Genomic DNA, 55,952 nt, shown 5'->3' on the forward strand with positions numbered 1-55,952 from the left:
AGACGGAGTTGAGGAATCCCCGCACGATCGATCGGTACTCGACGACGGCCTGGTAGCCGGTGAAGTTGAAGTCGACCGGCCATAACCAGACCCGCCCTGACGACACCGCGAGCGGATCACTCATCGACGCGGACAGGATGAATACCAGGGGATAGAGCACGGCGAGAAGGAACAACGTCAGCACGACGTAGTTCGAAATCGTGAAGATCCGATCGGACCGGGTCTCCCTTATCCTGACGGCTGTGGAAGCCACGCCACCCCTCCTCGCCCGCTCGTTCGACTGGTTTCTTGGTCGTTGTGCGACGTTCGGGTCAGGCGTACTTCTCCTCATAGGCCGCCTGGTAGGCATTCAGGTAGTTCGCCACGCCCATCCGGTCGAAGGTGTCGACGTACTTCTGCCACGCCGCGTCGTCGTTGATGTCGAGCTGTCCCATGGTGAACTTCGCCTCGTGCTGCAGCACGTGGTTCTCGATCGACGTGGCCAGCTCACCAGTAACTGCGGCCTGATCCTCCGTCAGGTAGACCGGCGGGAGCTGCAGGCTCCGGTCCTGGCGCAGGTTGTAGTACTTCTGGGACTCCTCGTACAACGGCTTCTCGAACGTCGGCTTCTCCGGGTCGACAACCTCGCCGAGCCGGAAGTCGCTCGACCGGTAGTTCACACCGAGCTGGCCCCACCACAGGCCGTCGTCGGGAGGCCAGGTCCCGATCGTGGTCCACAGAGCCTGCTTGCCGTTGATCCCGACCTCGCCGTCCTTGGCATATCGCCAGTCCTTGCCGTTGTACGCCTGCAGCTGCGCCTCGAGCTCGTACTGCCCGTCGGCCCACGCCACCGCGACCTCGGGGTTCTTGCAGGCGCTGGTGACGACGAAGCCACCGTTGATCCCCGCCGCACCGTAGTAGTTCCAGTGGGCCGTCGCGGTTCCGTCCGGGCCTTTCAGGGTCGGAACACAGACGTAGTCGCGCCAACGCGCCTTGGGGTCCTCGACGTCAACGGTCACGAAGTTTCCCCAGTCCCACACCCGAGCGGCTCCCAGGATGTTGTCGCCGGCACTGTTCCCGACCCGCTGCAGCGCCTCGACATCTTGGGTGAACGCTTCCTTGGCGAGCAGCCCCTGGCTGAACAGCCGATTCTGGTAGCGCAAACCCTCACGCCACTCGGGCTTGTTCGCCACGAAGTCGACCTTGCTGTCGTTCAAGAACAGCCACGGAGGATCCATCCACGGTCCTGGGTTGTAGATGAACGACCCCATGAAGAAGTTGCTCAACGGCTGGTCCGAGACGCCCGACAGCGGCACCTCGTCCTTCTTCCCGTTGCCGTTCGGGTCGCCGTTGGCGAACCCCTTCAACGCTTCCTCGAACTCGTCCAGCGTCTCCGGCACGCCGAGGCCGAGCTTGTCCAACCACGCCTTGTTGATCCACATCCGTTGGATGCCGCAGTTGCAGTGGAAACAGTCGTTGACGTACGGCATCGTGTAGATGTTGCCGTCGTTGGCGGTGATGAGGTCCTTGACGTCCGGGTAGTCCTTGAACATCCCCTTGATCTCGGCGCCGTAGTCCTCGATCAGCTCATTCAGGGGGATGAACATTCCCTGCGAGCCGTAAAGCATCTGCTGCGCCGGACTGAAGTTGATGTTCATGAAAGCGTCGGGAACATCGCCCGACGCGATCATGGCGTTGACCTTCGTCAAGGCGTCCGGCGAGCCGGCCTCGCCAGCCACCACCTGCCACTCGACGTGGACACCGGTCTTGTCCTCGTACCACTTGCTGAAGGCGTTGTCCTTCCAGTCACCGACCGACGTGCTCTGTGGCACGACGATCTTCAACGTGACCTTCTCCTTCACGATCGTCGCCTTCTTCGACGCGATCGGGCCGACATAGCCCTCGGGATAGATGACGTCCTGGTTCGGTGTGGACTTCGGGCCACCCTTCGGCACCAGTGCTTTCTCGGCCGGCCCGCCCCCCTCCGGCTCGCCACCACCGCTGCACGCGGCCACCAGGGAGCCTGCCGTCGCCGCCGACAAGCCCAGACCTAGCGCACGGGTGACGAATTGCCGTCGGGAGAAGCCACTCTGTCCGATGTGCGGTGCCGACTCATGCCACTCTTCAACTGCCATGTGCGTACTCCTCTGTGCTGGGAAGGTCGACTGTCGGACTGACCCCCGTCGCTTGGATCACGGTTGTAGATCGGAAGCGGACGAGCCAGGAACACCTCGAGGTGTGCGCATCGCCCACGTGGCCAGAGGGTCACCACCGCCGTGTCGTTGTGACGAGGGGCGGTGTTCGCGCCAGTACCGTCTGGAACCGGCGTCCGCTCTGGACTCACCGCAACCTCCCTCGGACACCGTTCAGCGTCTGATCGGCTCATTGCCTGGTGGCACTACAGACAGCTGCTTGGTGGTTCCGGCGAGCCGTTCCGATTGCCGCGTTGGCTGGGTGGCCAACTTCCACCCGCCGCGAGCCGATGCAGGCCACGGGTGCATGAACCGGGAGTCGAGGTCTGGCGCCCACCCGGCTGGAGAGTGCCGCTTGATGTGGGCAAGAATCTATACGATAGATATGTAGTGTCTAGAGTCGTGGCCAAATTCGGCCGCCGGTGAATGCGGGCAGTCGCTGCGGGCGCTGCGCTCCCCCCACGGACTGGGCATAGGCCTAGGATCGACAGTCGCGATCGACCAGCCTGCGCAAAGTTCGCGAGTGCAGATTTGTGTGTATGTATATATTCTTAGTGCCTGCATGGCACCGGGACCTGGATGGTGAACGTGTCGACTGACCCTCTCCCACTCGAGCGGCTCGCACCGCGGCGAGTGCTTGTCGACGAGGCAGTCGCCGCGGTCCGCAACCTGTTGATGGACCAGACGATCCGCCCCGGCCAAAGCCTGATCATTGGCCGACTCGCTACGGCGCTGGGGGTCTCGCACACGCCCGTTCGCGAGGCGCTCGCGAGCCTGGAGTCAGAAGGACTCGTCGTCAAGCGACCACAACGCGGATACTTCGCGACCGAGTTGCTGACGAACGAGGAAGTGAGAGAACTCTTCGAGCTCCGACTCCTTCTCGAGCCCTGGGCCGCCGCAGAGGTCGCCGCCGCCTCCCGACACATCGATGTCAGCGGACTCCGAGCAGAGCTTGACCAATTCGCCACCTCCCTACGATCCGGACCGGAGCCTCCATACCGGCTGCTCTGTGACCACGACATCCGCTTCCATGGCCTCCTGATGCGACTGTGCGGAAACCGTCAGGTCGCACAGGCCTTCGCGCGTACCCACTGCCACCTCCATCTCCTTCGTATCCAAAGTCGAGCATCGAAGGCTGATGTCACCAGACAGGAACATGAAGCCATCGTGTCCGCGATCGAAAGCCGTGACCTTGACGCTGCGGCCGACGCGATGCGTACTCACCTGAACGAGTCATGCCGGCGCGCAATCTCACTCCGGTGCCAGACATAGAAGTGACATATCCGGTCGCCTCACATGTGACAGACAGGGAGAGGGTTGATGGCTGCCTCCGACATTCGAACAGCGGCTGACCTCGCTGCGGTACGCCCGACCGACCGACAGCTCCGCTGGCAGTCCCTGGAGTTCTATGCGTTCATCCACTTCGGCATGAACACGATGACTGGACGCGAGTGGGGCCTGGGCGACGAGAGTCCGTCGGCTTTCGACCCTGCCAACCTGGATGCTGACCAGTGGATGTCCGCTTTCGCCCGCGCCGGCATGAAGGGCGCGATCCTGACAGCCAAGCACCACGACGGCTTCTGCCTCTGGCCGAGTCGACTGACCCAGCACTCTGTCGCTGCCTCGCCGTGGCAGGGTGGTCAGGGAGACGTCGTCGCAGAAGCCGCCTCGGCGGCCGAACGACATGGCTTGGCGTTCGGAATCTACCTGTCACCGTGGGACCGGAGTGAAGCGTCCTACGGCACCGGTGAACCGTACAACGACTTTTTCGTGGCTCAGCTCGAGGAGCTGTTGACGAACTACGGCAAGCTCTTCTCGGTGTGGTTCGACGGAGCCAACGGCGAGGCCGCGGACGGCAGGCAACAGGTGTACGACTGGGAGCGCTACTACGCGACCATCCGCAAACTTCAGCCCGATGCCGTCATCAACGTCTGTGGGCCAGACGTACGGTGGTGCGGAAACGAGGCGGGGCACACGCGCCAGGACGAATGGAGCGTGGTCTCCCGGACGCTGCAGGACACCGAGCGCATCGCGAACCAGTCACAACACGTGGACGACGGAACGTTCGCCAGACTGGTCCGCAGCAACGAGGAAGACCTCGGAAGCCGTGCCGCGCTCGCCGGGTACGACGAACTGATCTGGTATCCCGCCGAGGTCAACACGTCGATTCGTCCCGGCTGGTTCTACCACCAAGCCGAGGACGTCCGGGTGCGGAATGTGGCGGAGCTCTTCAGCATCTACCGTTCGTCCGTAGGCGGGAACTCCACATTCCTCCTCAACGTTCCTCCGACGCCGCACGGCCTGCTCGCTGCGCCCGACGTGGCGACGCTGGCAGAACTCGGCGACATGATCTCTGGCCTCCGCGATCGCACGATAGGCGCAGAGATCTCGTTCTCGTCCGGAGCTGTGGTGGAAGGGGCGACGCAGCAATCCGTGGCGAGACGATGGGGCAGCGACCTCCCACCGGACCCGACCCTGGACCTTGCCAACGGCACCGGGTGGTGGCAGCCAGACGAGGACGACGCTGCTGCGTCGATCACCGTCAACCTGGGCAGCGATACGGTGGTCGAAGCACTGATCCTGAAAGAGGAGATCTCGCTGGGCCAGCGCCTGGAACACGTTGTGGTGTCGGGACACCGTGACGGAGCCACCGCCATCCTGGCCGAGGCAACCTGTGTCGGCTACCAGCGAATTCTCACCTTCCCCCCAGCGAACGTCGACGCGGTGACGGTCGAGTTCAGGCAGGCGCGCGACACCCCCGCAATCGCAGGACTCAGGCTCGTCCGCGCCGGATGAACGGTCGTTCTCGATCACGGCCCCATACACCTCAACCGACATCCGATAACGTGAAGATGTCATGCCGCCCATTGATCGGGGGTTTGCGAACCTTCCCCCGGAGTTCACCAACTTCGTCGGCCGTCGGCATGAGCTGACCGATGTGCGGCGATTGTTGGCTTCGTCGCGTCTGGTGACGTTGACCGGGCCAGGCGGTGTCGGCAAAACTCGGCTCGCGCTCCGGGTGGCCACGAACGTACGGCGCGCATTCGGCGATGGGGTCTGGCTGGTCGAGCTCGACCGGTTGCAAGACCCGGAACTGCTCGCCGAGACCGTGACAGTAGCGCTGGGTCTGCGTGAGCCGTTCGAGGGCCCGCCGATGACAGTGTTGGAGCATTACCTCGCCTCCCGCCAGCTCCTGCTGGTCATGGACAACTGCGAGCATCTGGTGGACGCCGTCGCGAAGCTGGTCGCCACCTTGCTGCGTTCCTGCCCGGAGCTGCGGGTGTTGGCCACCAGCCGCGAGCCACTGAGTACCTACGGAGAAGTCACGTTGCCGGTGCCGTCTCTGCCGTTGCCGGACGAACAACTGCCGGCCTCCCCACAGGAATTGTTCCGGATCGAGGCGGTGGCCCTGTTCGTCGACCGGGCGACGGCCGTAGCGCCTGGATTCGCCCTCACCCGGGACAACCAGGCCGCCGTGGCGGAGATCTGTCGCCGGCTGGACGGCCTGCCGCTCGCGATCGAGCTGGCGGCGGCGCGGCTGCGGGTGTTGAGGCCGCAGGAGATCGCCGACCGGCTGAAGGATCGGTTCCGGCTGCTGGACAAGGGCCCACGCGGCGCTCCCACCCGACAGCAGACGCTGCTGTCCTGCATCGAGTGGAGCTATGACCTTTGTTCCACGCAGGAACAGCTGCTCTGGACCCGGCTGGCAGTCTTCGCCGGCGGCTTCGACCTGGACGCCGCGGAGTCCATCACCGCCGGGGAGGACCTGGTGGCGGACGTCGTGCTCGAGGTCGTGGCCTCGCTGGTCGACAAGTCGATCGTGATCCGGGAAGGAGATGCGAAGCTCGCTCGCTACCGGCTGCTGGACACCATCCGGGAGTTCGGCCGGGTGAAGCTACAGGAGACCGGCGAGTTCAGCGCGCTGCGCCGACGGCATCGGGACTGGTATGCCCAGCTCGTCGAGCGCGCTGACACCGAGTGGGTCGGCCCTCGCCAGGTGGACTGGCTCACCCTGCTCGACCGGGAGCAGCCAAACATCCGCGCCGCACTGGAGTTCGCCCTCAGCGAGCGTGCTGATGCCCGAACCGCTCTCCGGATGGCCGCCACGCTGTACTCGTACTGGATCGCCCGCGGGCCACTCAGCGAGGGGCGGCGCTGGCTCGACCAAGCCCTAGCCTGCCCTGTCGAGATCAGTTCCGACCGAGTCCGCGCCCTCTATGCGTGCAGCATGCTGGCCGGGCATCAGGGCGACTTTCCCGTGGAGTCGGCCCGCGCGGACGAGGGTGGCGACGTGGCCCGGAAGCTGGGCGATCCTTCGATGAGCGCGCTGATCAATCTCGCCAACGGGTATCTGGCCCACTGGAACGGAGATCTCGCCCGCGGTCCCGTACTTCTGGGGGCCGCTCTCGACGTCTTCCGCGCCGACAACAATCTCCGTGGGCTCCTCGAAGCCCTCTTCGCACTTTCGCTGATGAGCATCCAGCACGATCCGAAGCGAGCACTCGCCTGCCAGCGGGAGATGCTCGCGATCACCGAGCCTCGCAACGAGGTCTGGTTCCGCTCGCTGGCCCTGTGGAGTCTCGGACTCACGACCTGGCTGCAGGGAGAGGCCCGACAGGCGGTCGACCTCGTACGCGGGAGCCTGCGCCTGAAACGCTCGATCGGCGACCTGCTTGGTATTGCCTGGTGTCTGGAAGCTCTGGCCTGGATCGCGGCGAGCGAGAACGATCACGATCCCCAGCATGCCGCCACGCTGCTCGGCTCCGCCAAGAACCTCATGGAAGCCATTGGTACGTCCCCCTCGATTGGCCAGTTCACTCTGCCGTACCACGGAGAATGCGAGCGGCGTACTCGCCTCGAGCTCGGCGGGGAGGCGTTCGATGCGGCCCTTCAGGACGGCAGGGATCTCGGCCTGCCGGCAGCCCTCGCGTACGCCTTGGGCGAGAGCGTTCGGACAACGCCAGAACCCGCCGCCATCGAGGCGATCCTCACCCCCCGCGAGCGTGAGGTGGCCGAGCTGATCGCCCAAGGGTCGAGCAACAAGGACATCGCCCGCCACCTGGTGATCTCTCAGCGCACGGCCGAGGCCCACGTGGAACACATCCTGGTCAAGTTCGGATTCACCTCCCGAGCGCAGATCGCGGCCCGGGTCGTCGAAGGCAACGAGCTCGGCTAACCAACAGCGCACGATGTGGGCGAAACTCAGCTGGTCGGCGAGGTCGACGAGCGTTGCCCAGGATCCCCGGACGGGCCGAAGGCAGCGATGGTGGGGGCTTCATCTGGTCGACTTTCTCTGCGCAGAAAGCAGCGGCTGCAGCCAGGCTGCGTCCGGGTCGGCGTCGACGAGCAGCGCCTTGACGAGCAGGGTCAGCGGAACGGCCAGCAGCGCGCCGATCGCGCCGAGCGTGAAGGCCCAGAAGACCAGGGACAGCATCGTGAGCGTGGCGGAGACGTCGACGACATTGCCCACCACCTTCGGCTGGAGGACGCTCTGGATCGCCACGTTGGCGACGCTGTACGCCACAATGACGGCGATCATCATCCTCGGTCCGCCCTCGAGCAGCCCGATAACCGCGGGTGGCACCAGGCCGAGGACGAAGCCGATGTTCGGGATGTAGTTGGTGATGAACGACAGCAGACCCCACAGCAACGCTGCCGGAACACCGATCACCAGCAATGCTGCGACGTCGACCACGGCCACGGCGAGACCGAACACCGTGGAGACGACGAGATACCGTCGGGTTCCTGTCGCGAACGTGCTCAGCGCACGTGCCAGTCGGAGCCGCTCGGCCGGCATGGCGAGAAGCTTGTGCCCGAATCCGGCGGCGTCGGCGACCATGAACAGCAGCAGCGTGACGACGAAGCCGAGACTGGTAAGGACGCCGAGGGCGCCGCCGGCGACGCTGGTGGCCACGGTGACCAGCTTGTTGATATCGAGCGCGCCGGCCATCTCCTCCAGCTGCGTCTGGGTAAGGCCCAGGTCGGCGAGCCAGGCCAGCGTGCGGTCGAGCAGCCGGGCGAACTGGACCTGATATGCGGGCAGCAGCGTGGCGAAACGTGCGATCGCGCTGGCGAAGGACACCGCGAGGGCGAGCAGGCAAGCGTAGATGGCGGCCAGGCCGGCGATGGTGCCCACCCAGCCGGGAAGGCGACGGCGCTCGGCCCAGGTATGCAGCGGATGCACGGCGATGGTGAGCACCAGGGCAAGGAACGTCGGTCCGACGATGCCTGCGGCCTCACGCAGGCCCGCTATCACCAGGAACGTGGCCGCCAGTCCGACCAGAATGGTGACCGGTCGCGACATGCCCGACCCAGTGATCCCTTTGCGGGACATTAGTTCTCCTTGGGCCGCCCTCTTGCGCTCTTCCCGGGCACTGACTACGTGACGGGACGAACGGCCCCGCTCCATTCTCGGTCAGTGGTTCCAGCCCATCCTGCCGCCGACAGAGCCGTCGAGCGGACTCTTTGGCCCGGGCCGCTTCGGTGACCTTGGTCCCTGTAGCTGAGTGTCTGCACCTTCCTACGGTCGAGGAAGAGACAGGTGGGAGTGCCGGCACGTGCATCGGCTTACAGCCCGCCTGTACCCAAGACCTCGGAGGAGCCGATGAGTAGTCCGCAGGCTGAATCGCCACGGTCCGAATCACCGCAGACCGGATCGGCCCAGCCTGAACCTTCGCAGGCTGACCTGCTCCCTGCTGGCCTGGCGCGGCTCGTGGGCCCGTGGTGGCTCTTTCTCCTGACCGGGATCGCGTGGCTGATCGTCTCGATGGTGATGTTGCGGTTCACCGCGACTTCGGCGTTCACTATCGGGATCCTCATGGGGGTCGTCTTCTTGGGGGCAATGGTCAACGAGTTCCTGATTGCGTCCGTCTGGTCGCCGTGGCGGTGGGCCCGCGTCCTGATGGGCTTCCTCTTCCTCGCCGGTGCGATCTGGGCGTTTGTCAGTCCACTGGACGCGTTCTGGGCCCTGGCGACCATCGTTGGGGCGCTGTTCATACTGCAGGGGGCGCTTGTCCTGATCACGTCCATCGAGTCCAGATTCGTGAACAGTGTCTGGTGGCTCGGGGCGGGCGCGGGCGTCATCGAGATCCTCATCGGCTTCTGGGCCTCACAGCAGCTGATTTCGTCCCGCGCGGCGCTGCTGATCTTCTACGTCGGGCTCCTGGCGCTGTTCCGTGGGTTCACCGAAATCGTGCTCGCGTTCGAGGTCAAAGCCGCACGGGACCGTTTGCCTGCAGAGACCGGTGTGCCGGCTCAACGCGGTCAGAGCCGCGCCCCCACGCGATCCGCCAGACGCGCTTGACGGGTGGCCCAAAGCCGTCTCATGTATTCGGGGTGGAGATCGGGTCGAGGGGGATCCCGAAGCCGGGCGAATCGGGCACCGTGAGCAGACCGTCGTCGAACCGGTAGCCGCTGGTGTCGGCGCCCAGGGTCTGGCCGGGGACGCCTTCCACCACACCCACGTTGCCGAGGCCGGCGGCGAGCTGTGCGGCGTACAACGTCTTGAGCGGCACTCCCCAGGCATGCGGCGAGGCGGTGACGCCAAGGTCCGCGAGTCGCGGCAGCAAGGATCGCCAGGCGGTAAAGCCGTACGACACGATGTCCAGTAGGACCACGTCGATCACGCCGGCCTCGGCGAACCGCAGCAGTTGTGCGACGTCCGGGTCGGTCTCACCCTCGGCGATGAGCGTCGACGACCCGGCCCGGTCCAGGGCCTTCCGAAGCCGGGTGAGATCGTCGGCGTCATCCAGAAATGGCTCCTCCACCCAGTACAGGTCGCATTCGGCAACGGCGTCGAGATACCGCAGGAATCCGTCGCAGTCATAACCGTCATTGGCATCGACCAGGAGGTGCGCATCCGGGTAGGCCGCGCGGACGGCGTGGGTGACCTCGATGTCGCGGGCGTCCCCGGCTGCACGGTCGAGCCACCGGTTGCCGCGACCGATCTTGAGTTTGAACGCGCGGTACCCCAGCGCGTAGTCCGCGGCGCAGTTCGCCAGCGGCGCGGCGACGCCGGTCGGTGCGTCCTGGGGGTCGAGGTCGTCGAAGTAGATCGCACCGTCGTACGCCGGTATCGACGACTCGCCACGCGCGCCGAGCAGCTGGTGGACCGGCAGGTTCAGCAGCTGACCTGCCAGGTCGTGCAGCGCGAAGTCCAGACCGAGGACGCTCGCATCGACGGTGCCGACGGCCGGGTCGAACAGCTCAACCACCGTACGACCGACCACCTGTTCGGCGGGCGGGACTGCGCCGGCCACCAGACCCCAGCCACTGATGCCGGAATCGGTGTGGAGGATGACGACCTGGCTCTCGGGGCCAGAACCATGACTGCCGAGCCGGGCATTGCGGCCGATGGTGCGCGGGTAACGGGACCTGATGGTGGAGCGTTCAAGGTGGGTGATACGTGCGGACAGCGGGCTCATCGGCCTTCCTCCATGGCGTGGGCGCCGAGGGTGTCGGGCGCAACTCGTCGTCGTACCGTACGGGCCGTTGCTGCTGATCCGATCGCGATCTCTACGTCCCTGACGTCATACAGTACGAGCCGCAACTACGCGCTCGTCTGGTGGTTCCGCACGAAGACCTCGATCGACTGGCCGGCAGGGTTGGCTCAGCTGGGTGCGGCTCATCGGGCATTGAGCAGCGCACCGACCAACTGCCGGTGTCGGCACCGTCCTCGTAGAACGGCAGGAATTCCAGCACCCGCACCACCGGTTCGTCGATCTCGGAGGTGGCGGCGAGGCCGGCGCTCCCGTCGGCGGCTGTTGCGGTACCGATTCCCGCCATGTCGCCGCCATGTGGGAGTCACGGTGATTCGACCGTACGCCGACGTCGGCTTAGCGCGGCGGCTCGTCCGTGGAACCGCCGGCTCCCAACCGATGATCTGGCTGTACACGCGTATCCAACAGCCGATCGAGGAGTGGGTGTATCGCCTGACGCGCGGGCGGGCCACCGCGTCCGTTACCGCGATGGTGTTCGGGCCACGTAGACAGTGTTGACTGCCTCGCGTCCCTGCAAGGGGTTGTGGAAGCGGACGACCTCGGCTTCTGCCGCTGCGAAGACTTCGGCGAGGACGGCGACGAACTCCTGGTCGGGCGGATCGTTCGACCAGAGTGCGAAGACGCCACCGGGATGGAGGTGCTCGGCGAGCCGCCGCAGTCCCGCCGGCAGATAGAACTCGGCATGACTGGGAGCCAGGACGTGGCGCGGAGAGTGATCGATGTCGACGATGATCGCGTGGAACCGCCGGCCCGGCTCGGCAGGATCTGGCCCCGTACCGGACCGGAGCATGGCGAAGAAGTCGCCATTGACGAGCCGGCACCGCCGGTCGGATGTCACCTCGGCCCCTGCGGGTATCAACCCACCTTGGTGCCAGTCGATCACCTCACCCAGCGCCTCGACGACAACCAACGAACGCACATTCGGGTGATCCAGTACGGCACTGGCGGTGAAACCGAGTCCGAGCCCACCCACGGCCACATCGACCTCGGTCCCGGACAGGCTGCCGAGCGCGAGGTGCGCCAGCTGCACCTCGGCAACCGTGAACAGGCTCGACATCAAGAACTCGTCGTCCAGCTTGATCTCGTACACCTCTTTGCCGACCTGGGGATCCCACCTGCGCCGCAGGCTGATCTCACCCATCTGGGTAGGCCGCGAGTCCAACACCCGAAACCGCGCGCTCACCATGCATCCGTTCCGCCCACATCCATTCCTGGATCGTAGGCGGACGCGGACCCATGCGAGGGCCTTGCCTCCTTTCGTGTCGCTGGCTTGTCGCGACCACGGCTGGGTACGACCAAGGGCGAAGCCTGGAGGCAGATCTTGGCGCCCCCTCCCCGTGCTCGCGTCGACGCGGTGATGGACGCCGACGCACGTGAGGACAAGGGGCGGCCATGGTCGTCGAGACGGTCGGCGTCGAGGAGGAGTACCTCCTGGTCGACCCGGTGTCCCGAAGGCCCTCGCCGGTGGCTCAGCGGGTCCTCGACCGTGCCCGAGCCACCGGCGCACTGCCTGCGCACGCCGAACTGCATCCCGAGCTCGTCGCCACCCAGATCGAGGCTGCCACGAGCCCGTGCGCCACCACAGAGGACATCCGCAAGGAGCTCGAGACCCTCCGGGCACTGCTGTGTCGCGTGGCACTCGAGGAGGATGCGCGGCTGGTTTCTGTCGGCCATCCCGTGTTGTTCGACAAGGCACCGCCCGTCATGGCCGGCGACCGCTTTGCCCGCATCACCGAGCTGTACGCCGAATCCGTACGCACGTACCAGGCGTGCGGATGCCACGTCCACGTGGGAACCCTGGACCGGGAGAGTGCCCTCCAGGTGGTGAACCGGCTGCGTCCGTGGCTTCCCACTCTGCTTGCCCTGTCGGCAAACTCCGCGTTTGACCGCGGCCGTGACACGTCGTATGACAGTTGGCGGATCATTCTCCAGTCGCAGTTTCCCGGCGCGGGAATTCCGCCGCACTTCCGTTCGGTCGCTCATTATGAGGACGAGCTGCAACGACTGATCGATGCGGGAATGCTCGTCGACGCGGACATGACGTTCTGGTTGGCGCGTCCGTCACGGCGGTTCCCCACGGTTGAGATCCGCGTCGCCGACGCGTGCGCGAGCGTCGCGGACACTGTGCTGCAGGCGGCGCTCACCCGGGCGCTGGTCCGGCGGGCTCTTGTCGATGTCGAAGCCGGCCGGGAGGTTCCGGAGTTCTCCGACCAGAGCGCCGCCGCCGCAATGTGGAGTGCAGCGCGACATGGACTCCGCGGTCCTGCCATCGATCCCATCCAGGGCGGCAGAATCCCGGCCATGGAACTACTTCGCCGGTTGCTTCGGCACGTACGCACACAACTGGACGAGTGCGGCGATCTCCCACTCGTCCAGGATCTGGTGGAGCGGACCCGCCGGACCGGGACGGGAGCGGCCCGGCAGCGAGAGGTCGCCCCGTCCGGACCGATGGCGATCGTCGACATGCTCATCGACCTGACGGCGCGGGAGGAGGACGTCCCCCAACGGTTTGCCCACCATGGCGACGGGTAGACCGACGCACGTGAGCGGCTCGGCGGCTGGTGTGGAGCCCGGGAACCCAGCACCAGGCGGAGCCCAGCGGTCGGCTCGCCATGAGCCTGTTCTTCCGACCCCGCGCGGGCACCTGTCGTCGGCGGTAACGCAGGCATTGAGCGGCGGCGGAGCGTCGGCACTCCTGGATCGTGACCCGATCGTCGCGGTCGAGGCCTACAGCGACGACCTCCAACTCGCCCTCTACACCTGTTACGAACTGCACTATCGGTCGTTCGCTGGTGTGGACGGGCAGTGGGAATGGGATCCCGATCTGTTGCGGTTCCGCGGCGAGATGGAGCGCGCGTTTCTCACCGCACTGCACCGGGACGTCGTTCCCAGTAATGACATCGGGCAGGCGCTCGAACCACTTCTGGCCGAGCCGCTCGAAGCCGAAGGAGTTTCCCAGCATCTGAGAGACATTGGTGAGATGTGGCAGCTCCGCGAGCACATCGCCATGCGGTCGCTCTATCACCTCAAGGAGGCGGACCCGCATGCCTGGGTCATCCCTCGCCTGACCGGCCAGGCGAAAGCATCCCTGGTGGCTGTCGAGTACGACGAGTTCGGTGCCGGACGGCCAGCCCGTGCACATTCCCAGCTCTTCGCAGGTCTCATGGCGGGTCTCGGTCTCGATACGCGCTACGGCTACTACCTCGACGCCGCCCCGGCAGAAATGATCGCCACCGTGAACCTCATGTCCTTGCTCGGCCTGCATCGTTCGCTCCGGGGAGCACTGGTTGGGCACTTCGCGGCGGCCGAAATCACGACGGCGCCGAGCGCCCGCCGGATGACCCGGGCCCTTGAACGACTGGGAGCCCCGGACGCCTGCCTCACCTTCTACCTCGAACACGTCGAGGCCGACGCCGTGCATGAGCAGGTGATGCGTCACGATGTCATCGGCGACCTGGTGAGCCGCGAACCTGACCTCGGTCCCTCGATCGTCTTCGGCATCGACGCGACGACATGGCTCGAGGGCAGGGTCACCGCGCACCTGTTGACTTCCTGGGACCGCGGCCAGTCGTCCTTGCGGACAAGGGGTTAGGCGCCCATGTCCCGCCGTCCGCGGGTGCGACGTCGATGGCTCGTGTCGCAGAGGGGATAGGTGTTGCTCCGTCGGCACGTGCATACGGCCACGATGAAGCGGTCGGACCGCACGATTCCTTCGTCATGGACGAGTTCCACGGGTCCCTCGACCAGGATCGGGCCATCGGGCACGATCCTGACCGCGCGATGTTCCCAGTCGTGATGTCGACAGTCCCGACACTGGCACGACTCGTCGCGACCTGGCGCGTCGCGGCCGATCGACTCACTCTCGGCTGGCACGGATCACGACCAACTCATCATCTCGTTGTCCCTGGCGGATGTAGCCCTGCTGTTCGAGCCAGCGCGCCCGTCGGCTCATCACCGGCCCGAACGGCACCTTCAACCGGTCGCGGACACGGGCATGAAGGCCCGCCTCCCGCAGCTGACGGATGGTCCTGTCCACGCCGCACAACGCGGACTGGACGAGCAACAGAATTCCGGACGCCGTGAGCACACGAGGCACCATCGCGCACAGCGGATCGAGGACGGCCCGACCGTCAGGTCCCGCGTCCCAGCGAGGGGAGGACTGCTGTTGGCGACCGTCCGTCCACGACCTCACGGTTCGCGTCGGCACGTACGGCGGATTTGCCAGAACCAGACTGAAGCGTTGGTCCAGGACGGGATCGAGCAGATGCCCCCGGCGTACCTCGAGCGGAAGGCGGCAGAAGAACGCATTGGCCCGGGCTGTCCAGACCGCACGCCGGGAAATGTCGACGGCGGTGACATTCTTCGCCCCGCCGCGGGCCGCCGCGACCGCAATTGCACCCGTACCCGTGCAGATGTCGAGGACACTCGCGTAGTCAGACACCGACTCGCGCCACAGCGACTCGACAAGCAGCCGCGTGTCGTGCTGCGGTGCGTACACCCCTGGAAGTCTCAGCAACCACATGACTGATCACCGTGCCTTCGGTGCAGAAATGAATGTCACCACGGTGTGCCCGAGTTGCTGCCGACAGAGGAATTGCTCATGCCGGCGAGCCCGATTCCTTCGTACCATGAAGGACTGATCACTCGCCTGTGTCTCGCACTATTCGGGCCTCGGGAGCGGGCCTGGAATGTGCGTTATGAAAGCCCGTGGGAAGAAGGGGCCGACGAAATCCTCGCGACAGCTCGCGATAAAGCAGAGCCAGAGTCGCGGAGTCCGCGTCACTGGGGGACGGTCGACACGCGGCGGCGCACGGCGGTGGCGGTGAACGTGCAGGCCAGCGCGGCGGTGAGGGCGAGGAGGCCGTATCCCCAGGTGTAGTCGAGGGCGAGGCCGTAGACCGCGCCCATGACGAGTGGCGGGAAGAAGCCACCGAGGCCACCGGCGGCGCCGACGACGCCGGTGACCGCGCCGACCCGCTCCGGTGGCACGACCCGGGCGACGAGTGCGAACACCGCACCAGAGGATGATCCGAGGGCGGCGGCCATGCCGAGGAAGGCGACCGTCCCGACCGGGATCAGCGGCGGTTCGAACGCGGCGACGAGAGCGAGCACGGCCACGACCGCATACCCCCACGCGAGGACGGGCACCGCACCGATCCGGTCCGCCAGCCATCCGCCGACAGGTCGCGTGAGGACGGCGACGACGACGAAGCCCGCCGTGCGCAGGCCGGCGTCGGAGCGCTGCAGGTCATAGGCGGTGACGAGGTAGGTGGGCAGATAGACGCTGAACGCGACGAAACCGCCGAACGCGGCGGCGTAGAGGAAGGAGAGTTGCCAGGTCGCGACCAGCCGGAGGGTCGACCCGATGCGCGCGACGAGTGAGCCGGTCACGACGGTACGGGACGGGTTGTCACGCAGCAGGACGTACGCGACCACGGCGTACACCCCCAGCACCACGGCGACCAACGAGAACGGGAAACTCGGTCCCACCGCGTCGGCCAACTGCACCGTCGTGAAGGCGGCGAGGGCGGTGCCGCCGGTGCCCATCCCGAAGATTCCGATCGCCAGGCCGCGCCGTGCGGGCGGGTACCACGCGTTGACGAACGGCACGCCGATCGCGAACGTGGTGCCGCCCAGACCGAGGAAGAACCCACCCGCGAGCACCCCTGCGAACGAGTCCGCGAGGTGGCCGAGGTAGAGCACCGGAAGGATCGTCAGGGCGGCGACCGCGGGGAACATCCGGCGGGCGCCGAGGCGGTCGGTGAGCGCGCCGACGGGGATCCGGCCGAGCGAGCCGATGATCACCGGTACGGCCACGACCAGGGACTGCTGGAACGAGCTGAGCGACAGCTCGGCTCGCAACGTGGCGCCCAGGGGTGCCAGCAGCGCCCACGCCCAGAAGGAGACCGCGAAGCCGACCGTCGCGAGGACGAGCATCCGGGTCCGCTGGGACGGGGCGGCGTCATCTCCGGCTGGCTGCGCGGCGCTCCAGCTCATCGCTGGTCTCCTCTCGAGCCTGATGGGCGGGGACGGCGGCTGCCGACGGGCGGTGACGGCGGCGCCTAGACGTCCCGATGGACGCGGACGCCCACGTCGCACTGTTCCTACCCGCGAAACCCGTCGACGTTCCTAGCCGCGAAAACCCACCGACGACGGGTCGTTTGCCCACGGCCGCCTCCGTGCAAAGGTAGCTTGGCAAGCCAGTCGGCCCGCGTAGGCGAGGTGGCAACCATGACTGACGGTAGGACTGTTCCGGCGCACCGTGGTACCGATGGCAGCACAGCACACCGCGGCGGCACCGACGGTCCGGCGGCCGACGCGTTGCTACGGGCCGGTCGTTTCTTCACCCGCCGGGAGACCTCACCGGACCTGCGTGCGGTCTACCGGGCCGGCGGCCGGGAGGGTGACGTCTTCTACCGCGACCGGTGGAGCCACGACAAGGTGGTGCGGTCGACGCACGGCGTGAACTGCACGGGCTCATGTTCGTGGAAGGTGTACGTCAAGGACGGCATCATCACCTGGGAGAGCCAGCAGACGGACTATCCGTCGGTGGGTCCGGATTCTCCGGAGTACGAGCCACGCGGCTGTCCGCGAGGTGCGGCGTTCTCGTGGTACACCTACTCGCCGACCCGGGTGCGGTTTCCCTACGCCCGGGGTGTGCTGGTCGAGCTGTACCGGGAGGCGAACGCCCGCCTGGGCGACCCGGTACGCGCGTGGGCCGAGGTGGTCGGCGACCCCGAACGGCGTCGCCAGTACCAGCGGGCGCGCGGCAAGGGCGGTCACGTACGCGTCTCCTGGGACGAGGCGGTCGAGATGGTGGCCGCCGCGCACGTGCACACGATCAAGGCGTACGGACCCGACCGGATCGCCGGTTTCTCGCCGATCCCGGCGATGTCGATGGTCTCCCACGCGATCGGGTCGCGCTTCATCGAGTTGATCGGTGGCGTGATGACGTCGTTCTACGACTGGTACGCCGATCTTCCCGTCGCCTCGCCTCAGGTCTTCGGTGACCAGACCGACGTGCCGGAGTCCGGCGACTGGTGGAACGCCGCGTACCTCCTCATGTGGGGTTCCAACGTCCCCGTCACCCGCACCCCGGACGCGCACTGGATGGCGGAGGCGCGCTATCGCGGCCAGAAGGTGGTCGTCGTCTCGCCGGACTATGCCGACAACACGAAGTTCGCCGACACCTGGCTGCCGGCACAGCCAGGCACGGACGGGGCGCTGGCGATGGCTCTCGGTCACGTGATCCTCCGCGAGTGCTTCGTCGAACGCCGGGTGCCGTTCTTCGTCGACTTCGTCCAGCACTACACGGACCTGCCGTTTCTGGTGACGCTCAAGGGACGGCGCGGTGGCTATGTCCCTGACAAGCTGCTGCGGGCCTCCGACCTTGGCGGCCACCCCGCTGCCGACATCGAGGGCGCGGAGTGGCGGACCGTGCTCATCGACGGGCGTACGAACGAACCGGTGGTGCCGAACGGCACCCTCGGTGACCGGTGGACCGACGCAGGTGCCGGGCGTTGGAACCTCGACCTCGATGGTGTCACTCCGCGGTTGACGCTGCTCGGTGACGGCGCGGACAACGTGGAGGTGCTCCTCCCCCGCTTCGATCTCGAGACGAACACCGACACCGCCGATGGTCCGGAGCGTGCCGAGGGGAGGCAGAGCGGTGTACTCCGCCGGGGCGTGCCGACGCGCAGGGTGGGTGGGCGGTTGGTGACGACGGTCTTCGACCTGATGCTCGCGCAGTACGGCGTTCACCGCGACGGCCTGCCGGGTGTCTGGCCGACCGGCTACGACGACGCCTCGCAGCCGTACACTCCGGCCTGGCAGGAGCCACTGACCTCGGTGCCGGCACGGACCGCGACGCGGGTCGCGAGGGAGATGGCCCGCAGCGCGGAGAAGTCCGGCGGCCGGACGATGATCATCATGGGTGCCGGCGTCTGCCAGTGGTTCCACGGCGACGCGACCTACCGGGCGATGCTCGCACTGCTCCTGCTCACCGGGGCGATGGGCCGCAACGGCGGCGGGTGGGCGCACTACGTCGGCCAGGAGAAGTGCCGCCCGGTGACGGGCTGGGCGGCACTCGCGGGCGCGACCGACTGGCAGCGACCGCCGCGGCAGGCGATCGGGACGGCGTACTGGTACACCCACACCGACCAGTGGCGCTACGACGGCTACCGGGCCGACGCGCTGACCTCGCCGCTGGCACGCGGCGACCTGGCTGGCATGCACACGGCCGATACGTTGGCGTTGTCCGCGCGGTTGGGCTGGATGCCGTCGCACCCGCAGTTCGACGCCAACCCGCTCGACCTGGCCGACGATGCGGTGAAGGCGGGCGCGAACGTCCCGGCGTACGTCGCGGAGAAGCTGGCGGCCGGTGACCTGCGGTTCGCCTGTGACGACCCGGACGCGCCGGAGAACTGGCCGCGGTGTCTCACCCTGTGGCGGGCCAACCTGCTCGGGTCGTCGAGCAAGGGCAACGAGTACTTCCTCAAGCACCTGCTCGGCACCCACTCCAGCCTGCGGGCGGAGGAGACCTCGCCCGACCTCCGCCCCCGCGACGTCACCTGGCGGGACGAGGCACCCGAGGGCAAGCTCGACCTGCTGCTCGCGCTCGACTTCCGGATGACCAGCTCGACGCTGCTCGCCGACGTGGTACTGCCGGCGGCGACGTGGTACGAGAAGCACGACCTGTCCTCGACGGACATGCATCCGTTCGTCCATGCGTTCACCCCCGCGATCGACCCGCCGTGGGAGACCCGCTCGGACTTCGCGGCGTTCACCGCGATCGCGCGGCGGTTCAGTGAGCTGGCGAAGACCCACCTCGGCGTACGCAAGGATGTCGTGGCCACCGCCCTGCAGCACGACACGCCAGCCGAGACGGGACAGCCGGGCGGCGTTGTCCGCGACTGGCGGGCCGGTGGGCCTGCTCCGGTGCCCGGACGGACGATGCCGGCGTTCACCGTCGTGGAGCGGGACTACCCCGCGGTCGCGGACAAGCTGGCGGCGCTCGGCCCGCTCACCGAGACGCTGGGCCTGGTGACCAAGGGTGTGACGTTCCAGCCAGACGCCGAGGTGGAGCACCTGCGCAAGTCGTGCGGCGTGATGCTCGGCGGCGCGGGCGACGGGAGACCTGCACTCGACACCGACGCCAAGATGGCCGAGGCGATCCTCGCCCTTTCCGCAACCACGAACGGCCGCCTCGCCGTCCAGGGCTTCCGCGCGATGGAACGCCGGGTCGGCAAGCCGCTCGCCCACCTCGCCGAGGGCAGCGAGGAACGCCGGATCAGCTTCGCCGACACCCAGGCCCACCCCGTGCCGGTCATCACCAGCCCGGAATGGTCGGGAAGCGAGACCGGCGGCCGGCGCTATGCGGCGTTCACGACGAACGTCGAGGAACACAAGCCCTGGCACACCCTCACCGGGCGGATGCACCTCTTCCTCGACCACGACTGGATGCACGAGTTCGGCGAGGCCCTGCCGATCTACCGCCCACCGCTGGACATGCCGGGGTTGTTCGGCGAGCGCCAGCGAGCCGACCATGAGCACAGCGGCGAGCCCCGGCGAGCCGACCATGAGCACAGCGGCGAGCGCCAGCGAGCCGACCATGAGCACAGCGGTGAGCCCGCCCTGGGTCCGGACGGCCAGAAGCAGGTCGTGGTGCGCTATCTGACCCCGCACTCGAAGTGGTCGATCCACTCCGAGTACCAGGACAACCTGCTCATGCTCTCGCTGTCCCGCGGCGGCCCCACCGTCTGGATGAGCCGCGCCGACGCCGACGCCATTGGCGTCCGCGACAACGACTGGGTGGAGCTGGTCAACCGCAACGGCGTCATGGCCCTCCGGGCGATCGTCACCCACCGCATGCCCACCGGCACCGTCTTCGTCTACCACGCGCAGGAGCGGGTCGTGAACGTGCCGATCGCCGAGGCGAGCGGCCGGCGCGGCGGTATCCACAACTCCCTCACCCGAATCCTCATCAAGCCCACGCACCTGATCGGCGGGTACGCCCAGCTGTCGTTCGCGTTCAACTACCTCGGACCCACCGGCAACCAGCGCGACGAAGTGACCGTGGTCCGCCGCCGCAGCCAGGAGGTGACGTACTGATGGCCGCGTCGACAACCCCGTCCGGCCCGACCGGCAGGCGCCCGATCGGGCGGTGCATGGCCCAGCTCGCCATGGTGATGAACCTCGACAAGTGCATCGGCTGCCACACCTGCTCGGTGACCTGCAAACAGGCGTGGACCAACCGCAGCGGCGTGGAGTACGTCTGGTTCAACAACGTCGAGACCCGGCCCGGCCAGGGCTACCCGCGGCGCTACCAGGACCAGGACCGGTGGAAGGGCGGCTGGGTGCGTACGAAGAGCGGCCGGCTGAAGCTCAAGGCCGGCGGCCGGTTCCGCAAGCTGCTCACCATCTTCGCCAACCCGGTGCTGCCGAACATCCGCGACTACTACGAGCCCTGGACCTACGACTACGAGAACCTCACCAACGCGCCTCTCGGCGACGACTTTCCGGTCGCCCAACCCAAGTCACTGATCTCCGGCGAGCCGATGCAGGTGGAATGGAGCGCGAACTGGGACGACAGCCTCGGCGGGGGCGCAGAGGTGGCAGATGCCGACCCGATCGTGGAACGGGTACGCAAACAGGCAGAGGACAAGATCCGCCTCGAGTACGAGCGGACGTTCATGTTCTACCTGCCGCGGATCTGCGAGCACTGCCTCAACCCGTCGTGCGTGGCGTCGTGCCCGTCCGGCGCGATGTACAAACGGGCCGAGGACGGCATCGTGCTGGTCGACCAGGACAGGTGCCGCGGTTGGCGGATGTGCGTGACCGGGTGTCCGTACAAGAAGGTCTACTTCAACCACCGCACCGGCAAGGCGGAGAAGTGCACGTTCTGCTATCCCCGGGTCGAGGTGGGCCAGCCGACGGTGTGCTCGGAGACCTGCGTGGGCCGGTTGCGCTACATCGGGCTGTTCCTCTACGACGCCGACCGGGTGACCGAGGCGGCGTCCGTCGCCGACGAGAAGGAGCTGTACGCCGCCCAGCTCGACGTGCTCCTCGATCCGAACGACCCGGACGTGATCGCCGCCGCCCGGCGCGACGGCATCGCCGAGGACTGGATCAGCGCGGCCCAGCGCTCTCCCGTCTACGCGCTGGCGAAGGACTACCGCGTGGCGCTGCCGCTGCATCCGGAGTTCCGGACCATGCCGATGGTGTGGTACGTCCCGCCGCTCTCACCCGTCGTCGACGCGCTCGCCGAGACCGGCCACGACGGCGAGGACGTCGACAACCTGTTCGGCGCCATCGACGCGATGCACATCCCGATCGAGTACCTCGCGGAACTGTTCACCGCCGGCGACCCTGCGCCGGTGCGGCGGGTGCTGCAGAAGCTGTCCGCCATGCGTGCGTACATGCGGGCGATCAACCTCGGCGACGTGCCGGACGAGTCCATCGCGACGGCGGCCGGCAGCACCGGCGCGGAGCTCGCCGCCCTCTACCGGCTGTTGGCCATCGCGAAGTACGACGAGCGCTACGTGATCCCCACCGCGTACGAGGTCGAAGGCCGCCAGCTCGAGGAGATCGGGTGCAGTCTCGACTACGACGGTGGCCCGGGGATGTACGAAAGCGGGCCCTTCGGCGAGGCGTCCGGGCGGCCGACGCCTGTCTCGGTCGAGACGTTCCACGCCCTCAAGGACCGCCAGACCGGTGACGGTATCGCCGACCCCGAACGCAAGCGGACCCAGATCAACCTGCTCAACTGGGACGGCCAGGGCATGCCCACAGGTATCTTCCCGCCCCGGCACCGCGACAGCACCGACGGGAGGGACGGGTCATGACGGCCTCCCAGCACGGGCGGGTGGTCTGCCAGGCCGCGTCGATCCTGCTGCAGTACCCCGGCGACGACGTGCGTGCCCGCGTCCCGTTGGTCGATGCCGCCGTGACAGGACTGCCGGACGGTACGCCAAGAAACGCGCTTCGCGGGTTCCTCGACCACCTCACGGCAGCCCCCGAACGCGAACTCGCCGAGCACTACGTCGCCACCTTCGACCGGCGCCGCCGTTGCTGCCTCTACCTCACCTGGTGGATCGACGGTGAGACCCGCCGGCGGGGCCAGTCGCTCACGGCGCTGAAGGAGCGCTACCGGCGCGGTGGTCTGGAGCTCTCGGCGAACGAACTCCCGGACTTCCTGCCGGTCGCCCTGGAGTACGCCGCCACCGGGGACCTCGCCGACGGTCTCGCGCTACTCCAGGACCACCGGGCAGGTATCGAGCTGCTCCGGCTCGCCTTGCGCGACGTGGGTTCCGCGTACGCCGGAGTCGTCGAGGCTGTGTGCGCACTGCTTCCCGGCCCGTCGCCGGCGGACAGAGCCGCGGCCCAGAAGCTCGCCCGCACCGGCCCGCCCCAGGAGAGCGTCGGCCTGGAACCCTTCATGGTCACGACGCCCGGGGCGCAGGAAGGAGCCGCCCGCCGATGAGCCCACTCGACATCCTGGCCTGGGGCGTCCTGCCGTACGTCACGATCGCGATCCTGGTGGCGGGCACGATCTGGCGGTACCGCTACGACCAGTTCGGCTGGACCACGCGGTCCTCGGAGCTCTACGAGTCACGCCTGCTGCGGATCGGCAGCCCGCTGTTCCACTTCGGCATCCTCGTCGTCGTTGTCGGCCACGTGATCGGGCTCGTCATCCCGGCTTCCTGGACGTCCGCTGTCGGGATGTCCGAGCGTGCCTACCATGTCCAGGCGCTGCTGCTCGGCGGCGTCGCCGGCTTCGCCACCCTCGCCGGAATCGCCATCCTCGTCTACCGCCGGCGTACGACCGGACCGGTGTTCATGGCCACCACCCGCAACGACAAGGCGATGTACGTCGTCCTCGTCGCCGCCATCGTCGTCGGGCTGGCCACGACGCTGCTCGGCGCCGGTGTCGTCGGTGCGGAGCACGACTACCGCGCGACCGTCTCACCGTGGTTCCGCTCGCTGTTCGTGCTCCAGCCCGACATCGGCGCGATGGCGGCAGCGCCGCAGTCGTTCCAGCTGCACACGCTGATCGGCATGCTGCTGTTCGCGATGTGGCCGTTCACCCGCCTCGTGCACGCGTTCACCGCACCGGTCGGCTACCTGTTCCGCCCCTATATCGTCTACCGGTCACGCGCGGTCCACCCCACGCGAACTCCGCGTCGCGGCTGGGAACGCGCCAGGTGAGGCGCTGCTTGCGCCGAACCTCCTCCGCACGACGCACCAGACCCGCTCGCACGCGTGGGTAGCCGTGACATTCGGCCGGTCCCGGAAGTCGAGTCGACGCGCGTTGACACGCAAACCTGGGCCGACCTAGCGTCAAACCTGACCTTGAGTTGAAGGTCTCTGTGACCGCGCCGATTTGCGAAAAGCCCGATCACGTCGGCCAGACGGACTATTCAGCCGTCAAGAGAAAGCTTCCGAAGGAGAATCACATGCTGGAGGCATTCCAGGATCAAGGGTATGTCGTCTTTCCTGGATTCCTTGACAAGGCAGAAATCGACACGCTGAAGGCAGCCGTGGACCGGCACGTGTCGGCGCAACCGCGGCGGCATGCGTACGAGGACGAGCACATCGGCGCACTCGTCTGGCATCCACGGGTGAGTGAGATGGTCGACGAGCTCATGGGTGGACGGTACGTGTTCCACCACATCCATGCCGCCCGTCACGACGCCGGCATGGAGGGGGTGTCGTGGCACCAGGACTACGAGCAGTACCCCCAGACCAACCGCTCGCATCTCATGGTGCATGTGTTCTTCTACCTCAACGGGCTCAACGGCACGATCGGCGACCTGCTCTTCGTGCCCGGCTCCCACAGGCACGCCACGGACAGCCGCGCGCTGACCCTCCTCGGCGACTCCGATCTCCCGGGGATGGTCACCGTCGATGACGTGCCGCCTGGTTCGGTCCTGATCGTGCACTCGGGGATGTGGCACGCACGTCGCGCCAAGCCCGGTGGCGAGGACAGCCCGCGCTGGTTCGTCGACGCGTCCTACTGCCAGTCAGGGGTCAGGTGGCCGTCGTACCGGGCACCGGGCATGCTCGCCGACCTGCGGGAGCGGCACGTGGCGGCTGGCGGCACGCGTCCCTGGCTCTTCGACGAGTCTCAGTTCTTCGACGGCGCCCGCGCGCGGCAGACGATGGGAAGCCTCGAAGGCAGCGTGCTGCTCGACCTTCCGCAGTGGCAGACCCCATGAGGCTGCTCGTCACCGGTGCCACCGGCAAGGTGGGCCGGGCCCTCATCGACAAGCTCCTCGGCAGCTGTGAGATCCGCGCGCTCTGCCACAACAGGCCGCTGGACGTCGACGGCGTCGAGTGTGTCTTCGGGACGATCGCCGACCGGGAGACCGCCCGTGAGGCCATGGCGGGTGTAACCCACGTCGTTCATCTGGCCACCTGCAAGGAGACGCCCGACGAGATCATGGACGTGGCTGTCAAGGGCCTGTTCTGGCTGCTGGAAGAAGCGCGGGACAGCCCGACCTGCCAGCGGTTCGTCCTCGTCGGTGGCGACGCCGCTGTCGGTCATTTCGTCTACAAGCACCCCGGCCCGGTGACCGAGGCACAGCGGCACACCGCCTACCAGGGGTGTTACGCACTGTCGAAGGTCCTCGAGGAGGTCATGCTCGAGCAGTACCAGATCGCCTACGGCCTGAACGCCACCTGTCTACGAGCGCCCTGGATCATGGAGCGGGACGACTTCCGGTACACGCTCTCGTTCGGTCCCGACCAGTTCGGTGGACCGGCGTGGCGCGAACTCGTGGACGGCGACGTCCCGGAGCAGGCTGTCCCGCTCGCGCTGGACGCCGACGGCGCGCCGCTGAAGCGCAACTTCGTCCACGTCAGCGATCTTGTCGAAGCGATCGCCCTTGGATTGGAACACCCGGCCGCCGCCGGCCAGACGTTCAACATCTGCATGGACGAGCCGGTCAACTACCAGAACGTGGCGGAGTACCTCGCGAAAACGCGTGGCCTGCCCACCGTCAAGGTGCCGACTCCCTACCACTCGACCTGGCTGGACAACACGAAAGCCAAGCTTCTGCTCGACTGGAAGCCGCGGTACGACACCGAACGCCTCATCGAGGACGCCTGGACCTACCAGCGAAGTCCAGACGATCCCCGCATCGTCTGGTACCCGGGATAGTTCAGGTCGGCGGCCTCTCGCCGCCTCCTCACCCTTTCGACATGGCGCCCCCCTGCGCGGCCTGGATCACGCCCTGGATGGCTTGGGAGACGCAGCCGGCGGCGGCGTCGGGATCGGGCTGGCCGGCGTCCAGCCAGGCGATGACCGCTTCGAGGGTGAGGGTTGGCACCAGGAGAGCCGCCCAGTCGCGCCAGGGACCTTGGGGGATCGCGGCGGAGAGGTGCCGGAGGGCGATGTCGGTGGATGCCGAACGCAGCGAGTCGACCACGTCGCGGAACTCCGGCTCCCTCGCGGCGAAGCGGAACAGCAGCCGAAATCCGTCCGGTTCGGCGGCGGCGGCACGAAGAAGCGCGGGGATGCTGGTGTCGTCGTAGTTGTCGGTGCCCACGGTGGCGGCAAGCCGGGCGCGTGCCCGGTCGAGCACGGCGCGGTAGAGATCGTTCTTGGACTCGAAGTGCCGGTAGAGGATCACGTGGGTGATGCCGGCCTCGGTGGCGATGTCGTTGAGACCTGTGGCGGCGTATCCAGCACGGGCGAACGCGCGGGTGGCGGCATCGAGGATCTGCTCCCTGCGTTCGGCACGGGGCAACCGCCGGGGCGTTGGCCGCACCGCTTCCCGGTCGACAGCCATGTCAGACCTCCTCTTGTATAACCGAAACTATACAACTACCTTTGTTAAATTGAACTTATACACACAGGAGGCCGCATGGACACGGAGGCTCAGCTGCCGTTCGAGCAGACGCATCCACTCGACGTCGCACCAGCTCTGCGCGCGCTGCAGTCAGACGGCACGGTGCATCGGGTGCGCACCGCGGTCGGCGACGACGCCTGGCTGGTCACCGGCCACGCAGAGGTACGACGGCTGTTGGCCGACGACCGGCTTGGCCGGTCCCATCCCACGCCGGAGACCGCGGCTCGCACCGGTGAGTCCGTGCTGTTCGGCGGGCCGCTGGGCAACTTCGCCACGGAGGCAGTCGACCATGCGCGGATGCGTTCGCTGCTCCAGCCGCACTTCTCCCCCGGGCACATGCGGTCCCTGCGACCACGGGTCGACGCCCTGGTCACCCAGTTACTGGACGAGATGGCCGGGAAAGCTCCCCCGGTGGATCTGGTCGCTGCCCTGGCCCTTCCGTTGCCGATCCTGGTGATCTGCGAGTTGCTCGGCATTCCCTATGAGGACAGGGACCAGTTCCGCGCCTGGACCCAGGCAGCCGGCAACGTGCGCGACCGGGACCGCTCTGTGCAGGGTATGGCTGAGCTGTTCGGCTACGGCAAACGGCTGGTCGCCGACAAACGTCGGCATCCCGGCGACGACGTGATCTCAAGGCTGTGCGCCACCGATGGCGTCTCCGACGACGAGGCTGCGGGCCTGTCGATGGCATTGCTGTTCGCCGGCCACGAGACCACCGTGGTCCAGATCGGTTTGGGCGCCCTGCTGTTGCTGGCCAACCCCGACCAGTGGCAGGCCCTGCTCGACGACCCGAGTCTCATCTCGAACGCCGTCGAGGAGATCCTGCGGGCACCCGGCAAGGGCGGCACCGGCATCCCCCGCTACGCACGAACCGACCTGGAGATCGATGGTGTCGCTGTCAGGGCCGGCGACCTCGTCCTGCTGGACAACGGCGCCGCCAACCATGATCCGACTGTCTTCGCCGACCCAGATCGGGCGGACGTCAGTCGTCAGGCGGCCGCGCACCTCACCTTCGGCCACGGGGCCCGCTACTGCATCGGCGCGCCCCTGGCGCGGATCGAGCTGCAGGCGGTGTTCGCCCAGCTTCTTCCCCGGTTCCCGACCATGCGGCTGGCCGTCGGCGTGGAGACACTGCGGATACGCCAGGACGTTCTCACCGGCGGGCTCGTCGAACTGCCGGTGACCTGGTGAACGCCGTGGCAGTCCACCACCCGATCTTCGCGCGGACACGCAAGGCATGGCGCGACTCCAGCGTGTCCTCGACGCCACCATCTGGCCCCACCTAACGGGCGGCTGCCGCACCGGCCGCGACACCATCGCTGCCATCGAAGTCGCCGGATTCTCCGTCGACGAACTCCCTTTCGTTCAGCCCTGTGGGCCAGGAGCCGTGGCGACCGGCAGGTCCGCAAGCCGCCATTCGAGCATCCCGTCGGCGAGTCGGCGGGCCCGCCGCCCACGGCTGGACAGCAGCCGGACCGCATCGTGCGCCATGACGCAGAAGGCGCCGCGACAGTACGCAACGACATCCTGGTCCACCGGGATGTCGGCGAGCCTGTCGGCCAGGTCCCCCACGGGGATCGAGACGGCGCCGGGGATGTGGCCCGCGTCGTACTCCTCCCGGGGCCGTACGTCGATCACGACCACATCAGCTGCCTCGACGCGACGTAACAGCTCGGCCCTGGTGACCTGCTCGGTGTCCGGCCCCAGATATGCCGCTCTTGCGGCCTCCACGTCGGGTAGCCGATCGCGCGCCACGACCCGGAGGAGTGCAAGCAGCGCGGCGACGTCGGCGCCGGCGAGCCGGTAGTGGATCTTGGTGCCCTCCCGCCGGGTCGCCACCAGGTTGGCCTGCCTGAGCGTCTGCAGGTGCGCCGACGTCGTGGTCAGTCCCAGATCGGCGGCCCGGGCGAGCGCCTCGACAGTCCGCTCGCCCTGGGCGAGCAGGTCCAGCAGCTCGAGGCGCTTGCCGCTGCCCAGTGCCTTGCCCACCCGGGCGAACGCGTCGAGAAGCGTCGTCTTCGCCGCACGGTCACCCATCGGCGTTTCTCCAATCTTCCTTGGAATACTGTACAACAATGGTGCGGGAAGGTAGACCTACCTGTCGAGGAGGGACCACAGATGACCTCGGTTGATGTCGTGCCAGTGATCGACGAAGGGCTCGGCAACTCGACCTACCTCGTCGATCTCGGGGGCGGGCGGGCTCTGGTGGTCGATGCCAGCCTCGACCTGCGTTCCACTAGGCGGGTCGCCGAGCGAAGACGGCTGACGCTGGCCTTCGCCGCGGAGACACACCTGCATGCCGACTTCGTGTCGGGTGCCCACCAGCTGGCAGCGACCGACGGGACCACCGTGGTCGCCTCGGCTGCCGGGAACCGCGACTTCCGCCACACCGGACTGCGTGACGAGGAGGAGGTCGACCTCGGCGGTCTGCGACTGCGCGCGCTGGCAACACCTGGCCACACGCCCGAACACGTGGCGTTCCTCCTGCTGGACGGCGACTCTCCGGTCGGGGTGTTCACCGGTGGGTCGCTGCTGGTGGGCGCCGCCGCACGGACCGACCTGACCTCCCCTGGACGGACGGAGGCATTGGCCCGCCAGCAGTACGCATCCCTCCACCGGTTGGCAGCCCTTCGCGACGACGTGCAGGTGTGGCCCACCCACGGGGCGGGCTCGTTCTGCTCCGCCCCGCCCGGTGCCCAGCGCACCAGCACCATCGGAGAGGAGAAAGCCACCAACCCGCTGCTCCGCGCTGGTGACGAGGACGCCTTCGTCACCGCACTCCTCGGATCGCTCGGCAGCTTCCCCCCGTACTTCCTCCGCCTCGCCGAGGTCAACCGCCGCGGGTACGAACTCCCGCCGGGCGAGCCTCAGCTCCGGCCGTTCGACGTCGACGCCGTGCGGAGGTTGCTTGCCGAAAGCGCCCAGGTCGTCGACGTGCGCTCGGTTCAGGAGTTCGCCGCCGGCCATATTCCGGGCGCGGTGTCCATCCCACTGCGGCCGGCGTTCGCCTCCTGGCTGGGCTGGCTCACCTCCCCCGACCAGTCACTGGTCGTCGTGCGTGGAGCCGATCAGGACCCGGCGGAGATCGCCTGGCAGGCAGCCAAGATCGGCTACCCCAACCTCGCCGGAGAACTCGCCGGCGGAGTGGAGTCCTGGACAGCCGCCGCGCAGCCCCTCGCACGGACCACGCTCCTGCACGCCGACCAGCTCACGAACCGCACGGTGCTCGACATCCGCCAGACCTCCGAGTTCGTCTCCGGGCACCTGCCCGGAGCCACCCACGTCGAACTCGGCTCCCTCACCGCACACGCCGACGCCGTGCCAGGCTACTCGCTGGTGGTGATGTGCGGACACGGCGAACGCGCCATGGGCGCGGCCAGCCTGCTCCAGCGCCACGGCCACGCCGACGTCGCGGTCCTGCAGGGCGGACCAGACGACTGGGCCCAGGCCACCGGACGCGACCTGGCAACCGGCGCATGACCACCACCAGACCCACCGTGCAGCTGGGGCTCCGCGCCAACCTTGCCCAGTTCAGCCTCCTCGTCGCCGTCAACGCCCTGGTCGGCGGAGTGCTCGGGCAGGAACGCACCGTGCTGCCACTCCTCGGCGAGCAGGTGTTCCACCTGGCCGGCTACACCTTCCTGCTCACCTACGTCCTCGCCTTCGGCATCACGAAGGCCGCCACCAACTACGTCGCGGGAACCTGGTCGGACCGCTTCGGCCGCAAACCCGTACTCCTGTTCGGCTGGCTCATCGCCCTCCCGATACCCCTGCTGCTGATCTGGGCGCCGAACTGGGGATGGATCGTTGCCGCCAACGTCCTTCTCGGCGTCAACCAGGGCCTGACCTGGTCCACCACCGTCATCATGAAGATCGACCTCGCCGGACCCCACCGCCGCGGCCTGGCCATGGGCCTCAACGAGGCAGCCGGCTACGCAGCAGCCGCGGCGACAGCCGTCGCCACCGGATATCTCGCCGCCCGCTACGGGCTCCGCCCAGCCCCCTTCCTGCTCGGCGCGGCCTACATCGCACTCGGCCTCGGCCTGTCCGGCGTTCTCGTCCGGGAGACCCGCGAACATGCCCGCCACGAAGCCAGCACCCACACCGCTCGCGCCGACGGACGGCACGACCACCTGCACGCCGACCTGACCAATCGGCAGGTCCTCGTCCTCACCAGCCTGCGCGAACCCGCACTGTCCGCGGCAAGCCAGGCCGGAATGGTCAACAACCTCAACGACGGCCTGGCCTGGGGACTGTTCCCACTCCTGTTCGCCACCGCCGGCATATCCGTCTCCGGCATCGGAATCCTGAGCTCACTCGTACTCGCCGTCTGGGGGTTGGGCCAGCTCATCACCGGCCCCCTGTCCGACCGCTGGGGACGCAAACACCTCATCACCGCGGGAATGCTCATCCAGGCCGCCGCACTCGCGGCGATCGCCACCGTCGACACGTTCACCACCTGGGCGATCGCCGCAGCGGTGCTCGGCGCCGGCACCGCCATGGTCTATCCCACCCTGCTCGCCGCCATCGGCGACGTGGCCCACCCCGCGTGGCGAGCCCGCGCCGTCGGCGTCTACCGGCTCTGGCGCGACGGCGGATTCGCCGTCGGCGCCCTCCTCGCCGGCATCATCGCCGACCTCGCCGGCATCCGCGCCGCCATCTGGGCCGTCGCCGCCATTACCGCCGTCTCCGGCGTCATCGTCGCGATCCGGATGTACGAAACCCACCCACGCACCAGCTGACAACTTCGCCCCGAACTCGCACCGCATCACCCTCGTGGCAGGTGACGAGCGAGGCGGCCAAGGCGCAAGTCGCAGGGCTCGCAGAGCGTGACGTGTCTGCCAACGGCGCTGGGCGGGGCGAGCTACTACGGTACGGAAGTGGAGATTTTCGCCAGCCTCGAGGCCGAGTACGACCGGCTGGACAGCATCTTTGCGGGGCTGTCCGAGCAGGACTGGAACCGGCCGTCGGAACTGGCCGGCTGGACGAACGTCGACGTGCTGCTGCACCTTGCCCAGACCGAAGAATCGGTGGTGTCCACCCTGACCGGCGGCCCCGCGGCAGCACCCGGCGGGCAGCCGCTGATCCATGGCGTGAGCGTGGACGAGGCCATGGACCGGTGGGTGACCGCCGAACGCACCGGGCCGAACACCGTGTATCCGCGTTGGCAGGCCGCGCGCGAGGCGTCGGTGCGAGCCCTCCGCGAGGCCGACCCCGACCGTGCCTCGGCCTGGGCGTCGGCTCCATTGCGCCCAGCGGCCCTGGCCACCACCCGCCTGGCCGAACACTGGGCCCACGCCTTGGACATCACCGAACCGTTGTCCATTCCGTACCCGGACACGGCCCGGCTACGCCACATCGCCTGGCTCGGCCACCGGACCCTCCCGTACGCATTCCGCCTCGCTGGCAAGGAACCGGCACCGATCCGTGCCGAACTCACCGGCCCCGACGGCGAGATCTGGCAGTTCGGCCCGTCCGACGCCGACTCGGTCATCGCTGGCTCAGCCGGGGCCTTCTGCCGCGTCGGCGCACGGCGACTAGCCCCAGAGAACTCGGGCCTGACCATGACCGGCCCGCACGCGGAGTCCGCACTGAGGCTGCTCCGCAACTACGCGGCCTGACGCCCAGGACTCGCAGATACGTCGGCCACCGACCTTTGACGGCGGCACGTCCTATTGCGACCTGGCTGTGCTGGCTGCCGCGAGAACCGCGGCGACGGCGGTTGCTACGGCAAGAGCGAGGAAGGCGGTGGGGTAGCCGCCCAGTGTCTGGGCGAGTGCTGTGCCGGCCCAGGGTGCGAGCGCCGTGGCGAAGAGTATGGGCGCGGAGAGGAGTCCGTTGAGGTGGCCGTAGTGACGGGCGCCCCAGCGGTCGCTGATGGCGGTGGCCTGGAGGAGGGTGAAGATGCCGCGGGTCGCGCCCACGAGGATGGCGGCTGCGATGAGGAGGGCCGCGGGTCCCGGGACGAGTCCCAGGAGTGCCGTGGTCCCGGCGCTGGCGGCGAGGATGAGGACCGTTCGGGTGCGGACGCTTGTGGCGGCGGCGAGTCGGGTGTAGCCGAGGCGGCCGAGGACCTGACCGGCCCCGCCGAGGCCGAGGGCCCAGGCAGCGGTGGCGGTGGACAGACCTCGTTCGATCAGGAGTGGGACGAGGCCGATCAGCACGGCGAAGGCGGCGAACGTGGCGAGGCTCATGGCCGCGGCGAGGGCGAGGAAGGCGCGGCTTCGGGCAACTCGGTCCGGGGAGTGGTGGATGTGCCCGTGCGCCTCTGTCGTCGGGTGGGGCCAGGCACCGCGGAGGCCGATGGCGTGGGCGGGGATGGTGATGGCTGCGAGGACGACGGCAAGTGTGACGTAGGTGCGGCGCCAGTCCAGCTGGTCGGCGAGCGTGGCGGTGAGGGGCGCGAAGATGGTGCTGGCCAGGCCGGCGACGAGGGTGAGGGCGGTGAGCGCGGTCACCCGCCGCGGTCCCCACCATCGGGTGAGCGCGGCGAACGCGGGTTGGTAGAGGACGGCTGCCATTGCAAGGCCGGCGGCAGTCCAGGCGGCGAAGAACCAGACCAGGTTTGGTGCCGCGGCAATTGCCACGACCGACGGGGCGGCGAGGACTGATCCAGCGGTCATGACCGGCCGCGGGCCTACGCGGTCAAGGAGCCGGCCGACGGGGATGCCGGCGAACGCGGCGACGACCTGGCTTACCGAGAACGCGGCGGTCACCGTGGGCACGGGCCAGTGGGTGGTGTCCGCGATGCTGGGAGCGAGGACGGGAAAGGCGTAGTAGAGCACGCCCCAGCTGGTGACCTCGGTGACGCAGAGGACGACAAGGACGCGGCGTAGCCCGGCCCGCGTCAGGACGCCGGGCCGGGCTACTACCGGCCCTGTCTCAGGCACCGGCGACAGCCTTACCGAACGGCGGGCGCCGTGAGGGCTGGTTCGATCGCCACGTCGGTCGGGCCGTTCGTTGGTCCGCAACAACCGGCGCCGGCATCGGCCGTCGTGCCGGCCCTGGTCGCCGTGGTCTCGTCGAACAGTCCCGCACCCCCGCACACCCCGGTCTCGGGGAGTACGAGTTCCACGCGGTCGGCGGAGGCCTGGTCGCCGGCGAGGGAGGCCACGATCGAACGCACCTGTTCGTACCCGGTCATCGCCAGGAAGGTGGGTGCACGCCCATAGCTCTTCATCCCGGCCAGGTACAGGTTCGGCTCGGGCTGGGCGAGTTCGTTGACGCCATGTGGGTAGACGGTCCCGCAGGAGTGCACGTTGGGGTCGATCAGCGGGGCCAGCTGTCGCGGCGACTGCAGAACGGGGTCGAGGTCGAGGCGTACCTCGGACAGCCAGGACAGATCGGGGCGGAAGCCGGTCAACACCACTACCTCGTCTACCGGGTCGAGGCGGTGGCCGTCGAACGACTCCAGGACCAGCCCGCCGCCATCGGCGCGTTCCACGGAGGCGGTCCGGAACCCGGTGACGGTCTGGACGTGCCCGGCCTGCGCGGCCGCCTTGGCGCGTTCGCCGAGGGCGCCACGGGCGGGAAGCTGGTCGGCGTCGCCGCCGCCGAACACGTTGCCCACGGCGCCACGGCGCAACAGCCAAACGACCTGGGTGTCCGGGTGCTCGTCGGCAAGACCGATAAGAGCGACCAGCGCGGTGAGCGCGGAGTGTCCACTGCCGGCGATCGCGACCCGCTTACCGGCGTAACGGGCCCGGACCGCGGCGTCGGCCAGATCGGGCACCCGGTAGCTGATCCGCTCGGCCGCGGCGTGTTCGCCCAGGGCTGGGAGGCCGTCCCCGCCGAGCGGGTTGGGTGTGCTCCAGGTGCCAGAGGCGTCGATCACCGCCTGGGCCGTGATGCGGTCGACGCCCTCTTCGGTAGCGACGTGGACAGTGAGCGGTTCGGTCGCGCGGCCGGCGTCGACCAGACGGTCCCGGCCGCGACGGGCGACTCCGACCACACGGGCGTTGAACCGGACCCGCTCCCCCAGCGCCGCCGCCAGCGGCTGCAGATACCTCGTCGCCCAGTCGGCGCCGGTGGGATAGGTCGCCGGGTCGGGACGCTGCCACCCGGTCGGTCTGAGCAGCCGCTCCGCCGCCGGATCGATCAGCTCCGCCCACGGCGAGAAGAGCCGCACGTGATGCCACTGCGCGACCGCCGACCCCGCCCGCTCACCGGCTTCGAGTACCACCGGGTCCAGCCCTCGCTCGACCAGCTCGGCCGCCGCGGCCAGGCCCACCGGCCCAGCGCCCACCACCACCACCGGATGCCCATTCATCGCATCTCTCCCCTTTCATCGACCACTATCGATCGAGCTGCCTGGACTCTATCGACGCCTATCGATTGACGCAACCAGCGATGCGAGTCGATAATTGGCGACATGGTGACGACCACACTCGAGGTTCCGTTGCTGTCGGCACAGGAGGCGGCGACGTACGCGGACTGGTTCGCCTGCCTGGCCGAGCCCATGCGGGTGCGGCTCCTGCACGCGGTGGCCACCGCCGGCGGCGCGGTCACCGTGGGCCAGTTGACCGAGGATCTGGGCATCAGCCAGTCGACCTGTTCGCACCACGTACGGAAGCTCGCCGAGACCGGTTTCGTCCTCCTCCACAAGCGCGGGACGGCCACCATGGTGGCGGTGAACCCCGCCTGCTGCACCGGACTGCCGCACGCGGCCGACGCGGTGATGGGGGCGATCGCGCCCCGACCCTGCTGCCCCGAGGACCTGCCCGCAGATGTGTCCGTACGCGAGCTGACTGCCGGCGACTGGGCCGATGTGCGCCGGATCTACGGCGAGGGCATCGCGACCGGCGACGCGACGTTCGAGACCAGCGTCCCGCCGCGGGCCAAGCTCGACGCGCAATGGCTGCCCGGACACCGGTGGGTCGCCGAAATCGATGGCCAGGTCGCCGGCTGGGCCGCCGCAAGCCCGACCTCGACCCGCGCCTGCTACCGCGGCGTGGCCGAGACCTCGGTCTACGTGAGCGAAGAGTTCCGCGGCCGCGGAGTCGGCAAAACTCTGCTCCACAAGCAGGTCACCGCCGCCGACGATGCCGGGCTGTGGACGTTGCAGACCTCGATCTTCCCGGAGAACCGGGCAAGCATCTCCCTGCACCACTCCGCCGGCTACCGCACCCTCGGCGTCCGGGAACGCATCGCACAACACCACGGACGTTGGCGCGACACCGTGCTCCTCGAACGGCGACACGACGACGAGGCGATCCAGGCGTGCCCGAATGGCGAAGGCGGCGGCTGACAAATGGCCGCGTTCTGCAACTCGACCGGATTCTGCAACTCGACCGGGTTCAGCAACTCGACCGGATTCAGCAACTCGACCGGGTTCAGCAACTCGACCGGGTTCAGCAGCAGGACCGGAGGTAGGCCTGTAGGTCTGCCAGCGCAGCGATGGAGCCTTCCCGGTCGGATCGGTAGTACACGAGCTTCCCCACCCTGCGGGAGGTGACGATCCGGCCGCGGCGAAGGATCGCCAGGTGTTCCGAGGCTGTCGACTGGCCGATGCCTGCCCGCTCGGCGACCTCCCCCACCGACAGTTCCGCCCCCCGAGCGAACAGCATCATCACCTGCTGACGCGTCGGGTTGGCGAGTGCCTTCAAGAACTCGTGGGTGGCCTCGCTGATCTCGACAATCTCACCGCTTCCGCCCGCGGCGTCCACGCCGCACCCCTGGACCGCCTGATCGGCCATCGGACCGCCTCCCCTCGATGTCGACCCTACCAACTCACATCGACGATTTGCCATATCGCGAAATGACGATATGTTGGCTGGCATGACTCTGACTGACTCCGATCCCGTGGTGATCATCGGTGGCGGCCAGTCCGGCCTCGCCGCCGCCCGCGCCGTCCGCGACGCCGGGCTCCGTCCCGTTGTTCTCGAGGCAGGCGACCGGCCGGTCGGCTCGTGGCCGCACTACTACGACAGCCTCACCCTGTTCTCACCCGCCGGCTACAGCGGCATGTCCGGCCAGGCGTTCCCCGGTGACCCCGACCACTATCCGCACCGCGACGAGGTGGTCTCCTACCTGCACGGCTACGCCGCCGGACTGGACGTGGAGATCCGCACCGGGCACCGGGTCGGAGCCCTCGAACCCGACGGCGCCGGGTTTCTCGTCCACACCGGCGCCGGCAGCGACACCATCCGGGCCGCCGCCGTGATCGCCGCCAGCGGGTCGTTCGCCACGCCGTACTCACCCGCCATTCCAGGCGAGGAGAGCTTCACCGGCGAGGTGATCCACGTCTCCGACTACCGCAACCCCACGCACTACAACGGCAAGCGGGTGGTCGTGGTCGGCGCGGGGAACTCCGCCATCCAGATCGGGCACGAACTCGCCCAGGTCGCCACCGTCACCCTCGCCACCCGCCATCCGATCAACTTCCTCCCGCAACGACGACTCGGCAGGGATCTGCACTACTGGCTCGCGGTTTCCGGCTTCGACTACCTCCCACCCGCATGGCTGGCCAAGATCGTCCAGCAGACCCTCGTTCTCGACACCGGCAGTTACGCCGCCGCTCTGCACGATGGGCTGATCGACCGGCGCCCGATGTTCACCGCGTTCGACCACGATCAGGTCGTCTGGGCCGACGGCGCCACCGAAGACGTCGACGCGGTGATCTTCGCCACCGGCTACCGGCCCAACCTCGGCTACCTTCAGCCCCTCGGCGCGCTCGACCCCACCGGTGCCCCACTGCATGCCGGCGGCATCTCCTCCACCCATGCGGGCCTTGCCTACGTGGGGCTGGAGTTCCAACGGTCCTTCTCCTCCAACACTCTGCGCGGCGCCAGCCGAGACGCCGAGTACGTCGTCGGCCCGCTCGCGGCGCACGTGCGCGGCGCGGCCGTAGCCGTCGGACTCCAGGGGTGACCCGTGGCGCGAGCGTTCGCCTGACGTCCGCGCCGCCGCCCGCCCTTGACGGGCGGACCGTGACTCACCGAGTATTGAGTCAATGTCTATTGAGCGACTTTTGCTGGCGGGGCGGGCACGGGTGCATGCCGCGCTCGGCGAGCCCGCCCGGCTGGCGATCGTCGACGCCCTCGCCATCGGTGACGTGTCCCCTGGGGAGATCGCCGACCGCCTGGGGCTGGCCACCAACCTCGTCGCCCACCATGTGCAGGTGTTGCAGGACGCCGGCGTATTGGTCCGCACCCGCTCCGAAGGCGACCGTCGCCGCACCTACCTGCGCCTGGTGCCCGGCGCCATCTCTGCAATAGCCCCGCCTCCGCTCGCAGCGACGAGCCGGATCCTGTTCGTCTGTACGCACAACTCGGCGCGCTCCCAGCTCGCGGCAGCTATGTGGCCACAGCGCAGCGCCATCCCGGTGGTCTGCGCCGGCACGCAGCCCGCCGCGCGGGTGCATCCCCGCGCCGCTCGGATCGCCCGTCGGCATGGGCTGTCCCTTGCCCGCGCCCGCACCGCCCACGTCGCGGACGTGCGCCGGCCCGACGATCTCGTCGTCGCTGTCTGCGACACGGCCCACGAACACCTCGCGGCTGCTGACTCCGACCGCCTGCACTGGTCGGTCCCCGATCCCGCAGGAGCCGACACCGATGAGGCGTTCGAGTCCGCCTACGCCGAGCTGGCCGAACGGATCGACCGACTCGCACCCGCGCTCGTCCCACCACCGAGGCCAGGAGCCTGATCCATGACCGACCGCACCGACCATCGCATCGCCGCGCCGGTGAACCGCACCGACACCGACGACGAACCCTCCGAGTATCGACGCAACTACCTCACCATCGACCAGCGGCGAGCGCTCCACAGCTCCGCCGAACGGCTGCATGAGGAGTTCGCCGAGGCGTTCGGCACGGAGACCATCGAACGGTTCCTGCACCACAGCTACCGCCAGTTCGCCGCCACCAGCACCGTCCCGGACTACCTGCCCCTGCTGGCCGAACGGTTCGCCCGCCAGCGCCTCGCCGCGCTGGCCAAGGTCGAAGACCGAAGCCACGACGACCGGCCCGTGGTCCTGTTCCTGTGCGTCCACAACGCCGGACGCAGCCAGATGGCCCTGGGCTTCTTCACCGACCTCGCCGGTGATCGCGCAGTCGCATGGTCCGGCGGCTCCGAGCCCGGAACGGAGATCAACCCCTCCGCCATCGCAGCCATGGCCGAACGCGGCATCGACATCTCCCGAGAATTCCCCAAGCCCTGGACCCAGGAAATCGTCCAGGCCGCCGACGTCGTGGTCACCATGGGCTGCGGTGACGCGTGCCCGCTCTTCCCCGGCAAGCGTTACGAGGACTGGTCCCTGGACGACCCGGCCGGACAGGGCGTCGAGTCGGTGCGCCCTATCCGCGACGAGATCGAACGCCGAGTCAGGCACCTGCTCGCCGAGCTCGACGTACCCACGACCCGATGACCGCAGAGAAGCCAACCGCAGCGACTCCGCCACTCAGCCGGCGGCTCGTCGCCGAGCTCCTCGGAACCGGCCTGCTCGTCACCGCCGTCGTCGGATCCGGCATCGCCGCGTCCCGCCTCTCACCGAACGACACCGGCCTGCAGTTGCTGGAAAACTCGATCGCCACCACGTTCGCGCTCGCCGTCCTCATCCTGACTTTCGGACCGGTGTCCGGCGCGCACTTCAACCCGGTGGTCACTCTGGTCGACTGGTGGCTCCGGAGGCGCACCGGCGACAATCTGTCCGGTCAGGTCGTCGGCGGCTACATCGCCGCCCAGGCAACCGGTGGTGCGCTCGGCGCGATCCTGGCCAACCTGATGTACACACTCCCTCCCGTGTCATGGTCGGCCACCACCAGAACCGGGCCCCACCTGTGGCTTGGCGAAATCGTCGCCACCGCCGGCCTGGTCCTGCTCATCTTCGCGCTCGTACGAACCGGCAGACAGGCCGCTGCGCCGGCCGCCGTCGGCGCCTACATCGGTGCCGCCTACTGGTTCACCTCCTCCACCTCCTTCGCCAACCCCGCGGTCACCCTCGGTCGCGCCTTCACCGACACCTTCGCCGGCATCTCGCCAGCCTCGACGCCACCCTTCATCGCCGCACAGCTCGTCGGGGCAGCCGCCGGCACCGCCCTCCTCGCCGTGCTGTACCCCCGCACGGAGCAGGCCCACGCAGCCAAGGCGAGCAAGGGGTCCACTCACGCCAGAGAGGGCAGTGCGCACTCGGACCCCATCGGGCGCTGACAAGGGGCGTTGCACGGTGGGGCTCCTCCACCGGCATTCATCGCAGGGTGAGCGGGATCTCGGACTCGACCCGGGACAGCTTCTCCGGGTTGCGGACGTAGTAGAGGCCGATGATGCGGGCGTCCTCGACACGGAGCGCCAGAACGCCGTCGATCTCGCTGTCCAGGCGTACGACGAGTGCCGGGTTGCCGTTGACCACGGTGGGGACAGTGGCGAGCGCGCCAACGGCCTTGCCGTAGCCACCGGCGATGAAGCGGGCCACCTTGTCCGCACCGATGATCGGCCGCAGGGCGGCCTGCTTGACGCCCCCGCCGTCGCTCACCAGGACGACCTCAGGGGCGAGCACGTCAAGGAGGCCCTGCAAGTCCCCGGTTGCGAGCGCGCGCTGGAACGACTCCAGAGCCGCCCGAGTCTCGTTCGGGGAGACCACCTCACGAGGGCGGCGGGCATCGACGTGCCGTCGGGCGCGGTGCGCGATCTGGCGGACAGCTGCGGGGCTCTTGTCCACGGCAGCCGCGATCTCGTCGTAGCTGACGTCGAAGGCCTCGCGCAGCACGAAGACGGCGCGTTCGGTCGGCGACAGCGTCTCGAGGACGAGCATCAACGCCATCGACACACTCTCGGCGAGCTCGACGTCCTCGGCCACGTCCGGCGCCGTGAGCAGCGGCTCGGGCAGCCAGGGGCCGATGTATGTCTCCTTGCGGCGCCTCATGGTGCGCAGCCGGTTGAGCGACTGCCGGGTCGTGATCCGGACCAGGTAGGCGCGCTGGTCGCGCACCTGCCCCAAGTCGACCCTGACCCACCGCAGCCAGGTCTCCTGGAGGACGTCTTCGGCGTCGGCCGCCGAACCGAGCATCTCGTACGCGACGGTGAAGAGCAGGTTGCGGTGGGCGACGAATGCCTCGGTCGCCGGGTTGGTGGCGTGGTCGCTCATATCTCCACCCTCTCCTTCGCGGCGGCCTGGTTGCCGACGCGCTTCACGCATGCGTCCAGATCCGTTGGGCGACACGTCCGCACACGGATGCCTCGCCTAGGCTGCCGGTCAGCGGGCCACCACCTCGCCGCGCTTGGCCCGCAGCAACTGCCGGCGCCTGTCATCCTTGACCCAGGTGAGCGCGCCGGGATTGCCCGCCTCGTCCGCCAGATGCTTGACGGTGTGCCTGCAAACGAACTCCTTGAGCTTCGCGCCAGGTCGGCCACCGAGATAGAACCTGTTCGCGGAGTCGTCCCTGGAGGCGAACTGGAAGATGCCGGCACGACGGCCAAGGCTGATGCACTGGCCGAAGAACCCCACGTTGATCCGCGCGGATTGCTCACCCGCGATCCGGCTGAGCACCGTATCGGCGGCATGTGCGCCGATCCTCGTGGCGGCCTGGCAGCTCATCCGGAACGGCAGGTCCGACGGTGCCGCCGAATCCCCAGCCGCGACGATGCGCACGTCGTCCACGCTCGTCAACGTCTCATCCGTGAGCAGGCAGCCCAGCGCGTCGGTGCTCAGCCCGCTGCGCGCGGCCAGGTCCGGCACGCCGAAGCCGGCGGTCCAGATGGTCACCGCGCTCGGCAACTCGCGGCCGTCACCGAGCCGCACGGCATCGCGCGTCACCGCCGTCACCTTCGCGCCGGGGCCTTCGACCACGTTCACTCCGAGCCTGGCCAGCTGCTTGGCCACCGAGTTTCGACCCCGAGGATGCAGGTACGGGCCGAGCACATCGCCGCACGCCAGCGTCACCCGGCGCCCCTGCTCCGCCAGCTCGGCAGCAGTCTCGATGCCGGTCGGACCGGCTCCGACAACCGTCACCGCGGCCGTGGCGGGCGTGGCGTCGAGGAGCGGCCGCAGCCGCAGCGCCGCCTCCAGGGTGGCGATCGGGTAGGCGAACTCGTCCGCACCGGGCACACCCGTGTCGGCGCTGCCACTGCCCACCGCGTAGATCAGGTAGTCGTAGCCGAGGGTGCCGCCGGTCGCCAACGTCACGCTCCGCCCGGCCGCGTCAATCCGCGTCACGGCGTCGACCACCAGCCGGATGCCCTCGGCCAGGAACTCGCTGTAGTCGGTGACCGCGGAGTGGGACCCGCCCACCAGCTGGTGCAGGCGGATCCGCTCGACGAAGGTCGGGCGCGGGTTGATCAGTGTCACGGTCACGTCGTCGCGCTGCGTCAGGCGATTGGCGGCCATGACACCGGCATACCCGCCGCCGATCACGACCACATCGCTGTTCTCAGTCATGGTGTGTCCCTCGCTTCTTGGAGTTCGACCGCAAGACACCGCGCGATCGATCGCTGTGACATCCGTGGGAACCCGAGCGTCTTGACGACGCCGACGCCTGCGTCTGCGGTGCATCTCCCGCCAGCGGCTCTATTCACCTGACGGCTACCAGGGCACCGGGCCGTCCTCGTTGAAGAACCCGCCGGTCGGTCCGTCCGCGTCGAGCGTCGCCAGGCGCACCACGGCTGCGGCGCCCTGTGCGGGGGTGAGGTGCCCACTGTGGTTGTTGATTTCCGTGTCGACATAGCCGGGGTCGGCGGCGTTGACGAGGATCCCGTCCTTTCGAAGCTCGTTGGCGTACTGCACCGTCAGCGCGTTCAGCGCGGTCTTCGAGGGCGTGTACGCGGCCGACGCCGGCAGTCCCGCCAGCGGGCCGTCCGGTGCGCTGGTGATGGTCAGCGATCCGGCGGCGCTGCTGACGTTGACGATGCGCGGCGCCGCCGACCACCGCAGCAGCGGGAGCATGGCGTTGGTCACCGCGATCACCCCGAAGACGTTGGCCTCGAACACCGACCGGACCATGTCCAGGTCGACCGAGCTGGGTACCTGGTCGTGGGCGTCTTCGGGCGAGACCCGCCCGGACCCGGTGATGCCAGCGTTGTTGATCAACACGTCAAGGTGGCCGAAGCGCTCCTCGACCCAGGTCGCGGCCTCCGCGATGGTGGTCGGCTCGGTGACGTCCAGGGTGATCGCGTGCGCGGCGCCGCCCGCCGCGCGCACGGCCGCGGCGGCCTCCTCTCCGCGCCGCTGGTCTCTGGCGCCGATCAAGACGGTCATGCCCAGCGCAGCGAGCTGCTCGGCGGTCGCGCGGCCGATCCCTCTGTTCGCTCCGGTGATCATGGCCACGTTCTGGTGTGTGGTGTGCTCGTTCATGACCAAGCTCCCGTCCGAGACAGGTCTGTCTCGTGGAGTTGCGGGCCGCCCGGAAGGTTCGCGCGGCGTCCTGACGAACGTGAAGATGCCGGCGACCCGATCCCTGTGACAGCACGGCTATGTGACGTGCGCCACGGGAGTGATCGGACCGCACGGAGCGCTCAGAGCTCGTCGAGCCGGGCCCTCAGGTAGGTGCGCTCCGCGTCAGTGGCGGCGAGTGTGAATGCCTCGCGATACGCCTCGGCGGCGCGTTCGGAGTCGCCCATCCGCCGGAGCAGGTCAGCGCGCGTCGCGGGCAGCAGGTGGTAGCCGGCGAGGTCACCCGAGGCGGCCAGTTCGTCGACCAGCGCGAGGCCCGCCGCCGGCCCGTCGGCCATCGCGACGGCGACCGCGCGGTTGAGCCGGACGACCGGTGACGGCGCGTGGACGAGCAGAGCGTCGTAGAGCGCCACGATCCGTGCCCAGTCGGTCTGCTCGACGCTCGTCGCGACGGCATGGCAGGCGGCGATCGCGGCCTGCAACTGGTACGGACCCTGCGCCGACGGGAGCAGCCGCAGGCCTTCGGCGATCGCGGCCTGGTCCCAACGCGTGCGGTCCTGACGGTCCAACGGCACGAACTCGCCGTCGGCCCCGACTCGCGTCGCGCGCCGGGCGTCGTGCAACAGCATCAGCGCGAGCAGGCCCCTGGCCTCGGGTTCGGCCAGCAGCTCGACCAGCAGGCGGCCGAGCCGGATCGCCTCGGCGCTGAGGTTCTGCCGGATCAGGTCGGCGCCGGCGGTCGCCGCGTACCCCTCGTTGAACAGCAGGTAGAGGACGGCGAGCACCGCGGGCAGCCGCTCGGGCAGCAGGTGCGAGGGCGGTACCCGGTACGGGATCGCGGCCTCGCGGATCTTCTTCTTGGCGCGGGTCAGCCGCTGGTACATCGTCGGTTCGGGGACGAGGAACGCGCGCGCGATCTCCGCCGTGGTGAGACCGGTCAGCGTCCGTAGCGTGAGCGCGACCCGGCCCTGGAACGGCAGCGCGGGGTGGCAGCAGGTGAAGATCAGCCGGAGCCGATCGTCCTGCACCTCGTCGGGCTCGGCCGGCTCGTCGCCGTCGCGCGCGAGCAGCGCGGCTTGGCGCAGCTTGGCGTTGCCGGTCGCCTCGCGGCGGATCCGGTCGGTCGCCCGGTTGCGCGCGGTGGTGGTGAGCCAGGCGCCGGGACTGCGCGGGATGCCGTCGCGCCGCCACCGTTCGAGCGCGGTGGCGAACGCGTCTGCCGCGCTGTCCTCGGCGAGGTCCCAGTCGCCGGTGATGCGAATGAGGGTGGCGACGACCTGTCCCCACTCCGTCGCGAACGCGCGGGCGACCGCGGCCTCGACGTCGTCGCTCGACTCCCGCGTCATTCCCAGACCGGTCGGACCTCGACCGTGCCGAACGCGGCGAACGGGTGCCCCGCCGCGATCTCGATCGCCTCGTCGAGGTGCGCGCACTCGATCACGAGGAACCCACCGATGAGGTCCTTGGTCTCGGCGTACGGGCCGTCGGACACCAGCGTCTCGCCACGGCGGACCTGCACCTTCGTCGTGGCCGTGGGCCGCAGCCGGGCGCCGCCGTGGAAGATGCCGCGGGCCACGAGGTCGTCCATCCAGGCCTTGTGGTCCGGCCAGGCGTCGATCTCCTGCGGCGACTCAGCGTGCTCCTCGCCGTGCCAGATCACCAACGCGTACTTCACCGACCTACACCTCCTTCACGACGTCCGACCTGACTGTACAAACGGTAGGGCGGACACCGCAGGCCGTGGTGTCCGCCCTGGGTGAGCCCCGGAAGAAGATCTTCGGGATCCGTTCGATCGGTGTCGAATCGCGGCGGGTCCCGTTCGTCGGTGGGCATGACCACAGCCGAATGGAGGCGACCATGAACGATGACTCGAACATCGGCCGGCCGCGCGTCGTGGACAGGACCACCTGGCAGGCAAGCACTGCTCGTTCGGGAGAGTCCCGACGATCGAACACCAGGAGCGGCCGGACTACCTCGACCGGCTCTCGGTGCTGAAGGAACAGACGTACCAGCTCGACCACATGTATCTCGCGCTGTTCAACGTGCTCGGTTCAGCGGTCCGGCTGATGATCACGTTGGCGCTGGTGATGTCGGTCCATCCGGCGATGGTGCTGCTGCTGGTGTTCGCCCTTCCGACGGTCTGGGTCTCGGCCCGGCGGTCCGCCGTGTCGCAGCGGGTCTATGAGGAGGTGGCACCCCACGAACGCCGCCACCGGCATCTGTTCATGCTCGGCACGACGCAGGCGTCGGGCAAGGAGTTCGCCTCTCCCGGATCGGCACGGACCTGGTGCGCCGCCCGCGCGAGGAGTGGGAGTCGTGGTACGCACCACTCGCCCGCACACGGTGGCACACGGCGTGGTGGCAGGCAGCGAGTTGGTGCCTCTTCGCGGCCGCGCTCGTGGGCGCCGTGGTGGTGACCGCCACCGTCCTGTCCGGTACCGCTGGGGAGGTCCTGCTGGTGGTGACGGCCGGGAGCCGGCTCTCGCAGTACGTCGCGATGAACGCCGGCAGCGCCGACTTCGTTCGCATGTGGCTGGACGCCTCGCAGCGTCTGGTCTGGCTCGAGTCGTACGCGAGTGACCATCGCGACACCGCCGACGGTGTCGACCTGTCGTTCGGGCAGTGGCAGAAGGTCGCGCTGGCGCGGGGATTCATGCGCGACGGGACGCTGCTCCAGGTGCTCGACGAGCCGACGGCGGCCCTCGACGCCGAGACCGAGCACGCGCTGTTCGAGAGCTTCGCCCGGCAGGCCCGCGAGGGCACGACAGAAGGTGGCGCGGGAGGTCGCGGTGAGCGTGGTGGGCGGGCCCGTCGCGGCCGGATCACCATCCTCGTCTCGCACCGGTTCTCGACCGTACGCATGGCCGACCTGATCCTGGTGCTGCAGGGCTCCCGACTCGTCGAGGTCGGTTCACACGAGGAGCTGATGGCCGCCGGCGGGACGTACGCGGAGCTCTACACCCTCCAGGCCAAGGCGTACCGCTGACGTCGTGAGCTCGGACGAGGTGGCAGCCTCACTCCCACACGATCATCGCGTCCCACCAGCGACCCGCGCGGCCGAGCATGGCGCTGTCGGCGCCGCCACTCGCGACGTATCCGTGGACGGCGATGCGGGAGTAGACCGCCGACATCGCGCCCCGGCCCGACCCGTCGTACCACCCGCCGCGGCGGATGTCGTCGTCGCCGGTGCCGGGAAACGTCGTCCGCTCGAGGTCGATCCAGGGAAACTCCGGTGGCACGGGCAGTTGGGTCGCTTCGACGAACCGGTGGGTGAACGCGATCTTAGCCGCCAGGCCGGCGTGGAACCTCGTCCTGTCAAGCACAGCTTGCGGAGGCTCGTCGCGCCAGTAGAGCTCGGCCCATGGGCGGGACCGGGGCACGGTCACGCGGTTGGCGAGCACGGCACGCAGCGCGGTGCCGAGGTCCGCGACGGCGTTGGGAGACCATCCGTAACTGAGGAGGTACTGCATCTCCCCGGTCTCCTCGCCGAACGCGAACTCCGCGCCGTCGAGCGGAAAGCCCGCAGGACTTCCGGCGTAGAGCAGGTCAGGATCGATGGCGGTGGTCGAGAGCAGAGGCCGGGCCGCGGCAGCGGCGCTGCGCTCGTAGGCTGGCCTGCGGTAGCGGCCGAAGCCGTCGGACAGGGCGCGCACACCCGCGTATTGGTCCAGTGACAACATCGCCGGCGACCACGTACGAACGTCCCAGGCTCCCATCGAGCCGTCGGGTCCCTCGACCAGATGAGGGAACCCGCCCACCAGCCGGGGATTGTCGAACCGGTCGATGGCCCCTGGCAGGGTGAGCTGGAGGTCGACCAACCGGTCGAGCAGGGCCGTGGCGACCATGTCGACATCGTTCGGATCCGCCGCCCTCACAAGACTTGCCGTGGGTGAGCCCTCACTGTCGCTTCCGCCTCCGGCGGTCCCGCGATCGGCGTGGTGGCGTGCGTAGGCGGTGAGGAAGCTCGCGTTGCCCGCCAGCGTACGGATGTCGCCGGTACGCAGGAGGCGGTCGGGATCATCGGCGAAGCGTTGGACGAGCGTCGCGGCCTGCCGGTCCACGTTCGCCATCAGCTGTGCATGGGCCCGCAGGTACGGATCGCTGAGGACCTGGACGCCGAGAAGGGAACCCATGTGGGTGGGCCGGCGGGCCAGGACGTACTCCAGCAGCGCCTCGAAGACCGTGCGCTGATGCGCGTCACCCGTGACCCGGTGCATGGCGGCATAGGCGACGAGTGCGTGCTCGGCACCTTCGAACCCGAGGCCGGTGCGCTGACCGTCGACCGTGACCTGGGTGTAGGCGCCGGAAACGACAGGGCTCCTGGCCGCCCTCGGTGCGACCACACCGGCGTACGCCGTGGGCGGTAGGGGTGCCGACGTCGCGGCTGCTGCTGCGCCGAGGACACCCGCGAGACCGGCGGTGAGGGTCCGCCTGCTGACGCGTCGCCGTCGAGGGACCGGAGGTGGTGTCATGCGTGGCGCTTCCTCTCGCGTCGGTGGAGCGAAGCCGTGTGCTAGTGCTCTTGCGTACCACAGGAAACTCCCGGCCGCCGCACCTCGCAGCGCCGGAACCGGACGTCCGCTTCCCCCGCTGGCGATTCCTCGCGACCGTCCGTTCGTCTACCTTCACGGGCACCAAGATCACGAACCGGGCGTGGGCGTCGTGCAGGGTCACGGCGTGGGAGGGAATGAGGCGTGATGCGGGACGATCCTGTCGGCCGACTGCTGCGGAACCGCCACCTCGCGAGCGACCTGGATCGGCGGAAGTTCCTGAGTGTCGCGTCGGGAGCTGCCACGGCACTCGTCTTCGGCCAGGGTCCCTTCACCACCCGCACCATGGCCAAGCAGAGCTTTGTCGACTATCCGTTCCAGCTCGGAGTCGCCTCAGGCGACCCGTTGCCCGACGGTGTCGTTCTGTGGACCCGGCTCGCCCCGCAGCCGTTGGACGTGAGTGGTGCCGGCGGGATGCCCGACGTCCGCGTGCGTGTCCGGTGGGAGGTCGCCGAGGACGAGAACTTCCGATCCGTCATACGTTCGGGGACCACGTTCGCCTCTCCCGAACTCGCCCACTCGGTCCATGTCGAGGTGTCCGGGCTCGAGCCGGCCCGCTGGTACTACTACCGGTTCTCCGCTGGCGGCGAGATCAGCCCGGTGGGACGCACCAGGACGGCGCCGCCAGAAGGTTCGCGGCCGGACCGGTTCAGGTTCGCGTTCGCGTCGTGCCAGATGTACAGCGAGGGCTACTACACGGCGTATGCACACATGGCGACCGAGGATCTCGATCTGGTCGTCCACCTCGGCGACTACATGTACGAGTACGGAGTCCCGCCCAACGGTGGATATCGCAACCATCCCGAAGTGTTGCCAGACGACCTCATCACCGAGCCCGTCACCCTGGACAGGTACCGGCTGCAGTACGCGCTCTACAAGTCCGACCCGCACCTGCAGGCCGCCCACGCCGCCTTTCCCTGGATCGTGACCTCCGACGACCACGAGGTCGAGAACAATTACGCCGGCCTCATCCCAGAGGCGAGCAGCCAGACCCCTTCGCCAGAAGCGTTTCTGGTCCGGCGGGCCAATGCGTACCGCGCGTACTACGAGCACATGCCACTGCGCCGCAGCTCGATGCCGGCAGGACCCGACATGGGTCTCTACCGGCGGCTGCGGTTCGGCACGCTCGCCGAGTTCAACGTCCTCGACACCCGTCAGTACCGCGACGATCAGGCCGCCGGCGACGGGACCGATCCGCCCAACCCCGAAAGCCTCGATCCCGCCCGCAGCCTTCCCGGTCATGCGCAGGAGGCGTGGCTGCTCGACGGTCTGGCCTCCTCGTCGGCGACCTGGAACGTCATCGCGCAGCAGGTGTTCATGGCCCAGCGCGACTTCGCCGCTGGTGCGGACGTGCTGCTCAGCATGGACGCCTGGGACGGGTACGCCGCCTCGCGCGACCGCGTCCTGGGGGCCATCGCCGACGGCGGGATCGAGAACCCGGTCGTACTCACCGGAGACGTCCACGCCAACTACGCAAGCGATCTGAAGGTCGACTTCAGCGACCCGGCCGCTCCAACGATCGGTGTGGAGTTCATCGGCACGTCGATCGCCTCGGGACGTGACGGTGCCGACAGCACCGAGACCGGTGACCGGATCCTCGCGGAGAACCCGCACATCAAGTTCTTCAACGGCCAGCGCGGTTACGTCAGCTGCACGCTGACGCCCGCACTGTGGCGCTCGGACTATCGCGTCCTGCCCTACATCACCCAACCCGGTGCCGAGATCTACACCCGGGCGAGCTTCGTCACCGAGGCAGGGAATCCGGGTCTGCAACTCGCCGACCAGAACCCGGTGCCGTCGTTGCCGTCGTCGGCGTTCGAGACCGAGGAAGAACGCCGGCAGAAGGACGACCGGCTGGGCCGCGGCCCGACGAGCTGAGAGCCAGCGAAGGAGCTATCCGATGCGTGACCGTCGCCTCCGCGTCCATGTCGTCTCCGCGGTCGTCTCCGCGCGCACCCACCGCACCCACCGCGTCCACCGCATCCTCGCGGCAGCGACCGCGTTCCTGCTGTTGTCGGGTGTCATTCCTGCTGCCCTGGCCTCCGGCGCCGCCGCGGCGTCCGGAGCGTCGGGAGCGGCGGCGAAGGCGTCCGGCCCCTCGTCGCTGGTGCTGTCCGCCCAGCCGGAGCGCCTGGAGCTGCGGCAGTGCATGACCGAGATCATCCGCGTCGCGGTCACGAACCAGTCGGCCGCGACGTTCGTCGATGTCCACATCAGCCCCGAGGCGCCGCTGTGGAGCCCGAACACCCGCATCTCCACCTACGTTCCCGCCGGCGCCACGGTGACCGTGCCGGTCCAGCTCTACGTGCCCGAGGAGACCCTCGACGGGGGTTACGACGTGGAACTCGGCGCGGAGCCCGAGGCACAGCCCGGACCGCCGAAGGCGCGGCTCTCCGTTCCGGTCGCCGTGTCCGCTCCGGAGGACCGCCGGTGCGTGCCGCCGAGCCAGATGGGCGTGACGTCGACGAGTGCCCAGGAGCCCGAGAACGCGGCGGTGAAGGCGATCGACGGCCGCACCGCCACGATCTGGCACGCGAGGTTCCGTCCGGATCGGACCTTCCTCCCGCAGTCGATCACCTTCGACCTGGGCGGACGCTACGACGTCGCCGAACTGTCCTACCAGCCACGCGTCGACGGCAACCTCAACGGCACCATCACGGCGTACACGATCCTGGCGAGTGAGGACGGCGTGACCTTCACCGAGGTGGCGAGTGGCACCTGGGTGGGCGACGCCACCCGCAAGACCGCCGCGTTCAGCGCTCCGGGGGCACGCCATATCCAGCTGCTGGCCACCGAAGGGATCGCGGACTACGCCTCCGCCGCCGAGATCGTGCTGTTCGGCCGGGAGAGCGCGGCGGAGTGATCAGCTGGTACGCCGCCCTCAGGTGAGCCTGGAGTATCTGGAAGGGTGCCCCTGACCGCACGCGTGCTTGACGAGGGACACGAGCAGGTCGCCTTCCTCTCGCCGCCGGTGGAGAACACCTCCAGCATCGAGGAACGGATGCAGGGATACCGGGACGCCCTGCGCGAACGCGGGTTCCCCGGGGATGCTGAACGCTGTTTCACCGAGCTCCACAGCACTCTGCCGGGCTCGCGGTCAGCCGACGCGGCGAGGGCGGATCGCGAGGCGTTGCACGCCTTCTTGAAACGTGAGCCAGGCCTGACCGGTTTCGTGGCCTGCGAGTACAACATCGCCGTCCTCCTGCGCCAGGTGCTCGAAGACGCCGGTGAGAATGAACCCGACCGGGTGATCGCCTGCTTCGACTCCCTGGAATCACCCCAGGGCGCCGGAAGTTTCGTCTACATCAAGCAGGACCAGCAGGAGAGGGGGCGTGGCGCCGTGCCGTCGACCTTCTCCTCGACCAGCTGCGCGGCGACCAGGTGCCGCTGAAGTCGGTCGTCCCGTTCACTCTCGTCGATCCGGCGACCTGACGGTGTGGGCGGGGCGGAGGCGCCGGTAGTCGGAGGCGAGGAGGCCGTAGATCGCACTGTCGTGAAACGTACCGTCCTCTTCCACCGTGTACGCCCGCCGGAGACCTTCGCGCTGGAACCCCAGGCGCTGGAGCCGTCGTACTGACGCATGGTTATCGGCGATCGTCTCCGCCTCGACCCGGTTGAGGTCCATGCGGGTGAACCCGAAGCTGAGGATGGCCGCGAGAGCCTCCGTCGCGATTCCGCGCCCCCAGTAGTTGCGTCTGAGGTCGTAGCCGATCGCTGCCCGGCGGTGGCGTCTCTCCCAGGAGTTGAACCCGAAAAGGCCGATGGCACGCCCATCTCCGCGATGGGTGACCGCCCAGAAGATCCCCCGCTGCGCGGAGTAGGCCCCGCGAAGCTCGTCGATCAGCTGGGCGGCTTCGGTCACGTCCCGCATCGGCTCGGAGTTGTATCTCTGCACCTCGGGATCGCTGCGCCATACGAAGAGGTCGGCGGCGTCTCCGGGCTGCCACTCCCGCAGCACCGTGCGTTCGGTGGTGAGCCTGGGAAACGCCGAGAAGTCGAAGAGGCCTGTCACGACCGCTCGCCTCCTGCTGCGCCTGGGGCCCGGTGCCTCGAGGCCTGGAGGGCCTGGGGGCCTGGGGCAGAACAGTGTAGGGCTGCTGACGGCGCGACGTCCGGGTCGCACCCGCGGCACGCTCGCGGATGCGCGGACGTGAGCCAGGCGTTCGAGGAGATCCTGTAATGATCGACGACTCAGGCCGTCTGTCTACTCGAACGCGAGCGGTGCGGAAACGCTTGCTAGGCGGACGGGGAGGGTGGCGTGGGCTCAGACCTGACGGATCGGGCGTCCTTCGAGGACATGTATCAGCGGCATCACGTGCTGGTGGTGAAGTTCCTGTGGCGGAGGCTGCCGGCGGACGCCGTGGAGGATGCCGCAGCGGAGGTGTTCCTCCTCGCCTGGCGTGGCCGCAGGCAGCTCCGGGGTGAGGTCCTGCCGTGGTTGTACGGGATAGCGAGACGGGTGGCGGCCGACGTCATGCGCCAGCGCGAACGTGCGTCCCGGCTGGGTGAGCGATTACGTGGGTCGACTGGTGAGGCGGCTGGACCGGCGGCTGAGGCTGCGGCGCTGGACAGAGCGTCCGCGGTGCATGCGCTACGCGGACTTTCCGTCCGCGACCGCGAGGTGCTGATGCTCGTCTCCTGGGAGGGGATGGACGTGGCCGGAGCCGCGAAGGTCCTTGGTTGCTCAGCTGCCACGTTCGCGGTCCGGCTGCACAGGGCGCGACGTCGGCTGGAGCGGTGGGAGCGGCTGGCCGCGGACGAACGCGCCGAGGTGGCGAAGAGCACGCAGGCGATGCGACTGGAAGAACGGACGCGGTGATCAAGATGAGCAAGGTGAGCAAGGTGACCAGGACGAGCAGGGACGTGGGACGGGTGCGGACGCTGATGCCGGCCGACCCTGCGGTGGCGGTCGATCGGGACACCGAGATCTCCGCGCGGGTGACCCGGCGGGTGGAGGCCCTACTCGACGCACACGCCGACGCCGCCGGTCGACAACGAGGCTCGGGCACGAGCGTGGCGCGCCGGCGGGTGCTGGCCCTGGGTGTCGCCGGTGCAGCCGGTGCGGCGGTTGTCCTGGCCGACCAACTGCCGATGCCGGGACGCTCCTCGCGTCCGACCGCACAGGCCGCGGTCACACCACCGGTGCTGGCGCTGGCGCCGATCCCGGGCCGCACCACGCGGCAGGTTCTGCGGGAGTTGGCCGACAAGGTCGAGAAACTCCCGCCTCCGGCGGTCGGGCCATATACGTACGGCAAGTCGTGGGGCTGGGACCTCAGCACCAACGCGGAGGCCCCGGGCGGCGCGGAGTCGGTTGCCGTTCCCACCGTCACCGAGCAGTGGATCAACAACCAGGATGGTTCGGGACGGGAGAGAAAGCACTACGGCAGGCCCTACTTCCCGAATCCCGCGACCGAGCGGGCCCGCGCGGAGGCACGCAGGTGGGGAGAAGGGATCGAGGACACGATCTACCCACCTGGCCACTTCGGCCGGCCACGCACCCTCCCCTCGGATCCGCAGGCGATGGCCGCGAAGCTTCGGGCGATGCGGAGTCAGCCGATCGAGGACAACGGCACGGCGCAGCTTCTCGCGGCTGTGGCCACGCTGTCGGGTGAGCCCAAGCTGGGCGACGGGCGAGGGGGACGGGGAACGCGGCTCAGCCCTGAGGTCCGTGCGGCACTCCTCCGGGTCCTCGCCGACCATGAGGAACACTTCGACTGGGCCGACACGCGGTACCTGCCACTTCGGGCGTACACGACGACCACGTGGCGGAAGCAGACCTCCCTCGCGATCGTGGCACAGGAGCGACGTGGCGCGGCGCCGGACTACCCGACCTCCACCCTCCGCGAGACGCTCCTCCTCGATCCCGAGACGGGTTTCGTCATGGGGTACGAGGTCGCGATCCTCGGCCATCCGCGGCTGTTGAATCTCGACGTGCCCGCCCCACTGTCGGTCAGGGAGACGCTTCTGCGGGCGCCGGTGGACAGCCAGACTGACCGGCCCTGATCCGGATTCGAGGGTGCGGCCTGAGGCGTCCAGGCCGCACCCTCTACTCAGGTGTGCTCGTCCGGGTTGGCCCAGAAGTACGCCTCGGGATCGTAGACCGCTGGCGACGGATGCTGCCAGGGATTGACGAAACCGCCGAGGGCAAGGTTCTCCCGGCGCGGCACATTCCTGAGGTCCTTGTGCGCGAGGACCAGCTGCGGTGTGTTCGACACCGTCCCCATGAAGAAAAGGTCCGGCCTCGACGTGGATCTTGACCATGTCCCAGGCCAGTTGCCGACGCCTGATCGCGTCCGGCTCGACCTTGCTCTGGTCGTACAGCTTCCACAGGGCGGCGATCGGTCCGTCCGGGTCGGGCTCCATCCGTGGCGGGGTCCGCTCGAACGGATCGACGTCCTTCTGGGACTTCTCCTCCGGCGTGCCGCGCACTTGTAGAACTGACCCTCGAGCGGAGCCTAGCGAGTGGGTTCAATCGGGACGAGCCACGCCGCCTGGGCGAGATGGTCGGGGCCGTTGCCGACCTCCCAGGCCGACTGTGTCTCCAGCAGACCCGCGTCCCATTGAACACCGAAGGCGTCGGGTGAGACCGGATTCTGAGCGACGGTGACGCCGATGGCCTCCCAGTCACGTTTCAGCAGGTCGCGCGGCCGGCAGCCGTACGACATTTCTTCTGCAGGTGATCTTCGGTGGTTTCGGCCGGGTAGTCGAGGCGGATCTTCAGCGGGCTCCCGTCTGGCATCTCCCGCCGCCCGTCGCCGTCCTTGTCGACGACGCCGATCTCGTCGAGCAGGGCCTTGGCACGGGCCGGGTCGTACGTCACGTACGAGTCGCGCCACTCGCGGTAGACCTTCCTTCCCTCGTCGTTGACCTGGCACTCGATGGCCTTCGGACTCATCGTGCCCGTCGTCGGCTCACCGGTCTTGAAGTAGACCTGCTTTTGCACCTCGTCCCGATCGACCGCGTGCGAGAGCGCCTGCCGAAACTTCGGCTCGCGGACCAACGCGCGCATCCGCGGGTCCTTGTGGTCGTAGTTGAAATAGAACATCGATCCCGTGCCACTGCCGCCGTCCCAGAGGAGCACCTCGACACCACTACGGTTCTCGGTCTGTTTGAACCCGGAGATGTCGGCCAGCGTGAGACCCGCGAACGGTCCGTGAACGTAGTTCAGACTGCCTTCCTGAATCTGCAGGCGACCGACTTCCGGATCGTCGACGACCGCGATGGTCAACGTGTCGATGTTCGGAAGTTGTCGCCCGTCGGGGTCGGCGCACCAGTAGTAAGGGTTGCGTTCCCAGACCGCCTGGCGGGCGTCGCGGTAGGACTTCAGCCGCCAACCAGTCATCGTCGGGCACTCGGGATTGGCCGTGTAGTCGCGCTTCCGGTCGAACTCACCGTCCGCGGTGGCCCAGTCCTTGCCCACGGACTTGTTGTACCGGGGGTGGAACTGCTGCATGTAGTGCTTCGGCTCCATCCAGGTGGTGCCGTTGCCCCTGTTGACGTAGCTGGCCAGCCGCGCCGCCGTCAGGGGACCGGGCGCGTCGAGCGTCATCACCAGGGTGTGGTCGTCCGGCGCGCGGTCAGTTTCATGAGGGTGCCTTTGCCGGACTTCGACTCGTCGGGAGGAGTTTCGGTGTGGTCCTCGTCGAGGACCATGTCCTCCCACCAGAACATGATGTCGGCGGTGGTCCACGGTTCGCCGTCGGACCACCTCAGCCCTTCGCGGAAGTGCAGCGTCCACTCCGACGCGTCGTCGTTGGTCCCAGCTCGAAACCAGGCCAGGCCCGATATCGAGGCCGTCGTTGAGATAGCGCAACAGCGAATGGCCGTACATGTACTGCCTGATCTGCAGGTCATTGGCGGCAGGCGCGCTCAGCAGCAGGTTCCCGCCGTACTGCACACCCACGAGGGTGATGCGATCGCGGCGGTGCGGCGACGCCTGCCGATGGTGGAGGTCGACGCCACGGTCACGCTGATCGGCGAGAACGGGCCCGTCACCTTGCTCGACGTGTTCGAGGGCCGGGAGCAGCTCATCGCGTACTTCCACATGTGGCACGTCGGCCACTCCGCGGCCGAACAGTGCGAGGGCTGCACGTTCTTCAACGGCCAGGTGCGCGAGCTGTCGAACCTGCACTCGCGCGACGTCACGTACGCCACCTTGTGCCAGGGCCCGTACGACGTGAGCGTCCGCTACCGCGACTTCATGGGATGGGACGTGCCCTGGTACTCGGCGCAGGACGCGGCGGATGCCCTGCTCGGCGATCGCCAACGGTCCCCGGCGCCTCTGGTCCGCTACCTGCGACACGAGGACAGGGTGTTCGAGACCTACTGGACAAGCGGCCGCGGACTGGAGGCGATGGACAACACCTATGGGCTGTTGGACATGACCGTCTACGGCCGGCGGGAGGCTTGGCAGGACACACCCGCCAGCTGGCCGCCGCCGCGCTCGGATGCCAACCCCTTCCGCACCAACGGACGTCCCATCGCGCAGTGGCCACGCGTGGACGCCGGACGCTCCGACGACCTCAGCACCTGACGGTCGACGCCCTGCAGGACGGGTGTCA

Annotated in this window: 53 protein-coding genes and 3 pseudogenes (1 of these 56 running past the window's edge); 30 read left to right on the plus strand and 26 right to left on the minus strand. The window is 68.4% G+C overall.

Annotated elements, in window-relative coordinates; genetic code table 11:
* Together ABNF93_RS15555 and ABNF93_RS15560 are read right to left on the minus strand one after the other, a co-directional pair.
* Positions 1-253: pseudogene (locus tag ABNF93_RS15555) on the minus strand (carbohydrate ABC transporter permease); the annotation flags it as partial.
* A gap of 58 nt (positions 254-311) precedes the next feature.
* Entirely contained in the window at positions 312-2,114 is a 1,803-nt protein-coding gene (locus ABNF93_RS15560) for an extracellular solute-binding protein (RefSeq protein WP_349328774.1), read from the minus strand.
* A gap of 636 nt (positions 2,115-2,750) precedes the next feature.
* Between ABNF93_RS15560 and ABNF93_RS34930 the strand changes: the two genes are divergently transcribed.
* The 3 genes from ABNF93_RS34930 to ABNF93_RS15575 all read left to right on the plus strand — a co-directional run bounded on the left by ABNF93_RS34930 (position 2,751) and on the right by ABNF93_RS15575 (position 7,347).
* A complete protein-coding gene (locus ABNF93_RS34930; protein WP_502877586.1) occupies positions 2,751-3,443 on the plus strand; it encodes a GntR family transcriptional regulator in 693 nt (230 codons plus the stop codon).
* 48 nt (positions 3,444-3,491) lie between these two features.
* Positions 3,492-4,967 carry an alpha-L-fucosidase gene (locus ABNF93_RS15570; protein WP_349328776.1) on the plus strand — a complete coding sequence of 492 codons (1,476 nt, stop codon included), beginning with the start codon at positions 3,492-3,494 and terminating at the stop codon, positions 4,965-4,967.
* Positions 4,968-5,028: 61 nt separating this feature from the next.
* Positions 5,029-7,347 (plus strand): ATP-binding protein, encoded by a 2,319-nt coding sequence (locus tag ABNF93_RS15575; RefSeq protein ID WP_349328777.1) that lies wholly within the window; start codon positions 5,029-5,031, stop codon positions 7,345-7,347.
* Between the two features lie 99 nt (positions 7,348-7,446).
* Here ABNF93_RS15575 and ABNF93_RS15580 read toward each other — a convergent pair whose 3' ends face one another.
* A complete protein-coding gene (locus ABNF93_RS15580) occupies positions 7,447-8,475 on the minus strand; it encodes an AI-2E family transporter (RefSeq protein WP_349328778.1) in 1,029 nt (342 codons plus the stop codon).
* A 408-nt stretch (positions 8,476-8,883) separates the two neighbouring features.
* Between ABNF93_RS15580 and ABNF93_RS15585 the strand changes: the two genes are divergently transcribed.
* Positions 8,884-9,474: an HdeD family acid-resistance protein gene (locus ABNF93_RS15585; protein WP_349328779.1), complete on the plus strand. Its 591-nt coding sequence runs from the start codon at positions 8,884-8,886 to the stop codon at positions 9,472-9,474.
* Positions 9,475-9,493: 19 nt separating this feature from the next.
* On the opposite strand, the gene ABNF93_RS15590 is transcribed toward ABNF93_RS15585, so the two are convergent.
* Together ABNF93_RS15590 and ABNF93_RS15595 are read right to left on the minus strand one after the other, a co-directional pair.
* A complete protein-coding gene (locus ABNF93_RS15590) occupies positions 9,494-10,594 on the minus strand; it encodes an enolase C-terminal domain-like protein (protein WP_349328780.1) in 1,101 nt (366 codons plus the stop codon).
* A gap of 535 nt (positions 10,595-11,129) precedes the next feature.
* Entirely contained in the window at positions 11,130-11,810 is a 681-nt protein-coding gene (locus ABNF93_RS15595) for a spermine/spermidine synthase domain-containing protein (RefSeq protein ID WP_349328781.1), read from the minus strand.
* Between the two features lie 251 nt (positions 11,811-12,061).
* Here ABNF93_RS15595 and ABNF93_RS15600 point away from each other — a divergent pair, with 251 nt between their 5' ends.
* Both ABNF93_RS15600 and ABNF93_RS15605 read left to right on the plus strand, forming a co-directional pair.
* Entirely contained in the window at positions 12,062-13,201 is a 1,140-nt protein-coding gene (locus ABNF93_RS15600) for a carboxylate-amine ligase (RefSeq protein WP_349328782.1), read from the plus strand.
* 10 nt (positions 13,202-13,211) lie between these two features.
* A complete protein-coding gene (locus ABNF93_RS15605) occupies positions 13,212-14,261 on the plus strand; it encodes an iron-containing redox enzyme family protein (protein ID WP_349328783.1) in 1,050 nt (349 codons plus the stop codon).
* Here the strand turns inward: ABNF93_RS15605 and ABNF93_RS15610 are convergent.
* From ABNF93_RS15610 to ABNF93_RS15620, 3 genes are all read right to left on the minus strand, one after another.
* Complete coding sequence (locus ABNF93_RS15610; protein ID WP_349328784.1) at positions 14,258-14,542, minus strand: CDGSH iron-sulfur domain-containing protein; 285 nt, start codon at positions 14,540-14,542, stop codon at positions 14,258-14,260. The two genes, ABNF93_RS15605 and ABNF93_RS15610, sit on opposite strands and share 4 nt — an antisense overlap.
* Entirely contained in the window at positions 14,526-15,191 is a 666-nt protein-coding gene (locus tag ABNF93_RS15615; protein ID WP_349328785.1) for a HemK2/MTQ2 family protein methyltransferase, read from the minus strand. Before ABNF93_RS15615 ends, ABNF93_RS15610 begins: the two co-directional genes overlap by 17 nt.
* Positions 15,192-15,448: 257 nt before the next feature.
* Positions 15,449-16,666, minus strand: a complete 1,218-nt coding sequence (locus ABNF93_RS15620; RefSeq protein ID WP_349328786.1) for an MFS transporter — start codon at positions 16,664-16,666, stop codon at positions 15,449-15,451.
* A 234-nt stretch (positions 16,667-16,900) separates the two neighbouring features.
* Between ABNF93_RS15620 and ABNF93_RS15625 the strand changes: the two genes are divergently transcribed.
* The 6 genes from ABNF93_RS15625 (at position 16,901) to ABNF93_RS15650 (ending at position 25,829) form a co-directional block, all read left to right on the plus strand.
* Positions 16,901-20,779, plus strand: a complete 3,879-nt coding sequence (locus ABNF93_RS15625) for a nitrate reductase subunit alpha (RefSeq protein WP_349328787.1) — start codon at positions 16,901-16,903, stop codon at positions 20,777-20,779.
* Positions 20,779-22,512, plus strand: a complete 1,734-nt coding sequence (narH, locus tag ABNF93_RS15630; protein ID WP_502877587.1) for a nitrate reductase subunit beta — start codon at positions 20,779-20,781, stop codon at positions 22,510-22,512. Before ABNF93_RS15625 ends, narH begins: the two co-directional genes overlap by 1 nt.
* A complete protein-coding gene (gene narJ, locus ABNF93_RS15635; RefSeq protein WP_349328788.1) occupies positions 22,509-23,150 on the plus strand; it encodes a nitrate reductase molybdenum cofactor assembly chaperone in 642 nt (213 codons plus the stop codon). The genes narH and narJ overlap by 4 nt, the downstream gene beginning before the upstream one ends.
* Positions 23,147-23,875: a respiratory nitrate reductase subunit gamma gene (narI, locus tag ABNF93_RS15640; protein ID WP_349328789.1), complete on the plus strand. Its 729-nt coding sequence runs from the start codon at positions 23,147-23,149 to the stop codon at positions 23,873-23,875. Before narJ ends, narI begins: the two co-directional genes overlap by 4 nt.
* A 248-nt stretch (positions 23,876-24,123) precedes the next feature.
* A complete protein-coding gene (locus ABNF93_RS15645) occupies positions 24,124-24,885 on the plus strand; it encodes a phytanoyl-CoA dioxygenase family protein (protein WP_349328790.1) in 762 nt (253 codons plus the stop codon).
* Positions 24,882-25,829, plus strand: coding sequence for an NAD-dependent epimerase/dehydratase family protein (locus ABNF93_RS15650; RefSeq protein WP_349328791.1), 948 nt, complete (start codon positions 24,882-24,884; stop codon positions 25,827-25,829). The genes ABNF93_RS15645 and ABNF93_RS15650 overlap by 4 nt, the downstream gene beginning before the upstream one ends.
* Positions 25,830-25,857: 28 nt before the next feature.
* Here the strand turns inward: ABNF93_RS15650 and ABNF93_RS15655 are convergent, their stop codons facing one another.
* Positions 25,858-26,460 (minus strand): TetR/AcrR family transcriptional regulator, encoded by a 603-nt coding sequence (locus ABNF93_RS15655; protein ID WP_349328792.1) that lies wholly within the window; start codon positions 26,458-26,460, stop codon positions 25,858-25,860.
* Positions 26,461-26,535: 75 nt separating this feature from the next.
* Between ABNF93_RS15655 and ABNF93_RS15660 the strand changes: the two genes are divergently transcribed.
* A complete protein-coding gene (locus ABNF93_RS15660) occupies positions 26,536-27,711 on the plus strand; it encodes a cytochrome P450 (RefSeq protein ID WP_349328793.1) in 1,176 nt (391 codons plus the stop codon).
* Between the two features lie 174 nt (positions 27,712-27,885).
* Here the strand turns inward: ABNF93_RS15660 and ABNF93_RS15665 are convergent, their stop codons facing one another.
* The gene (locus tag ABNF93_RS15665; RefSeq protein ID WP_349328794.1) at positions 27,886-28,557 is read right to left on the minus strand and encodes an ArsR/SmtB family transcription factor; all 672 of its coding nucleotides are present in this window, start codon (positions 28,555-28,557) and stop codon (positions 27,886-27,888) included.
* Between the two features lie 81 nt (positions 28,558-28,638).
* On the opposite strand from ABNF93_RS15665, the gene ABNF93_RS15670 reads away from it, so the two are divergent.
* The 3 genes from ABNF93_RS15670 to ABNF93_RS15680 all read left to right on the plus strand — a co-directional run bounded on the left by ABNF93_RS15670 (position 28,639) and on the right by ABNF93_RS15680 (position 32,141).
* Positions 28,639-30,000 (plus strand): rhodanese-like domain-containing protein, encoded by a 1,362-nt coding sequence (locus tag ABNF93_RS15670; RefSeq protein WP_349328795.1) that lies wholly within the window; start codon positions 28,639-28,641, stop codon positions 29,998-30,000.
* Positions 29,997-31,262 (plus strand): MFS transporter, encoded by a 1,266-nt coding sequence (locus tag ABNF93_RS15675; protein WP_349328796.1) that lies wholly within the window; start codon positions 29,997-29,999, stop codon positions 31,260-31,262. Before ABNF93_RS15670 ends, ABNF93_RS15675 begins: the two co-directional genes overlap by 4 nt.
* Positions 31,263-31,349: 87 nt before the next feature.
* Positions 31,350-32,141, plus strand: a complete 792-nt coding sequence (locus ABNF93_RS15680; protein WP_349328797.1) for a maleylpyruvate isomerase family mycothiol-dependent enzyme — start codon at positions 31,350-31,352, stop codon at positions 32,139-32,141.
* Between the two features lie 51 nt (positions 32,142-32,192).
* Here ABNF93_RS15680 and ABNF93_RS15685 read toward each other — a convergent pair whose 3' ends face one another.
* Together ABNF93_RS15685 and ABNF93_RS15690 are read right to left on the minus strand one after the other, a co-directional pair.
* Entirely contained in the window at positions 32,193-33,410 is a 1,218-nt protein-coding gene (locus tag ABNF93_RS15685; RefSeq protein ID WP_349328798.1) for an MFS transporter, read from the minus strand.
* 11 nt (positions 33,411-33,421) lie between these two features.
* The gene (locus ABNF93_RS15690; RefSeq protein ID WP_349328799.1) at positions 33,422-34,789 is read right to left on the minus strand and encodes an FAD-dependent oxidoreductase; all 1,368 of its coding nucleotides are present in this window, start codon (positions 34,787-34,789) and stop codon (positions 33,422-33,424) included.
* Positions 34,790-34,891: 102 nt separating this feature from the next.
* On the opposite strand from ABNF93_RS15690, the gene ABNF93_RS15695 reads away from it, so the two are divergent.
* Positions 34,892-35,767: a helix-turn-helix domain-containing GNAT family N-acetyltransferase gene (locus ABNF93_RS15695; protein ID WP_349328800.1), complete on the plus strand. Its 876-nt coding sequence runs from the start codon at positions 34,892-34,894 to the stop codon at positions 35,765-35,767.
* 103 nt (positions 35,768-35,870) lie between these two features.
* On the opposite strand, the gene ABNF93_RS15700 is transcribed toward ABNF93_RS15695, so the two are convergent.
* Positions 35,871-36,215 (minus strand): ArsR/SmtB family transcription factor, encoded by a 345-nt coding sequence (locus ABNF93_RS15700; protein WP_349328801.1) that lies wholly within the window; start codon positions 36,213-36,215, stop codon positions 35,871-35,873.
* Positions 36,216-36,297: 82 nt separating this feature from the next.
* Between ABNF93_RS15700 and ABNF93_RS15705 the strand changes: the two genes are divergently transcribed.
* The 4 genes from ABNF93_RS15705 to ABNF93_RS15720 all read left to right on the plus strand — a co-directional run bounded on the left by ABNF93_RS15705 (position 36,298) and on the right by ABNF93_RS15720 (position 39,666).
* A complete protein-coding gene (locus ABNF93_RS15705) occupies positions 36,298-37,389 on the plus strand; it encodes a flavin-containing monooxygenase (protein ID WP_349328802.1) in 1,092 nt (363 codons plus the stop codon).
* A gap of 82 nt (positions 37,390-37,471) precedes the next feature.
* Positions 37,472-38,164, plus strand: coding sequence for an arsenate reductase/protein-tyrosine-phosphatase family protein (locus ABNF93_RS15710; RefSeq protein ID WP_349328803.1), 693 nt, complete (start codon positions 37,472-37,474; stop codon positions 38,162-38,164).
* A gap of 3 nt (positions 38,165-38,167) precedes the next feature.
* Complete coding sequence (locus ABNF93_RS15715; RefSeq protein ID WP_349328804.1) at positions 38,168-38,884, plus strand: arsenate reductase ArsC; 717 nt, start codon at positions 38,168-38,170, stop codon at positions 38,882-38,884.
* Complete coding sequence (locus ABNF93_RS15720) at positions 38,881-39,666, plus strand: aquaporin (protein ID WP_349328805.1); 786 nt, start codon at positions 38,881-38,883, stop codon at positions 39,664-39,666. The genes ABNF93_RS15715 and ABNF93_RS15720 overlap by 4 nt, the downstream gene beginning before the upstream one ends.
* Positions 39,667-39,703: 37 nt before the next feature.
* Here ABNF93_RS15720 and ABNF93_RS15725 read toward each other — a convergent pair whose 3' ends face one another.
* The 5 genes from ABNF93_RS15725 to ABNF93_RS15745 all read right to left on the minus strand — a co-directional run bounded on the left by ABNF93_RS15725 (position 39,704) and on the right by ABNF93_RS15745 (position 44,516).
* Positions 39,704-40,600, minus strand: a complete 897-nt coding sequence (locus ABNF93_RS15725) for an RNA polymerase sigma-70 factor (protein WP_349328806.1) — start codon at positions 40,598-40,600, stop codon at positions 39,704-39,706.
* A gap of 108 nt (positions 40,601-40,708) precedes the next feature.
* A complete protein-coding gene (locus ABNF93_RS15730; protein WP_349328807.1) occupies positions 40,709-41,890 on the minus strand; it encodes an NAD(P)/FAD-dependent oxidoreductase in 1,182 nt (393 codons plus the stop codon).
* A 144-nt stretch (positions 41,891-42,034) separates the two neighbouring features.
* Complete coding sequence (locus ABNF93_RS15735) at positions 42,035-42,802, minus strand: SDR family NAD(P)-dependent oxidoreductase (RefSeq protein ID WP_349328808.1); 768 nt, start codon at positions 42,800-42,802, stop codon at positions 42,035-42,037.
* Positions 42,803-42,963: 161 nt separating this feature from the next.
* Positions 42,964-44,187 (minus strand): RNA polymerase sigma factor, encoded by a 1,224-nt coding sequence (locus ABNF93_RS15740; RefSeq protein ID WP_349328809.1) that lies wholly within the window; start codon positions 44,185-44,187, stop codon positions 42,964-42,966.
* A complete protein-coding gene (locus ABNF93_RS15745) occupies positions 44,184-44,516 on the minus strand; it encodes a YciI family protein (protein WP_349328810.1) in 333 nt (110 codons plus the stop codon). Before ABNF93_RS15745 ends, ABNF93_RS15740 begins: the two co-directional genes overlap by 4 nt.
* A 313-nt stretch (positions 44,517-44,829) precedes the next feature.
* On the opposite strand from ABNF93_RS15745, the gene ABNF93_RS15750 reads away from it, so the two are divergent.
* Positions 44,830-45,258, plus strand: a complete 429-nt coding sequence (locus ABNF93_RS15750; protein ID WP_349328811.1) for a hypothetical protein — start codon at positions 44,830-44,832, stop codon at positions 45,256-45,258.
* A gap of 182 nt (positions 45,259-45,440) precedes the next feature.
* Positions 45,441-45,827: pseudogene (locus ABNF93_RS15755) on the plus strand (hypothetical protein); the annotation flags it as partial.
* Positions 45,828-45,855: 28 nt separating this feature from the next.
* Here the strand turns inward: ABNF93_RS15755 and ABNF93_RS15760 are convergent.
* A complete protein-coding gene (locus ABNF93_RS15760; protein WP_349328813.1) occupies positions 45,856-47,313 on the minus strand; it encodes a hypothetical protein in 1,458 nt (485 codons plus the stop codon).
* 225 nt (positions 47,314-47,538) lie between these two features.
* Between ABNF93_RS15760 and ABNF93_RS15765 the strand changes: the two genes are divergently transcribed.
* The 3 genes from ABNF93_RS15765 to ABNF93_RS15775 are packed head-to-tail and all read left to right on the plus strand — an operon-like array spanning position 47,539 to position 50,782.
* On the plus strand, positions 47,539-49,269 hold the full coding sequence (locus tag ABNF93_RS15765) for an alkaline phosphatase D family protein (RefSeq protein WP_349328814.1): 1,731 nt from the start codon (positions 47,539-47,541) through the stop codon (positions 49,267-49,269).
* Between the two features lie 22 nt (positions 49,270-49,291).
* A complete protein-coding gene (locus ABNF93_RS15770) occupies positions 49,292-50,254 on the plus strand; it encodes a discoidin domain-containing protein (RefSeq protein ID WP_349328815.1) in 963 nt (320 codons plus the stop codon).
* 45 nt (positions 50,255-50,299) lie between these two features.
* A complete protein-coding gene (locus tag ABNF93_RS15775; RefSeq protein WP_349328816.1) occupies positions 50,300-50,782 on the plus strand; it encodes a substrate-binding domain-containing protein in 483 nt (160 codons plus the stop codon).
* Between the two features lie 15 nt (positions 50,783-50,797).
* Here ABNF93_RS15775 and ABNF93_RS15780 read toward each other — a convergent pair whose 3' ends face one another.
* A complete protein-coding gene (locus tag ABNF93_RS15780; RefSeq protein ID WP_349328817.1) occupies positions 50,798-51,403 on the minus strand; it encodes a GNAT family N-acetyltransferase in 606 nt (201 codons plus the stop codon).
* A 246-nt stretch (positions 51,404-51,649) separates the two neighbouring features.
* Here ABNF93_RS15780 and ABNF93_RS15785 point away from each other — a divergent pair, with 246 nt between their 5' ends.
* Both ABNF93_RS15785 and ABNF93_RS15790 read left to right on the plus strand, forming a co-directional pair.
* The gene (locus tag ABNF93_RS15785) at positions 51,650-52,210 is read left to right on the plus strand and encodes an RNA polymerase sigma factor (protein WP_349328818.1); all 561 of its coding nucleotides are present in this window, start codon (positions 51,650-51,652) and stop codon (positions 52,208-52,210) included.
* A gap of 5 nt (positions 52,211-52,215) precedes the next feature.
* A complete protein-coding gene (locus tag ABNF93_RS15790) occupies positions 52,216-53,394 on the plus strand; it encodes a hypothetical protein (RefSeq protein ID WP_349328819.1) in 1,179 nt (392 codons plus the stop codon).
* A gap of 47 nt (positions 53,395-53,441) precedes the next feature.
* Here ABNF93_RS15790 and ABNF93_RS15795 read toward each other — a convergent pair whose 3' ends face one another.
* On the minus strand, positions 53,442-53,606 hold the full coding sequence (locus ABNF93_RS15795) for a hypothetical protein (protein ID WP_349328820.1): 165 nt from the start codon (positions 53,604-53,606) through the stop codon (positions 53,442-53,444).
* Positions 53,607-53,613: 7 nt separating this feature from the next.
* Between ABNF93_RS15795 and ABNF93_RS15800 the strand changes: the two genes are divergently transcribed.
* A complete protein-coding gene (locus ABNF93_RS15800) occupies positions 53,614-53,826 on the plus strand; it encodes a hypothetical protein (protein ID WP_349328821.1) in 213 nt (70 codons plus the stop codon).
* Between the two features lie 20 nt (positions 53,827-53,846).
* Here ABNF93_RS15800 and ABNF93_RS15805 read toward each other — a convergent pair whose 3' ends face one another.
* From ABNF93_RS15805 to ABNF93_RS15820, 4 genes and pseudogenes are all read right to left on the minus strand, one after another.
* Entirely contained in the window at positions 53,847-54,056 is a 210-nt protein-coding gene (locus ABNF93_RS15805) for a hypothetical protein (RefSeq protein WP_349328822.1), read from the minus strand.
* Positions 54,023-54,940, minus strand: a complete 918-nt coding sequence (locus ABNF93_RS15810) for an ABC transporter substrate-binding protein (RefSeq protein ID WP_349328823.1) — start codon at positions 54,938-54,940, stop codon at positions 54,023-54,025. The genes ABNF93_RS15805 and ABNF93_RS15810 overlap by 34 nt, the downstream gene beginning before the upstream one ends.
* Positions 54,940-55,062 (minus strand): hypothetical protein, encoded by a 123-nt coding sequence (locus ABNF93_RS15815; protein WP_349329025.1) that lies wholly within the window; start codon positions 55,060-55,062, stop codon positions 54,940-54,942. The genes ABNF93_RS15810 and ABNF93_RS15815 overlap by 1 nt, the downstream gene beginning before the upstream one ends.
* Before the next feature lie 21 nt (positions 55,063-55,083).
* Positions 55,084-55,245, minus strand: a pseudogene (locus tag ABNF93_RS15820) (hypothetical protein); the annotation flags it as partial.
* Between ABNF93_RS15820 and ABNF93_RS15825 the strand changes: the two are divergent.
* Positions 55,211-55,924 (plus strand): DUF899 family protein, encoded by a 714-nt coding sequence (locus ABNF93_RS15825; RefSeq protein ID WP_349328824.1) that lies wholly within the window; start codon positions 55,211-55,213, stop codon positions 55,922-55,924. The pseudogene ABNF93_RS15820 and the gene ABNF93_RS15825 sit on opposite strands and share 35 nt — an antisense overlap.
* A 25-nt stretch (positions 55,925-55,949) precedes the next feature.
* Here the strand turns inward: ABNF93_RS15825 and ABNF93_RS15830 are convergent, their stop codons facing one another.
* Positions 55,950-55,952, minus strand: the final stretch of a protein-coding gene (locus tag ABNF93_RS15830) for a PPOX class F420-dependent oxidoreductase (RefSeq protein ID WP_349328825.1). The gene runs 429 nt beyond the window's last position; the window shows 3 of its 432 coding nt (coding positions 430-432); the start codon falls outside the window, past its right edge; it ends in the stop codon at positions 55,950-55,952.

The organism is Actinopolymorpha sp. B9G3 (genome assembly GCF_040120725.1).
Classification (GTDB): domain Bacteria; phylum Actinomycetota; class Actinomycetes; order Propionibacteriales; family Actinopolymorphaceae; genus Thermasporomyces.

Bases quoted from the DNA above. Each gene is read 5' to 3' on its own strand.
- ABNF93_RS34930 (WP_502877586.1), top strand. From the start codon at position 2,751: ATGGTGAACGTGTCGACTGACCCTCTCCCACTCGAGCGGCTCGCACCG.
- ABNF93_RS15710 (WP_349328803.1), top strand. From the start codon at position 37,472: ATGTCTATTGAGCGACTTTTGCTGGCGGGGCGGGCACGGGTGCATGCC.
- ABNF93_RS15815 (WP_349329025.1), bottom strand. From the start codon at position 55,062: ATGTTCTGGTGGGAGGACATGGTCCTCGACGAGGACCACACCGAAACT.
- ABNF93_RS15645 (WP_349328790.1), top strand. From the start codon at position 24,124: ATGCTGGAGGCATTCCAGGATCAAGGGTATGTCGTCTTTCCTGGATTC.
- ABNF93_RS15615 (WP_349328785.1), bottom strand. From the start codon at position 15,191: ATGTGGTTGCTGAGACTTCCAGGGGTGTACGCACCGCAGCACGACACG.
- ABNF93_RS15700 (WP_349328801.1), bottom strand. From the start codon at position 36,215: ATGGCCGATCAGGCGGTCCAGGGGTGCGGCGTGGACGCCGCGGGCGGA.
- ABNF93_RS15725 (WP_349328806.1), bottom strand. From the start codon at position 40,600: ATGAGCGACCACGCCACCAACCCGGCGACCGAGGCATTCGTCGCCCAC.
- ABNF93_RS15620 (WP_349328786.1), bottom strand. From the start codon at position 16,666: ATGAGCTGGAGCGCCGCGCAGCCAGCCGGAGATGACGCCGCCCCGTCC.
- narI (WP_349328789.1), top strand. From the start codon at position 23,147: ATGAGCCCACTCGACATCCTGGCCTGGGGCGTCCTGCCGTACGTCACG.
- ABNF93_RS15570 (WP_349328776.1), top strand. From the start codon at position 3,492: ATGGCTGCCTCCGACATTCGAACAGCGGCTGACCTCGCTGCGGTACGC.
- ABNF93_RS15560 (WP_349328774.1), bottom strand. From the start codon at position 2,114: ATGGCAGTTGAAGAGTGGCATGAGTCGGCACCGCACATCGGACAGAGT.
- ABNF93_RS15670 (WP_349328795.1), top strand. From the start codon at position 28,639: ATGACCTCGGTTGATGTCGTGCCAGTGATCGACGAAGGGCTCGGCAAC.
- ABNF93_RS15590 (WP_349328780.1), bottom strand. From the start codon at position 10,594: ATGAGCCCGCTGTCCGCACGTATCACCCACCTTGAACGCTCCACCATC.
- ABNF93_RS15765 (WP_349328814.1), top strand. From the start codon at position 47,539: ATGCGGGACGATCCTGTCGGCCGACTGCTGCGGAACCGCCACCTCGCG.
- ABNF93_RS15675 (WP_349328796.1), top strand. From the start codon at position 29,997: ATGACCACCACCAGACCCACCGTGCAGCTGGGGCTCCGCGCCAACCTT.
- ABNF93_RS15760 (WP_349328813.1), bottom strand. From the start codon at position 47,313: ATGACACCACCTCCGGTCCCTCGACGGCGACGCGTCAGCAGGCGGACC.
- ABNF93_RS15810 (WP_349328823.1), bottom strand. From the start codon at position 54,940: ATGACGCTCGACGCGCCCGGTCCCCTGACGGCGGCGCGGCTGGCCAGC.
- ABNF93_RS15660 (WP_349328793.1), top strand. From the start codon at position 26,536: ATGGACACGGAGGCTCAGCTGCCGTTCGAGCAGACGCATCCACTCGAC.
- ABNF93_RS15650 (WP_349328791.1), top strand. From the start codon at position 24,882: ATGAGGCTGCTCGTCACCGGTGCCACCGGCAAGGTGGGCCGGGCCCTC.
- ABNF93_RS15715 (WP_349328804.1), top strand. From the start codon at position 38,168: ATGACCGACCGCACCGACCATCGCATCGCCGCGCCGGTGAACCGCACC.
- ABNF93_RS15665 (WP_349328794.1), bottom strand. From the start codon at position 28,557: ATGGGTGACCGTGCGGCGAAGACGACGCTTCTCGACGCGTTCGCCCGG.
- ABNF93_RS15805 (WP_349328822.1), bottom strand. From the start codon at position 54,056: ATGTCGTACGGCTGCCGGCCGCGCGACCTGCTGAAACGTGACTGGGAG.
- ABNF93_RS15730 (WP_349328807.1), bottom strand. From the start codon at position 41,890: ATGACTGAGAACAGCGATGTGGTCGTGATCGGCGGCGGGTATGCCGGT.
- ABNF93_RS15575 (WP_349328777.1), top strand. From the start codon at position 5,029: ATGCCGCCCATTGATCGGGGGTTTGCGAACCTTCCCCCGGAGTTCACC.
- ABNF93_RS15625 (WP_349328787.1), top strand. From the start codon at position 16,901: ATGACTGACGGTAGGACTGTTCCGGCGCACCGTGGTACCGATGGCAGC.
- ABNF93_RS15600 (WP_349328782.1), top strand. From the start codon at position 12,062: ATGGTCGTCGAGACGGTCGGCGTCGAGGAGGAGTACCTCCTGGTCGAC.
- ABNF93_RS15580 (WP_349328778.1), bottom strand. From the start codon at position 8,475: ATGTCGCGACCGGTCACCATTCTGGTCGGACTGGCGGCCACGTTCCTG.
- narJ (WP_349328788.1), top strand. From the start codon at position 22,509: ATGACGGCCTCCCAGCACGGGCGGGTGGTCTGCCAGGCCGCGTCGATC.
- ABNF93_RS15720 (WP_349328805.1), top strand. From the start codon at position 38,881: ATGACCGCAGAGAAGCCAACCGCAGCGACTCCGCCACTCAGCCGGCGG.
- ABNF93_RS15790 (WP_349328819.1), top strand. From the start codon at position 52,216: ATGAGCAAGGTGAGCAAGGTGACCAGGACGAGCAGGGACGTGGGACGG.
- ABNF93_RS15705 (WP_349328802.1), top strand. From the start codon at position 36,298: ATGACTCTGACTGACTCCGATCCCGTGGTGATCATCGGTGGCGGCCAG.
- ABNF93_RS15695 (WP_349328800.1), top strand. From the start codon at position 34,892: ATGGTGACGACCACACTCGAGGTTCCGTTGCTGTCGGCACAGGAGGCG.
- ABNF93_RS15595 (WP_349328781.1), bottom strand. From the start codon at position 11,810: ATGGGTGAGATCAGCCTGCGGCGCAGGTGGGATCCCCAGGTCGGCAAA.
- ABNF93_RS15800 (WP_349328821.1), top strand. From the start codon at position 53,614: ATGAAGAAAAGGTCCGGCCTCGACGTGGATCTTGACCATGTCCCAGGC.
- ABNF93_RS15825 (WP_349328824.1), top strand. From the start codon at position 55,211: ATGGCCGTACATGTACTGCCTGATCTGCAGGTCATTGGCGGCAGGCGC.
- ABNF93_RS15740 (WP_349328809.1), bottom strand. From the start codon at position 44,187: ATGACGCGGGAGTCGAGCGACGACGTCGAGGCCGCGGTCGCCCGCGCG.
- narH (WP_502877587.1), top strand. From the start codon at position 20,779: ATGGCCGCGTCGACAACCCCGTCCGGCCCGACCGGCAGGCGCCCGATC.
- ABNF93_RS15770 (WP_349328815.1), top strand. From the start codon at position 49,292: ATGCGTGACCGTCGCCTCCGCGTCCATGTCGTCTCCGCGGTCGTCTCC.
- ABNF93_RS15690 (WP_349328799.1), bottom strand. From the start codon at position 34,789: ATGAATGGGCATCCGGTGGTGGTGGTGGGCGCTGGGCCGGTGGGCCTG.
- ABNF93_RS15735 (WP_349328808.1), bottom strand. From the start codon at position 42,802: ATGAACGAGCACACCACACACCAGAACGTGGCCATGATCACCGGAGCG.
- ABNF93_RS15655 (WP_349328792.1), bottom strand. From the start codon at position 26,460: ATGGCTGTCGACCGGGAAGCGGTGCGGCCAACGCCCCGGCGGTTGCCC.